This window comes from Rhodococcoides kyotonense, from assembly GCF_001645385.1.
Taxonomy (GTDB): Bacteria; Actinomycetota; Actinomycetes; order Mycobacteriales; family Mycobacteriaceae; genus Rhodococcoides; species Rhodococcoides kyotonensis_B.
The window spans coordinates 1-56,951 of sequence record NZ_LVHI01000007.1; the positions used below are offsets into that span (position 1 = coordinate 1).

Sequence of the window (56,951 nt, forward strand, 5' to 3'; positions counted from 1 at the left end):
GGACCGTGGCGAACGGTCGACGACGTCGAGTTCGCGACGCTCGAATACGTGTGGTGGTACAACCATCAGCGTCTGCACGAAGCGCTCGGTTACATGCCCCCGGCTGAATACGAGACCACCCTGATCGACATCTCACAACCCAGCGAGTCAGCCACCCCGGCCCTCGTAACCGCATAGGAACAAAACCTGGGGTACTTCACATCCGCACCTCATGGGTGTACACCGGACGTCCCATCGCAACCATCCCTCAATGATCAGGCACGTTGCGATGACTGCTTGAGACCGCCTACATTGCCACTCACAGGTGCGCTAGTGCCTGACCGGACATCCACCCGTGTAATCGACCCGAAACTCCTTGACCCCGTTGAGCCATCCGGACCTGAGCCGCCGGGGATCGGCCAACTTGGTGATGTCCGGGATGTTGTCGGCGATCGCGTTGAACATCAGTCCGATCTCCATGCGCGCAAGATTCGCTCCGATGCAGTAGTGCGCACCATGGCCGCCGAATCCGACGTGCGGATTGGGGTTTCGCGTGATGTCGAATCGGTGAGGATCCTCGAACACGTCTTCGTCGAAGTTCGCCGAGCCGTAGAACATCGCAACGCGTTGGCCTGCCTTTATCGTCGTGCCGTTCAGATCGAAGTCCTCGAGGGCGGTGCGCTGGAACGCCGTGATCGGGCTCGCGTAGCGGACGACCTCGTCGGCCGTCGTGTCCGGACGCTCCTTCTTGAACAGTTCCCACTGATCGGGGTTGTCCATGAACGCCGCCATCCCGTGCGTGATCGCATTGCGGGTGGTCTCGTTCCCCGCCACCGCCAGGATGATGACGAAGAAGCCGAATTCCTCTGGCTTCATGTGGTCACCGTCGATGTCGGCGTTGATCAGAGTGGTGATGATGTCGTCTTTCGGACACCGGCGCCGCTCGTCGGCCATCTGATACGCGTAGCCGAGGATCTGCGTCGACGCCTCCACCGGGTCTATGTCGAATTCCGGATCGTCGTACGACGTCATCTCGTTCGACCAGTCGAAGATTTTCTTGCGGTCCTCCTGTGGAATACCGATGAGATCGGCGATGGCCTGCAGAGGAAGCTCCGACGCGACCTCGGTGACGAAGTCACCTGTCGGATTCTGTGCAGCCTTCTTGACGATGACGTCGGCGCGCCGTTCGAGCTCGGCCCGGAGACCGTTGACGGCCTTCGGCGTGAACCCCTTCGACACGAGCTTGCGGGTCTTGGTGTGTTGGGGCGCATCCTGATTCAGCATGACGAAGCGCTGCAGCTCGATCTGCTCGCGCGTGATGTCGTCGTTGAAGCGCGGCAGCGCCGTGTTCTCGCGACTCGAGAAGACATCGCTGCGCTTCGAGATCTCCTTGACGTCCGCGTGCTTGGTGACGACCCAGTAGCCGTCGTCATGAAATCCGCCGATCTCCGGAGACTGCGGACACCACCAGATCGGCGCTGTCCTCCGCAATTCGGCGAATTCCTTCACCGGGATGTGGCTTTCGTAGATGCCGGGATCGGTGGGGTCGAAGTTCTCCGGCAGATCGGGACGCGTGAGGTCCGGTCGTACTGTCACTGGCTCTCCTGACATCTGCAACACGTTCTAGGTTTATTCAAACACAGAGGCATGTGGCACGGAAGAATAATGGTCGACGGCACTTGCACGTCGAAGAGAACGTGTTCTAATTTCGAGAGGCAGGAGGGAAAGGAGTTCACCGTGGGTGATCCCGTCGTCGTCGAGGCCGTCCGCACACCGATCGGCAAGAGAGGAGGCTGGTTGTCGAGCCTGCACGCCGCCGAACTACTCGGGCTCGCGCAACGCGGCGCACTCGACCGGCTCGGACTCGACCCCACGCACAGCGACACTGTCGAACAGGTCATCGGCGGGTGCGTCACCCAGGCCGGCGAGCAGTCGAACAACGTCACCCGCACCGCCTGGCTCCACGCGGGACTTCCGTGGCAGACCGGATGCATGACCGTCGACGCGCAATGCGGTTCCGCGCAGCAGGCCACTCACCTCGTCGCGGGCCTGATCGCAGCAGGCGCGATCGACAGCGGCATGGCATGCGGAGTCGAGTCGATGAGCCGAGTTCCGTTGGGCGTCAATGTCGGCGAGAACGCAGGGCCGCGTCGACCCGAGTCGTGGAACATCGACCTGCCCAATCAGTTCGAGGCCGCCGAACGGATCGCCCGACGCCGCGGCCTCGGTCGCGCCGATCTCGAGGCTCTCGGCGTGCGCTCTCAAGCGTTCGCGAGACGCGCCTGGGACGAGGGTCGGTTCGATCGTGAGGTCCTGCCGGTGGCCGTCGGCGACGAGGTCGTCACCCGCGACCAGGGCCTGCGCGACACGACGACGGAATCGCTGGCGAGGTTGACACCGGTAATGCAGGACGGCCTTCACACGGCCGGGACGTCGTCGCAGATTTCCGACGGGGCCGCGGCGGTGATCTTGATGGACTCGGCACGCGCCGTCGAACTGGGTCTCACCCCGCGGGCGCGGATCGTCGCGCAATGCTTGGTCGGGGCGGAAACCGAGTTTCACCTGGACGGTCCGGTCCAGGCCACGACACGGGTTCTGGAACAGAGTGGCATGAAGATCGGCGATCTGGATCTGTTCGAGGTGAACGAGGCGTTCGCATCGGTTCCGCTGTCCTGGGCGTCGGTTCATCGCCCGGACATGGACAAGGTGAACGTCAACGGCGGGGCGCTGGCGTTGGGCCACCCCGTCGGAAGCACCGGTGCACGACTGCTGACCACCGCGTTGCACGAACTCGAGCGTCGTGACGCGTCGACGGCACTGATCACCATGTGCGCGGGTGGCGCGCTGTCGACGGGGACGATCATCGAACGAGTGTGAAAGCGACCGAAAAGTACGTTCTACGAGCATGTTTCAGCACTGCACAGCGGTTATCCACCGGTTATCATCGAGGTGTCGCATGCACTACGCGTGCGGCCGGTCGAAAGAAGATATCCGATGTCCGCAGACTTCGCGGCCAGACTGAATACGCTGTTCAACACGGTGCACCCGCCGGGCCGCAAACCACATACCAACGCCGAGGTCGCCGACGCATTGGCCGAAGGTGGCCACCAGATCTCCAAGCCGTACATTTCGCAGCTACGCTCCGGGCAACGGACCAATCCGTCCGACGACACCGTGGCCGCGCTCGCCCGCTTCTTCAAGGTCAAGTCCGACTACTTCTTCAACGACATCTACGCGACGAAGGTCGATCGCGACCTCGAGCTCATCACACAGATCGAGGGGTACGGGTTGCGCAGGCTGTCGGCGCGCGCGTTCGACCTGTCCGAGGACTCGCAGAATCTGCTCAGCGCGGTGGCGGAGAAGCTTCGCGTCAGCGAGGGGCTGCCCGAGGTACCGCCGGACAGTACCTAGCTGCTCGCGGCTTTCGCGGCGATGCGCGCCTGCACTTCGGGTCGACGCAGCGGCGGCAGGGTGGGTGGCGGCTGACGACGGTCGGGCAGTGCGTCGAGCAGCCGGTGCGTCGTCGCGGTGACCTCGGCGACCGCCTGTTCGAACGCGTCACGCGTCGCATCGGATGTCTTCTGGACGCCGCTGATCTTGCGGACGTACTGCCTTGCCGCGGCCTCGATCTCCTCGTCGGTCGCATGCGGTTCGAGCCCACGCAGCGTGGTGATGTTTCGGCACATGCCCGCCACGATAGCCCTGCTCTAGCTCGCCAGCAGCCCTTCGAGAGCACGCATGCACAGCGTCTTCACGTCCTCTTCCGTGATTGCCCTGCGGTCCAGCCAGTCGAGGCATACAGCGCGAACGAACGACACCCATCCGCGCAACGCGGACTTCATCAGCTCGGTCTGCAGCTCCGGCGGCAGCGCGGCGAGTATTCGCTGCTGTTGCGTGTCGAACTCGGCCGTCACGATGGCCTGAATCTCGGTGTCGCCCAGTATGGATCCGCGGTTGATCGCCCGGACGCCGTGTTCGTGCTCGGAGGCGTATCGAATGTAGGCATCGAGACCGGCAGCGACCTGTTCGACGACCGGGAGCGACGTGTCCGGCGCCGTGATCTCGAGAATGCGCACGGATTCGACGCGAATGATCTCGGCGAAGAAGTCACGTTTCGACGGGAAGTAGTGATACATCAAGCCCCGCGAGACGCCGGCCAGATCGGCGACCTCCTCGATCCACACGTCGTCGTACGGCCGATCGGCGAAAAGCCGGGATCCGATGTCGAGGAGCTGAGTACGTCGTTCCGTCGGGGACAGCCGCTTACGAGAGGTGGTCATGACGAGTACCGATGCTACTTGACACCGGTTCGACAACGAGTACGTTCGTTGTTGTATCCGAGTTCAATAGGAGCGAAAGGTACTGCCCATGACCACCGACGTCGCTGTTCGTGCACCGTCGCTGCCCCATCCTCCGAAGCGAGTGCCGGTCCTCGGCGACGTTCTCGGTGTGCACGCGTCCACACCCGTCCAGGATTCGATTGCCCTCTCACGTTCGCTCGGACCGATCTTCGAACGCGTCGTCCTCGGGCAACGGTTCGTCATCGTGACCGGCTCCGACCTCGTAGAGGACCTGTGCGACGAGAGTCGGTTCGTCAAACACGTCGCACCCGCAGTCGAGGGCCTGCGTTCGATCGGCGGCGACGCGCTGTTCACGGCGTACTCACACGAGCCCAACTGGCGGAAGGCACACGACCTGCTGCGTCCGGCCTTCGCGCAGAGTGCGATGCGGAGTTACCACGACATCATGGTCGACGTCGCGTCCGATCTGACGCAGCGCTGGCGCGAGCACGGCACCGTCGACGTGTCGTCCGACATGACGAAGCTGACGCTCGACACCATCGGCCGTACCGGATTCAGCTACACGTTCGACTCGTTCACGCGCGACGAGCGGCACCCGTTCGTCGACGCGATGGTGCGTACCCTCACCCACAATCAGCGTCGCGAAATACTGAAACTGCCGATCGTCAGCGATCTGTGGTTCCGACGACGCGACCGGCAGAACGAGGCCGACAAGCAGTACATGGCCGACCTGCTCGACGACATCATCAGGACGCGGCGGGACGGCAGCGGTTCACGCGGGCAGCACGATTTGCTCGACATCATGCTCGACGCCGCCCGCGACGCGGACAACCCCAACGCGCTGAGCGAAGTGAACATCCGCCAGCAGATTCTCACGTTCCTGATCGCCGGCCACGAAACCACGTCCGGTGCATTGTCTTTCGCGCTCTACTACCTGTCCCGTCACCCCGAGATCTTCGCGGCCGCCCGCGCCGAGGTCGACGAGGTCTGGGGCCGCACCACGTCGGGTAGCGACGCCCCCTCGTTCGCGCAGGTACCGAAGCTGCGCCTCGTCCGGCGGATACTCGACGAGACATTGCGCCTGTGGCCGACGGCTCCCGCGTTCGCGCGAGAAGCGCGTCAGGACACCGTCGTCGGCGGAACGTATCCGATGAAGAAGGGCGACTGGGTTCTCGTTCTGATACCCGGACTGCATCGCGATCCGGTGTGGGGACCTAATCCCGACGCGTTCGACCCCGATCGCTTCCGGTCCGACCGTGTGCGTTCGCGGCCCGGCCACGTCTACAAACCGTTCGGCACCGGTGAACGAGCATGCATCGGAAGGCAATTCGCGATCCACGAAGCAGTGCTCGTGCTCGGAACCATCCTGCGGAACTTCGATATACATGCCGATCCGAACTACCGCCTCGTCATCGAGGAACGACTGACCCTCATGCCGAAGAACTTCGAACTGGGCATCTCAATCCGGAAGTAGCGGAACGGACATCCCGGTGTTTCGCCCCAGCAGCACTCCTCTCGTCAGCGCCGTCTTCCCGAATTTGTCGTGCACACCGTCGAGCGCGACATCGAGTGCCGACGCGCTCGGCCCGTCCTGCGGTGCGTCGAACTGAAGCTCGAGTTGCTCGGCGCCGCTGCGTTCGATGTTGGAGACGGTGACGCCGACGAGCGTGATGCCCCGGTCGGCGATGAGTGACCGCGCGTCACGCAGCAGCGTCAACGCGGCATCCTCGATGTCGCGGGTGTCGGCGGTGGCGCGCCGCAGCGTGTGCGATCGGGTGACACGCGTGAAATCGGCGAACCGGAGGCGTAGCACGACGGTGCGCCCGGTGCGGTCGGCCGCCCTCATGCGCCCGGTGACCCGGTCGATCAAGGCGATCAGCGCCGCCTCGACGTCCTGCCGTGACGTCGGGCCGCGCCCCAACGCGTGCTGCGCGCCGATGGAACTGCGCCCGCGATACGTCGTCACCTGCCGCGCATCACGATTATTGGCGAGCGCGTACAGGTGACGGCCTGTGCCCTTGCCCAGAATCGACACGATCGACGCCTCACTGTGCGCGGCCATGTCGCCGACCGTCCTGATGTCGAACGCGTGCAGTTTCTCGGCGGTGACCTTGCCGACGCCCCACAGCCGCTCGATCTTCAGCGGATGCAGGAACTCGAGCTCCCGACCGGGCTCGACGAGCAGTAGGCCGTCCGGCTTACCGACCGCGCTGGCGACCTTGGCCAGGAACTTGGTGCACGCGATACCGACGGTGATAGGGAGACCGACCTGCTCGCGCACGTCCCTGCGCAGGCGTTCGGCGATCTGGACCGGAGCACCCGCGATCTTGCCCAGGCCGCCGACCTCGAGGAATGCCTCGTCGACCGAAATGCCTTCGACCAGCGGCGTGGTGTTGCGGAAGATGTCGAAGACCGCCCGACTGGCTTCGAGATACGCGTCCATCCGAGGGGGAACGACGATGGCATGCGGGCAGAGGGCACGAGCCTGTCCCCCGCTCATCGGCGTCCGCACACCGAAGGCCTTGGCCTCGTAGCTGGCCGCGAGCACGACTCCACCACCGACGAGCACTGGCTTCCCGCGCAACCGAGGATCATCGCGCTGCTCGACGGACGCGTAGAACGAATCGAGGTCGGCATGCATGATGCTGGCCTGCTGCGGTTCGTCGGCGTCGGACACGAACATATGTTCGCACAGGCCACCGACAAGTTCGCCGCGATCGCGCCCTACGACCCGTACCACGCCGGTAACATTCACCAAGCACTTGCTTGTCGCAAGCACCGGGGGAATCTAGTGGAGACAGACGTCATGGACGACACCGAACCGACCACGAGCCCGGCCGCACTACGTCGCGCTGCCGAGAAATTCGCCGATCTCGACGCGGTCGCGGGCGACGGCGTTCGGTGGAGCTTCGGCGACCTGCATCGACAGGTCGCGATCGTCGCGCGCGCGCTCGTCGCACGCAACGTCGGCGCAGGTGACCGCGTCGCCATCTGGGCGCCCAACACCCACCACTGGGTCGCGTCGGCGCTCGCGGTGCACTACGCGGGAGCTGTTCTCGTACCGATCAACACCCGCTACAAGGCCGCGGAAGCCCACGACATCCTGACCCGCAGCCGAGCCGTCGCACTGTTCGTGGCCGGTGAATTCCTCGGTGTCGACCGGTTCGCCGAACTGAAAGCCGTCGGACTTCCCGTGTCGCTGCTGACCGTCGTTCGGCTCGGCGGCGAGGTGCCACAGAACGACACGGCCATTCCGTGGGGCGACCTGCCGTTCCTCGGCGCGGCCGCCACCGAGGAGGCCGTCGAACAGCGGGCCGACGGCGTCACCCCCGACACCGTGTCCGACATCCTGTTCACCTCGGGCACGACGGGCAGAAGCAAAGGCGTCCTCAGCGCGCATCGGCAGCTCGTCGGCGTCGCGCGCGCGTGGGCCGAGTGCGCGACACTCGACTCCGACGACCGTTACCTGGTCGTCAATCCGTTCTTCCACAGTTTCGGGTACAAAGCAGGAATCATCGCCGCTCTGCTGACCGGAGCGTGCGTCGTGCCGCAGTCGGTGTACGACGCCGAGGCCGCGATGGACACCGTGGAACGTGAGCGCATCACCGTCCTGCCCGGCGCGCCCACCATTTTCTCGACGATCCTCGACCATCCGTCTCGTGCGCAGCACGATCTATCGACGCTACGAGTCGCCGTCACCGGTGCCGCCGTCGTGCCGGTCGCGCTCGTCGAACGCATGCAGAACGACCTGAAACTGGACGTCGTCCTGACCGCGTACGGACTCACCGAGGCCGTCGTCGCCACGATGTGCCGCCCGGGCGACGACGCGGAGACCGTCGCGAGAACATCCGGCCGTCGCGTCGCGGACATGGACGTCGCGATCGCGCCGTCCGGAGAGATCCTGCTGCGAGGCCCCAACGTCATGCTCGGATATCTCGACGACGCCTCCGCCACGGCACAGGCGATCGACGAGGACGGGTGGCTGCACACCGGGGACATCGGAACCCTCGACGAGCGTGGGTATCTCACGATCACCGACCGCCTGAAGGACATGTACATTGCCGGCGGCTTCAACGTCTATCCGGCCGAGGTCGAACAGTCGCTCGCCCGGCTGCCGGGTGTCGCTGAGTCCGCGGTCGTCGGAATTCCCGACGACCGTCTCGGCGAGGTCGGCCACGCGTTCGTCGTCCGGACGCAGGGGGCGACACTCACCGCCGACGACGTCATCGCGTACTGCCGCGAGAAGATGGCGAACTTCAAGACGCCGCGCGTCGTCACGTTCCGAGATTCCCTGCCGCGCAACGCAAGCGGCAAGGTTCTCAAGACCGAGCTGCGCTGACGCACCCGAAGGCGCACTACGTGACCTTCTGGGCGCTGCCGATGGCGTCGGCGAGCTGACCGAGCCAGTCGGCGTATTCGGCGTAGGTATTGGGGCGCTTGTCGTCCCAGTCCAGGACCTGCCCGGCGGCAACGGCCGGGAGCGAACCGTAGATGGCCGACTGCGCGAGGACTTCCTTGCCCGCCGGATACTCGAGCATGATGTCCGCCGCGTACTGCGGCACGTTCTCCCAGCTGACCGTTGCCCACGGCGTCTCGCCGCCCGGGCCGGCGAGAGACACACCGAGCTCGTTCAGCAGCTTCAAGACTACGAGGTTCTGCGTTCCGATGTACACACCGGCGTCCGAGACGTTCAGCGGCATCACGGTCAAACCGGGTTTCGACGCGGCCGCGTCCCGTACCCGCTGCTTGGCGGCTTCGAAAGCCTCGCGGTCCGAGGCGATCTCGTCGGAGTCGACGTCGGCGCCCAACGACTGCGCGATGGACCGGTACTGGTTCAGCGTCTCGTCGACGGACACGCTGGTGTTCACACCGACGAACGGTGCGACCGCGGTGATCTGCTCGGCCTGCGACGCTTCCCACCACGTCCAGGACTCGGGCGCGGCAGCCTTCGAGTACCCGATGATCACGTCGGGATCGAGGGTGGCAGCCGCTTCGGTGTCGAAGACAGAGTCGGTCCCGATGAGCGTCATCTCGTCGGCCTGTGCGTTCCCGAGGCCGGACCCGTCGGTGATACCGAATCCGAAGACCCCTGCGGGCCGGACGCCGTAGTCCCACAGCGCGGCTGCGCTGTACGCGTCGACGATGATGCTGTCCGGCCGGCCGTCGGTCGTGACGGTGTTTCCGAACCCGGTCGTGTACGACCATGATTCGGAGCTGGCCGACTCGGCTTCGGCGTCGGCGTCGGATGAGCATCCCGCCGCGGCGAGGGCGAGAACGGCGATGGCAGCGCTGGCGCGCAGGGAGGTCTTCATGAGCACCTCGTAAAGATAGCTTAGGCAAAGCTATGGCGGCTACACCACCCGAAGGCGCACTACAACCACGTATCCGCAGACGTCGAGGTCAGGAATGCCTCCAGGTCGTCGCGCCACGGGGCCGGGACGGTCTTGTCCGGTTCGATTCCGGTGTACTGACCCCGATAGAACAGCAGAGGCCGCTCACCGGTGATCTCGCCGAGCGAGTGCACGCGTCCGACGACGATGACGTGATCGCCTCCGTCGTGGACGGTGTCGACCGTGCAGTCGATGTGCGCGAGCGAGCCCGCGAGAATCGGCGAACCCAACTCGGATCTGCGCCAGTCGATTCCGGCGAACTTGTCCGCCTCTCGTGATCCGAACCGGGCGCACGTCTTCTGCTGCTCTTCACCGAGTACGTTGACGGCGAACGTGCCTGTGCGCTCGATCGCCGCCCAGGACCTCGACCCTTTCGCCGGGCAGAACAGGACGAGCGGAGGGTCGAGCGACAATGCGGCGAACGACTGGCACGCGAACCCAGCGGGCGTGTCGTCGACGATGGTGGTCACGACTGTGATCCCCGTGCAGAACTGGCCGAGGACGGTTCTGAAGACACGAGGATCGATCGTCATGGTCTCGACCCCACCGTGAAGTCGTGTCCCCACAGGCTGACGGCCGTGCTTTCACGTGCCACCCATTTGTCGTCCTCGACTTGTCTTCCTTCGCAGCCGAATTCGACGTCGAACCCGCCTGGCGTCTTCATGTAGAACGACAACATCAGATCGTTGACGTGCCGACCGAGCGTCGCCGACATCGGTACCTTACGCCGCAACGCGCGGTCGAGCGCGAGGCCGACGTCGTCGGAGTTCTCCACCTCGATCATCAGATGCACGATGCCGCTCGGCGTGGGCATCGGTAGGAACGCCAGGCTGTGGTGACGCGGGTTGCACCCGAAGAAGCGCAGCCACGCAGGCGGTCCGTCGGCGGGTCGACCCATCATCTGCGGCGGAAGGCGCATCGAGTCACGCAGCTTGAAGCCCAGCACGTCGCGGTAGAAGCGCAGGGACGCCTCGTCGTCGTCCGTCGACAGCACGACGTGGCCTAGCCCCTGCTCTCCGGTGACGAAGCGATGTCCGTACGGACTGACGACTCGCCGGTGTTCGAGCGCCGCACCGTGAAACGCCTCGAGCGTGTTGCCCGACGGGTCCTCGAACACGATCAGCTCGTCGACGCGCCGGTCCTGCAGTTGCTCGGCAGTCCCCTCCTTGTACGGAACCCCTGCGTTGTCGAGCGCATCTCGGATCTCTTGCAACTCTGCGGCGTTCGCAGTCTCCCACCCGGACACGAGCAGCCGATCCTTCTCGCCGGGCACGATCACCAGTCGCGCCGGAAAGTCGTCCATCCGTAGGTACAGCGCACCGGGTGTCGCACCTTTTCCCTCGACCATCCCCAGCACCTTCAGCCCGTATTCACGCCAGGCAGCCATGTCGGTGGCTTCGACGCGCATGTACGCGAGCGAACGGATTCCCATGACTCAGCTCCCTTCCGTCAGGAACGCCGTTGTCAGACGGTTGAACTCGTCGGCCACCTCGACCTGCGCCCAGTGACCACATCGGCCGAACACGTGCAGTTGAGCACGCGGAATGGTCTTGAGTGCGACCAACGCACCGTCGATCGGGTTGACCCTGTCTTCGCGTCCCCAGATCAGCAGCACGCGCTGGCGCAGCTTGTACGCCTCACGCCACAGCATTCCCTTCTCGTAATCGGCTCCGGCGAAGGACTTTCCCATTGCTTTCATCGCCGCGATCGACTCCGGGGTGGACGCCTGTGCGTAGCGCCGGTCGAGCAGCTCGTCGGTGATCAGCGACTGGTCGTACACCATCACCTTCAGGAACGCCGCGAGCTTCTCCTTGGACGGGCCCGGTGGCGCGGCGAAGTTCCCGAGATTCTTGACCCCTTCGGTCGGATCGGGCGCGAACAGGTTGATGCTCAACCCTCCCGGACCCATGAGCACCAATCTGCCTGCGCGACTCGGAAAGTCGAGGGCGAACCGCACCGCGGTGCCGCCCCCGAGAGAGTTGCCGAGCAGATGCACGCGGTCGATGCCCAGATGGTCGAGCAGATCCTTCAGCGCGGAGCTGCTGTGTACGAAGTACTGCGGATGCTCGGTCGGCTTGTCGGACTCGCCGAACCCGGGCTGATCGACGCACAACACGTGAAACCGCTGGGCAAGAACCGGAATGTTCGTCGCGAAGTTCGACCACCCGGACGCGCCCGGTCCGCCGCCGTGCAGCAGCACGATCGTCGTATCGTTGTGGGCGCCTGCCTCGTGGTAGTGCAACGTCAGATCGTCCCGCACCCGGGCGAACTTCGACGTCGACTCGTACGTCATCTCCTGCACGGTCGCGGTCATACCATCGTGTCCTTCAAAGGAAGTCCGAATTCTCCCCCACCGAACATCTGATACGCCCGCTCCGGGTCGTTCGCCGCGTGGACGCGTCCGGCATGCGCGTCGCGCCAGAAGCGTTGCAGCGGAGCGGAGTTCTGCAATGCCGTCGCGCCGGCGCTTTCGAAGAGTAGGTCGATCGACGCAACGGACCTGCCCGTCGCACGGACCTGATCGCGTCGAGCACGCAGTCGCAGTTCGATCGGAACTTCCTTCCCTGCTTTCAGTAGCGCGTACTCGTCGGCCACATTGCCCGAGAGCTGCCGCCAGGCGGCGTCGATGTCGCTACTCGCCTCGGCGATGCGGACTTTCGCGAACGGGTCGTCCTTGCCGGTCTCGCCGACGAACGCTTTACGCACCCGCTTGCCCTGATGCTCGACGTGCGCCGCGTACGCGCCCTCGGCCATGCCGACGATCGGCGCCGAGATGGTCGTGGGATGAATGGTGCCCCAGGGCATTCGGTAGACCGGCGCGGTGTTTCGTTCGAGCCCCTCGGCAGTACCCTCGTTCATCTTCTTGAAGCTCAATACGCGATAAGACGGCACGAACTTGTCCTCGACGACGACGGTGTTGCTGCCGGTACCGCGAAGACCGACGACGTTCCAGACGTCGTCGATGCGGTAGTCCTCACGCGGGACGAGGAACGTCACGAAGTCGACCGGGCGGCCGTCCTTGATGACGGGACCGCCGAGCATCGCCCACGTCGCATGGTCACATCCGGACGACCACTGCCATGCCCCCGACAACCGGTATCCGCCGTCGGCGACGGTTCCCGCACCCATCGGCGCGTACGACGACGAGATTCGGACGTCGGTGTCCTGACCCCAGACGTCCTCCTGCGCCTGCTGGGGGAACAGTGCGAGGTGCCAGTTGTGCACACCGATGATCGAGCTGACCCAGCCGGTCGAGCCGCACGCACTCGCGATCTTCTTCACCGCCGAATAGAAGAGAACCGGATCCTCCTCGTATCCACCCCACTGCGACGGCTGCAGCAACCGGAAGAATCCCACTTCCTGGAGCGACTTGACCGTGTCGTCGGGGAGCCGTCGTAGATCCTCGGTGTCCTGCGCACGCTCGCGCAGCGTGGGCAGTAGCGCGTCGAGCCTGTCGAAAACCTCGTGAGTCACCTGAGCCGCCTTCCGTGGATTCCGAAGTCAGACTAGAACACGTTACTGCCGACTGTCGAGAACTGGTTCCACCGCTCTCACTAGCGAGTTGTTGCCCTATTCTATAACGTGTTCTACTGAGTGGGACGAGCAGAAGGAAGGCACGCACATGGCCCGAATCCGTGAGATCGACGTCGGCGAGACCCCCACCCGGTATGCCCGCGGCTGGCACTGCCTCGGCCTGACGAAGACCTTCGCCGACGGCACACCACACGCGATTCATGCCTTCGGGACCAAACTCGTGGTGTTCGCGGACTCGTCGGGAAAGATCGTGGTGCTCGACGGCTACTGCCGCCACATGGGCGGCGACCTCACCCAGGGCACGGTCAAGGGCGACGCAATCGCCTGCCCGTTCCACGATTGGCGCTGGGGAGCGAGCGGCAAGTGCACCGAGATTCCCTACGCCCGACGCGTTCCGCCACTCGCAAGAACCCGAACCTGGACGACGCTCGAGCGCAACGGGCAACTGTTCGTCTGGAACGACGCCGAGGGCAATCCGCCGCCCGACGACGTGACCATTCCGCGTATCGACGGCGCGTACAGCGACGACTGGACCGACTGGACGTGGAACTCGATGGTCATCGAGGGCGCGAACTGCCGCGAGATCATCGACAACGTCGTGGACATGGCTCACTTCTTCTACATCCATTACGCATTTCCGACGTACTTCAAGAACGTCTTCGAGGGCCACGTCGCGTCGCAGTATCTGAACACCAAGGGGCGTCCCGACATCGGCATGGCGTCGCAGTACGGGGGTGACACGCTGCTGAAGTCCGAGGCGTCGTACTTCGGGCCGTCGTACATGATCAATCCACTGATCAACATCTACGGGGGATACGAGGTCAGCAGCGTTCTGATCAACTGCCACTACCCGATCGACCAGAACTCGTTCGTGCTGCAGTGGGGAATCACGGTGAAGAAACCGGAGGGGATCGACGACGCGACCGCGACCAAGCTGGCAGAGAAGTTCACCGAAGGAATCAGCGTCGGTTTTCTGCAGGACGTCGAGATCTGGAAGAACAAGACCAAGATCGACAACCCACTGCTCTGCGAGGAGGACGGGCCGGTGTACCAGCTGCGGCGTTGGTACGACCAGTTCTACGTCGACGTCGCGGACATCACCGAGAAGATGACCGCGCGTTTCGAATTCGAGGTCGACACCACCAAGGCCAACGAGGCCTGGCAGCACGAAGTGGAGGAGAACCTGGCGCGGCAGGCGGCGGAGAAGGCAAATGCCTGATCGGCGGGCAGGAGCGGAACGACCCGGGAAGATGTTCTGGGCGAAAGCGCCTGATTTCGCCGACGATCCCAGCCGCGTCGAGGAAATTCACGCGCAGACAATTCGGGACAAGGAGAACTACCTGGACTCGAGGCTCGCACCGGTCGAATGTCGGACGTGCGGGACGTGTGTTCTGGTGCGCAAGAACAGCGTCAAGCAGACCTCGGTGCAGTGGACGTCCAGGCCGTCGGAGACGTGCCCGGTGTTTCGCGAAGCCGGTGACTCCGCGACGCAGGACTCGTGCCCGCGGATGCAGGAGTCGATCGACGCTGCAGTGCTGGTGGGGCGCATCCCATGTGAGTAGAAATGCATAGCGGGCTATGTATTTTCGTGCACGTGCGGCGCAGCCGCCCGCAACTCCAGGGCGATGTCGATCAGCTGATCTTCCTGCCCGCCGACCAACTTTCGCTCTCCGGCGCGCACGAGCAGCTCGGCCGTCGACACCCCGTACCTCTCGGCGTGACGTTCGGCGTGGCGTAGGAAGCTCGAGTAGACCCCGGCGTAGCCCATCATCAGCGCCTGCCGGTCGAGCAAGCACTCCGCGGGCATCACCGGGCGCACGACGTCCTCGGCCGCATCGCAGATCGCGAAGAAGTCGATACCCGTCTCGATTCCGAGTTTGTCGCACACACCGACGAACGCCTCGACGGGCGTATTACCCGCTCCCGCACCGAACCTCCTGGCGCTGCCGTCGATCTGCTGCGCCCCCGCCCGCACCGCACAGATCGAATTGGCCACTGCCAGATCGAGATTCTCGTGCCCGTGGAAGCCGACCTGAGCGTCGTCACCCAACTCCGCGACCAGCGCGGCGACACGATCGGTCACCTGCTCGAGCACGAGAGCCCCCGCCGAATCGACGACGTAGACGCATTGGCAGCCCGCGTCGGCCATGATGCGCGCCTGCTTCGCCAGCACTTCGGGTGGCTGCGAGTGCGCCATCATCAGAAATCCGACGGTCTCGAGTCCGCGGTCACGCGCGAGACCGAAGTGCTGGACGGCGACGTCGGCCTCCGTGCAATGCGTTGCGACGCGGCAGATCGACGCACCGTTACCCTGGGCGGCGACGATGTCGTCCTTGACGCCCAGGCCCGGCAGCATGAGGAACGCGATCTTGGCGTTCTCGGCCGTGGCCGCGGCGACCGAAATAAGTTCCTGCTCGGGTGTTTTCGAAAAACCGTAGTTGAACGACGACCCGCCGAGCCCGTCGCCGTGCGTCACCTCGATGACGGGAACGCCCGCGCCGTCGAGTGCCGAGACGATGGCGCGCGCATCGTCGGCCGTGAACATGTGCCGCTTGTGGTGGGACCCGTCGCGCAGGGACGTGTCGGTCACTCGGATCACGAAATCTTCTCCTTCACGACGTTCTTGGCCACTTCCTCGCCGACGCGCGTCGCCGCCGCCGTCATGATGTCGAGGTTGCCCGCGTACGGGGGCAGGAAGTCGCCCGCACCCTCGACCTCGACGAAGATCGTCACTTTCGCGTACCCACCCGAGATGTCCGACGCGTCGTCGAACTGCGGCTCGTTGAGCAATCGGTACCCGGGCACGTACTCGGCGATGTCGTCGGCCATCCGGTGGATCGATGCGACGATCGCGTCGGTGTCCGCGTCACCCGGAATGGCGCAGAAGATCGTGTCCCGCATGATCATCGGCGGATCAGCTGGGTTCAGGATGATGATCGCCTTCCCACGCCCGGCCCCGCCGATCAGTTCGATGCCTCGACTCGTGGTCTTGGTGAACTCGTCGATGTTCGCCCGTGTCCCGGGCCCCGCGGACAGCGACGCCACCGACGCGACGATCTCGGCATACGGCACGTCCACCACCCGCGACACCGCATGCACCATCGGGATTGTCGCCTGCCCACCGCACGTGATCATGTTGACGTTGGGTGCATCGAGATGTTCGTGCAGGTTGACCAGCGGCACCACCGCGGGCCCGACGGCTGCCGGCGTCAGATCGATCGCACGGATGCCCGCCTCGGCGTAGCGCGGCGCAGCATCGCGATGGACGTACGCCGACGTCGCCTCGAACACCAGATCGGGCTTCTCGTCCTGGGCCAACAACCAGTCGATGCCGTCGGAGCTGGTCTCGAGACCCAGGTCGGCGGCGCGTTTCACTCCTTCACTGGACGGATCGATCCCGATCATCCACCGCGGTTCGACGAATTCCGAACGCTGCAGCTTGTACAGCAAGTCCGTACCGATGTTGCCCGAACCGACGATGGCCGCTGTTGCTGTGGGCACGACGAAACCTCCTACCGATCAATCGAATTCGAGTACGACGGCGCCGAGCCCGGCGAAGTTCGCGCGGAATCGATCGCCCGCCCGCACATCGACGGCCCGCGTGCACGATCCGGGCAGCACGATGTCGCCCTTCTTCAGCCGCACACCGAACCCGTCGACCTTGCGGGCCAACCACGACACCGCGGTCACCGGATTGCCCAGCACCGCGTCGCTCCGCCCCTCCGCGACGCGAAGGTCGTTGCGCAGCAGCACCGCATCGATCGCGGTCAGATCGATGTCCGACGGCGCCACCCGCTGCTCGCCGAGCACGAACCCGGCGGACGACGCGTTGTCGGCAATCGTGTCGGAGAGCCCGATCTTCCAGTCCTTGATCCGACTGTCGATCAGCTCCATCGACGGAGCCACGAACTCGGTCGCCTCCAGCACGTCGTCCGTGGTGCACGACGCACCCGGCAGGTCGGCGCCCAGCACGAACGCCACTTCCACTTCGACGCGGGGGTAGCAGTACCGCGCGGAATCGACCGGACTGTGTTCGAACACTTCCATGTCCGCGAGCAGGTGGCCGTAGTCGGGCTCGTCGACGCCCATCATCTGCTGCATCGCACGCGACGACAGTCCGACCTTGTGCCCCACCACCGCAGCCCCGTCGTCGACGCGTCGTCGAATGTTGATCAGTTGGATCTCGTATGCGTCGACGACGTCGATGTCCGGCTCGTCGCGCGCGATCGGACCGATCGGTGTCCGATTCGTCTCGGCGGCAGCCAATCTGGCCGCGAGTTCAGTGCGCGTCTGCGTCGACAGCATGCCGCTCCCCCATCGCCACGTTGATTCCGGCCCGCCGACCGGAGAAGATGCAGTCCGCGAGCGACAGTCCGCTCACGTACGAGTTCGAACACAGCCCGACGGCCGTGCGGCCCGCGGCGTAGAGGCCTCTGATCGCCTCACCCGCGTCGTCTTTCACTTCGCCTGTGTCCTCGTCGACGACGAGACCGCCGAGCGTGATCATCGGACACGGATTCATCATTCTGCTCAGAGCTCTACCCGCCGGGATGCCCGCGTCGTACACCGTGAACGGCGGTGACGCGATGGGCCGTCGAAAATCGTCGTGCTTACCGAACGGGTCAGGGCTTCCCGACGCGATCGCCGCATTGTGTCGGTCGACCGTCTCACGCAGGCCCCGTGGGTCGATGCCCGCTGCTCGTGCGACCTGCTCGACGGTGCGACCGCGCACTGCAGTGCTGCGCAATCCCGCGTTCTGGACTCGCTGGAACCACATCGCCTGCCGTGGCAGCCGCTTCGCGGCGTCCTTCGCCAGGTCCGCGTCGACGAGCACCCACCCGCGCCCGCGCCCCGTCGTGACGATCGCATGCCCGAGCGCCGCGCCGTACCGTGACTCGTCGACCATGCGTCGACCTGCGCCGTCGATCAGCAACGAACCGAGGAACGGATCGGGTGGCACGATGAACCGCCACGCCGAGACGTTGCCCAATTTCGCAGTGGCAGCACCGATCTCGGCCCCCAGTGCGATACCGCTGCCGTCGTCGCCCGCGGTCCCGAGAGCGAGACCGCCGGTGTAATCCGGCGCGTGCTCTTTCATCATCACGCGATCGGCGACGAACCCGCCCGCACTGAGTACGACGCCGCGGCGCGCCTCGATGCGGACGGTCTCGCTGTACTTCTTCTCGATGTGCGCCAGACGCCTCTCGAGCAGGTAACGAAACTGGGGCACGTAGATTCCAGGCTTCGCGGACAGTGCCCCGAGGACTCGATGCACCCGCCGGATGCGCTCCGGCGCGTCGATCAGCGTGCGGCACTCGACACCGCGAACTCGACCGTCCTCGACGAGGAGATCACACACGCGAGTCTGTGGAAGTAACTGCACGCCCGCATCTTTCGCAGTGCGCGCAAGCGGGCCGAACAACATCTTGCCCGACGTCCCCTTGCCCCTCGCGCGATGACCACGCGGCGCGGGCGTCGCGACGGCACGAAATCGGCCCGCCGCTTCGCTGCCCGAGTAGTACAGATAGTGGCGATTGCTCGGATAGGACGTCTTGTACGGACACAGCGTCGGTGAGAACGGCACCCCGCGCGCCGACAGCCAGTCGATCGTCGCGGCGCTTCCGTCGCAGAACCGTCGAAGGGTCTCCGGCGTCACCGCGTCACCGATCTCCTCGGCGAGGTATGCGTACATGTCGTCGACGGAATCCTCGACGCCCGCCTCTCGTTGCACGGCGGTGCCGCCACCCGCGTAGACGACCCCGCCCGAGATGGCGCTCGCACCGCCGCCCGCATACCGATCGACGGCGACGACGTCGGCACCGGCTTCGGCGGCCTCGAGGGCGGCCGCAACACCGGCGGCGCCGTACCCGACGATCACGACGTCGGCGTGCAGATTCCAGGTCACCGACTCACCTCCCGATATCTGGGTCGTTCCTGCAGGCTCCACTCCCGGCATCTGGGTCGTTCCTGCAGGCTCCACTCCTGGCCTCGAAACTGTAACGTGTTTTTGTTCCGACGCCGAGAAGGACGGATTCTTCCTGGCAGAAAGCATGGACTGGCGCGTGTTCAATTCTATAACGTGTTCTACATGATCACGGAGGATTACGACATCGTCGTCGTCGGCAGCGGCGCCGGAGGTATGACGGCCGCACTGACCGCGGCACACCGCGGACTGAGCGTCGTCGTCGTGGAGAAGGCGTCGCACTTCGGCGGCTCGACAGCTCGTTCCGGCGGAGGCGTGTGGATCCCGGGCAACGAGGCGCTGGAGGCGGACGGCGTCGACGACACTCCGGAAGCCGCGCGGGAGTACCTGCACTCCATCATCGGCGACGTCGTGTCCAAGGAACGAATCGACACCTATCTGGAACGCGGGCCGGAGATGCTGAGCTTCGTCCTGAGGCATTCCCCACTGAGAATGCAGTGGGTGCCCGGTTATTCGGACTACTACCCGGAGGCGCCGGGCGGCCGCGTCGGCGGGCGTTCGGTCGAACCCACCCCGTTCGACGCGTCGTGCCTGGGCCCGATGATCGAGCAGCTCGAGCCCGACTACGGCAAGGCCCCTCTGAATGTCGTGCTCACCCAGGCCGATTACCGAACGATCAACCTTCTGCGACGCCATCCCAGCGGCATCGCGCGGGTGGGCCGCGTCGGAATGCGTTGGCTTCGAGCCAAACTCACGGGACAGCATCTCCTCGGGCGCGGCCAGGCGTTGGCCGCAGCTCTGCGAGCAGGTCTGCTCGACGCCGGCGTGCCGGTTCTGCTCGGCACCGCGATGACCGATCTCGTCGTCGAGGACGGACAGGTGCGCGGAACCGTCTGCGGCGAGCGAACTTTCATGGCTCGGAAAGGCGTCGTCCTCGCGTCGGGAGGATTCGAACACAACGAGGAGATGCGCACGAAGTACCAGCGTCAACCCATCGGAACCGAGTGGACCGTGGGCGCGAAAGCCAACACCGGCGACGGTATCCGCGCAGGGCAGAAACTCGGAGCAGCAACCGATCTGATGGACGACGCGTGGTGGGGACCGTCGATACCCCTCACCGGCGGCCCGTGGTTCTGCATCGCCGAACGCACGCTACCGGGCGGCATCATGGTGAACGCATCGGGACGCCGGTTCCTCAACGAGGCCGCCCCGTACGTCGAGGCGGTGCATCGGATGTACGGCGGCGAGTACGGCGTCGGCGACGGGCCGGGCGAGAACATTCCGACGTGGATGATCATCGACCAGCGCTACCGCGACCGCTACATATTCGCCGGACTGCAACCAAAGAAGCGTTTCCCGTCCCGCTGGCTGAAAGCCGGGGTGGTGGTCGAGGGGTCCACCATCACCGAACTCGCGGAGAAAACGGGTCTTCCAGCCGAGAACCTGACCGCAACGATCCAGCGCTTCAACGGTTTCGCGCGCACCGGCGTCGACGAGGACTTCGGACGCGGCGACAGTGGCTACGACAAGTACTACGGGGACCCGACCAACACACCGAACCCCAGCCTCGGAGCGCTCGACAAACCACCGTTCTACGCGGTGAAGATGGTGCCCGGCGATCTCGGCACCAAGGGCGGACTCGTCACCGACGCGGACGCTCGCGTTCTTCGGGACGACGGCAGCGTCATCGACGGGCTGTATGCCGTCGGCAATGCCAGCGCGCCGGTCATGGGTCACACCTACGCCGGGCCCGGCGCGACGATCGGGCCTGCGATGACGTTCGCGTACCTCGCGGTCCTCGACATGGCGGGACGGGACATGGCAGGAAGGGATCACCGGTGATCGATCCGTCGGTCGCGATCGGCGCCGAGCTGCCGGCGCAGCACTTCTCGTGGACCGCGCGCGATGTGCAGACCTATCACCTCGCACTCGGTGCGGGCAGTCGACCGACCGACGGCGACGAACTGCACTACCTCGACGACGCCGGGCCACAGGTGCTTCCGACGTTCGCGACCGTCGCGGCGACCTTCCATGCGACGGATGCGCCGCGCGTGCAGTTTCCTGGCATCGACATCGACTTGGCGAAGGTGGTGCACGGAACACAGGAGATCACCGCGCTCGGCGCGATACCGCCTGCAGGAGAGGCGTGTTCGATCACCCGGATCACCGAGGTATGGGACAAGGGCAAGGCCGCGGTGATCGTGCAGGAAACGACCACGACCACTCTCGACGGAATCGCCCTGTGGCGTGCACGGTCGTCGATCTTCGCCCGAGGAGAAGGCGGCTTCGGCGGCGAGCGAGGACCGTCGCCGTCGGTCGCCGTGCCGAATCGCGAAGCGGATGTCGTGCTCGACGTGCCGACCCTTCCCCAGCAGGCATTGATGTACCGCATGTGCGGAGACCGCAATCCGCTGCACTCCGACCCCGAGTTCGCGCTGGCCGCAGGGTTTCCCGCGCCGATACTGCACGGCCTGTGCACCTACGGCATGGTCTGCAAGGCCGTCACCGACGGCGTACTCGGTGGCGACGCCGGAGCCGTCGAGCATTTCGGGGCCAAGTTCGCCGGCGTCGTCTACCCCGGCGAGACGCTGACGTGCCGAATCTGGGACGACGACGGTCGCTACCTGGCCCATGTGACCGTCCGTGACCGCGGCGACGCACCCGCCCTGACCGATGTCGTGACGACCACCCGCTGACACCTACCGATCGGACGCCACACCATGCCCGAGCTCACCCGTCGCCAATTCATCGCCGCAGGCGCAGGCGCCGTCGCCCTCACGTCCGTGATGCGCGCGGTACCCGTCGACGCCGCCCCGTTCGGTAGCTCCGACGCGACTCTCCCTGCGCCACCGAACTTTCCTCCCGGCATTCCTCTGTACCAACAGCGGTACCAGAACTGGTCCAAGGAAATCGTGCGCGATGCCGTGTGGACGTGCTCACCGACGACGCCGGACGACGTTGTCACACTTGCCAACTGGGCGCATGCCCATGGGTATCGGATTCGGCCGCGAGGCGCGATGCACGGCTGGACCCCGTTGACGATCGTGAACGGAGAGAACCTCGACCGCATCGTCCTCGTGGACACGACGGTTCATCTGAACGGCGTCGCCGTCGACCCGTCGGCCTCGACGGTCACCGCAGGGGCGGGCGCCACGATCGAGGCGATGCTTCAGCAGCTCGAGGACAACGGACTGGGGTGGGTCAGCGTCCCTGCGCCTGGCGTGTTGACCGTCGCGGGAGCGCTGGCCGTCGACGCGCACGGTGCCGCCGTCCCGGCCGACGGTGAAACACCCACTCCCGGAACGACGTACGGGTCGCTGAGCAATCTCGTCACCTCGCTGACGGCGGTCGTGTGGGACGGAACCGCGTACGCGCTGCGGACGTTCGACCGGTCGGATCCCGAGATCACACCCCTGCTCACCCATCTCGGGCGCGCTTTCCTGACCTCGGTGACGATGCAGGCCGGAGCCAACACCCGTCTGCGATGCCAGAGCTACACCGACATTCCGTGGCGTGGGATGTTCTCTGCGCCAGCGGCTTCGGGACGTACCTTCGAAAGCTATCTGAATCGAACCGGACGCGTCGAAGCGATCTGGTACCCGTTCACCGAGAACCCGTGGCTCAAGGTGTGGTCCGTCAGCCCGACGAAGCCGCCGGAGTCGCGAGAAGTGAACGGCCCGTACAACTATCCGTTCTCCGACAACCTGCCGGAGGCTGCATCCGATCTCATCGGGCAGTTGACTGCCGGAAACACCTTCATAGCGCCGGCTTTCGGTCAGGTCTACTACGGAACGACGGTGGCGGGCTTGGCCGCAACGGGGTCGTCGGACCTGTGGGGCTGGGCGAAAGACCTCCAGTTCTACATCAAACCGAGCACACTGCTGCTCACCGAGGGTGGCGGCGCCGTCATCACGAGTCGCGGACGCGTCGCACAGGTGGTACACGACTTCGCCGAGTGGTTCCACGAACGCGTCACGTACTACCAGTCCATCGGGCAGTACCCGATCAACGGACCCGTCGAGATCCGGTGCTGCGGTATGGACGACCCGGCCGACGTCGTCGTCGACTCCGCGGGCCCGCCGACCATCTCCGCGATGCGTCCGCGTCCGGATCATCCCGAGTGGGACACCGCGGTGTGGCTCAACGTCCTGGGCGTTCCTGGCACGCCGGGTATGTTCGCGTTCTACCGGGAGATGGAACAGTGGATGCGCTCGTACTACACCGGGTGGGCCACCTTCCGCCCCGAGTGGTCCAAGGGATGGGCATTCGGTGCGGAACTGCCGTACCAGGATCGAACCGTCATCGGCACCACCCTGCCGAACACCTACCGCGAGGGCGTCCCGGCGTCGGAGAACTGGGACACCGCCCGCGCCACCTTCGACTCGCTCGATCCGCACCGGATCTACAGCAACACCTTCATCGACCAGTTGCTGCCGTAGTGCGTGTGGCAGGGTGGGCACTTCCCCACCCTTAGGTCTCTTCCGACTCGGCCGCAGAAGGTGAAACGTCGGACGTGCACCACCGAACCACCTCACGAAGGACTGTTTCCCATGCGCTCCACCATCGCCGCGGTCGCGATCGTCGCGAGTTCGCTCGCTGTCGGGTCGGGCATCGCAGGCGCGACAGAAGTCCATTCGACGTCGACGCAGGACGGCAACGCCGTCTACATCACCACCGGTCCGTCCGACCGCTGCCAGTCGTTCGCCGACGACGCCAACCGTGCCCTGTCGTCCGGTGACAGCGCGGGCGCTCGGCAGATCGCCGACTCCGCGCAGGCACAGGACTGCACGCTGATGCTCGTCGTCCCCTAGAACTGCCACCCACCCACATCGATGGACCGCCACAGCCGGTAGACGACTACCGCGCGCCATCGATGCCGGTATCTCCCCGTCGTGACTCCCGATAGGGAAGGATGCACCGGGTGAGATGGTGGTGGTACCCGGCGCTGGGAACGAGTGCGTGCGTCGGATACTTCGTTCTCCCTGCAGGCAGCGTGTCCGCGTCGATCTACCTCGTGGTCGCAGTGTCCTCGGTGATCGCGACGATCATCGGCATCAGGGTCAATCGGCCGACATCGGTTCGAGCATGGTCGTCGATCGCAGCTGGGATCGGACTGTGGGCACTCGGTGACGCCACCTACTACTGGACCTCCGAGACGACGGGAACGGTACCTGTGCCGTCGGCGGCGGATCCCGTGTATCTCGTCGGGTACGCGTTTCTCGCGGCCGGACTGTTCTGCCTGGTTCACACGGGATGGAGACGCGGCGAACTGAGCCACGTCGCGAACAGCAGCATCGTCATGATCGCTTTCGGGCTCCTGATGTGGGTGTTCGTCGTCGATTACGACGCCGTCGACGTATCCACAGCCGCCGGAATCGTCGGGGTCGTCTACCCGGCGATGAGCGTGTTCCTACTCGGCCTGCTCGTGCATTTCATCGGCGGCATCCAGTGGCGCAGCGCGTCGTTCCGGTTGCTGACCGCGGCGCTCCTCGCGACCATGCTCGCCGACATCGCGTCGAGTGTCGCGTCGGTGGCGAGTTCGCGCAACGCAAGCGCGTGGGCCGAAGCCGGATATCTGGCCTTCTACGTTCTCGCCGGCGCCGCCGCGCTACATCCGTCGATGCGCACGCTCGTACCGTATGCGCGAACCGCGGGTTCGTCGACGCGTCTCGCCGCGTCCTTCAACGCGCCCGCCGTCGCCGTATTGACGTTGGCCGCACTCGTGCCGCCGGTCGCCATGGCGCTTCTGCTGTACCGCGGCACACCCATCGTCGAATGGGGTTGGGGCATCGTGCTGTGCGCCTCCCTGCTGGTGTGCCTCGTGTTCGTTCGAGTGATCGACCTGCTGCGGTTGCTGCACCAACAGACACAGTCGCTTCGGTCCGTCGCGGAGACCGACACACTGACCGGGCTGCTCAACCGCCGTGGCCTGCAGGTGTGGATGGACACTCCACGGCACACGACGAAGCGTCTCGCGCTGCTGCTTCTCGACATCGATCGGTTCCAGGAAATCAACGACACGTTCGGACCCGAGATCAGCGACGAGGTCCTGTGCGTCGTCGCCGACCGCCTCGTGAGCGCCGTCGGGAGCCGTGGAGCGATCGGACGCGTCGGCGCCGACGAATTCGCCCTGGCCCTGCGCGCCGACGAACGTGAAGCCATGGCGATCGCGGAGTCGATGATCCGATCGCTGAGGGAGTCCGTCGCCGTCCGCCACACCACGCTGCTCGTCGAAGCGAGCGTCGGCGTCGCGTTCGCACACGACGACCCCAGCAGCGGCGACGCAGGCTCCGACGGGTTGATTCAGCGCGCACGTCTCGCAGTGCATTCGGCCAAGACGGTCCAACCGCGCATCGCCCGGTACGACACCTCGATGGATCGAGACAACAGCACGCAGCTGCTCTTGCTCAGCGACCTGACCGCTGCGCTCGACGCAGGACACCTCGAGCTGTACTACCAACCGCAGGTCGACCTGCAGACCATGGCCACGACGGGCGTCGAGGCGCTCCTCCGGTGGAACGACCCCGACCGCGGCGTCATGGAACCTCACCGGTTCCTCCCGATGGCCGAACGCACCGGTCTGATTCGGCCGCTCGCCGAATTCGTTCTCACCGAGGCGCTTTCGCAGCGGCAGCAGTGGAGTCGGAGCGGTCTCGACGTCACCGTGTCGATCAACCTGTCCACCCGCAATCTGCTCGACACCGAGCTGATCGACCAGGTCCGTCGGGCTTTGTCCGTCACCGACAGTCGCGGCGAAAACCTGACGATCGAGATCACCGAGACCGTTGCAATGGCAGATCCGCCCGTCGCGATCGAGGCGATGCACGGTCTTCGGGAACTGGGCGTCACCCTCGCGATCGACGACTACGGCACCGGATACAGCTCGCTCGCCTATCTTCAGCGCCTGCCGGTACAGCAGTTGAAGATCGACAAGACCTTCGTCCGAGACATCGATTCGACTCTCGCGCATCGCGTCATCGTGCAGTCGACGATCGACCTCGCCCGCACCCTCGGGCTCACCGTGACGGCGGAGGGCGTCGAGAACCGTGAGACGCTGCTCGAACTACGCTCGATGCAGTGCACCACCGCACAGGGATATCACCTCGGACATCCGGTTCCCGGCAACGAGATCCCGGCACGCGTGGCCGCATTGCACGGTGAACTGAAGGAACTGGCGACACGACCATGACCGACTTGTCTTCCCCGTCCCCGATGTCTCTGTACTCGGCCATCGCCTCGCGCCGCGACGTGAGAGCCGAATTCAGCGGAGACCGCATCGACGACGGCGTCCTCCGGCGCATTCTGTCGGCGGCGCACCAGGCTCCCAGTGTCGGCAACACGCAACCATGGGACTTCGTCGTCGTCCGCTCATCCGACACGTTGTCGACGTTCGCGACACACGTGCAGGAACAGAGGTGCGCATTCGCCGACTCGCTCCCTCCGGATCGACGCGCGACGTTCGACCCGATCCGAATCGAAGGCATCGAGACGAGTGGCACCGGCATCGTCGTCACTTACGATCCGTCGCGCGGTGGTCGACACGTACTCGGGCGCGCTACCGTCGACGACACCGGATTGTTCTCGGCGGTGCTCGCCATCGAGAATCTGTGGCTCGCAGCCGTTGCCGAGTCCATCGGCGTCGGCTGGGTGTCGTTCTACGACGAGGCGTTCCTGACCGAGCTGCTCGACATCCCCGATCCCGTGAGGCCGATCGCGTGGTTGTGCGTCGGACCGGTCACCGAGCTTCAGCGCGTCCCCGATCTCGAGCGGTTCGGGTGGCGACGCGGTCGCCCGCTCGACGACGCCATACATCACGAGAAGTACCGCGGCGAGTCGCACTGAGTCGGATCGGCGCAGCGTCGCACCGGGCAGTCACCGCCGTCACGGGGCCTCGACCGGGTACAGGTCGTCGACCCGCTGCTCGTCGAGAATCCAGCGGTCGACGTCTTCCAGCGGCTCGGCGGTGAGCTCGGCAGGAGCCGCATGGGTGCCCGTGATGGGTTCGGTGCGCGCGGCGGGTTCGGTACGCGCGATCGGTGCCGTGACTCGATCGGCGTCCGGTTGTTGCGAGACAGCAGGTTTCACGGGAAACTGCTCGAATTCGTTCCACGACAACGGTTCCGCCGACTGTTCTACGTCCGTTTCCGGTGTTCGCGACGGAATTCGCACCAGTATTCCGAGCCCGTGCGTCGCCGCCAGCAGACTCACGGGCGCAACGGTCGCGATGGCTGCGGACAGCGCCGGATGCAGGACACCCGCGTGAGAGATGAACGCATGCAGCGCATTTGCGCCGATACTGACCAGCGCCGCGATGACCAGGACCCACCAGAAGAAGCGTCGACCACTGCGTTGCTCCTCGAACTGCGCCAGCGTGATGACCGAGATGGTCGCCTGCAGGATGGTGCCGTCGACGATGACGGGCCACAGCCAGGACAGACTAGCGGCACACCCGCCATGGTGGCCAGATCCCACAGCGCAGCGAAACTCAGGACGAACGACGCGATGCCGATGACCGTGGTGATGACGACCGCACTGACGAGCGTTGCACGTAGGACCTTGTTCATGGGTCGACATCTTGCAGGACCCCACCGACAAGGTCAGGCGTGAAGCCCGCGGAATGACCGCCATACCGGTCGAGACTCAGGCCGGCGTCGATTCCGTGCGGTAGTAGTCGGCGCGGTCGTGAGCAGACATGCCGCCCCACACGCCGTAGGGTTCGTTGGCCGACAACGCGTGCGACCTGCATTGTGCGAGAACGGGACAGCGTCCGCAGACAGCCTTGGCCTTTTTCTCACGCAGCGCTCGCGCTCGTCCGCGTTCGCCTTCCGGATGGAAGAAGACCGAGGAATCGTAGCCGCGGCACAAGCCGTGAAGTTGCCAATCCCATACGTCGGCACACGGAACCGGAAGTTCGACCGGCCGAGAGGGTGCACCTCTCACCATGGATGTCTCCTCATCACTCGAGCGCCGACTCGAATTCGTGATCAGCTTGCTGCACGGCCAGTGCCGTGAACCAGTTCACTATCTCCGATTCGACATACTTTTCGCAAGACAATCATTCATTTGTAATACGTAAAAACCAGCGCCGCTGCTTCATTCAGCACCGGCCTTGTCGCCGAACCGACTTTCCACTTCGGCGATGATCGTGGCCGCGACATCGGCCGGAGGCGGACCGACGTCGATGACGATTGCCTGCTCGTCGGGTTCGATCGGCTCCAGCGTCGACAATTGCGTGTCGAGAAGCGAACTCGGCATGAAGTGGTCCATGCGCGCATTGAGTCGCCCGCTGATTCGGTCCCGCGATCCGGCAAGGTGCACGAACACCACATTCCCGTTCGAACCATTTCTCAACACATCTCGGTAACTGCGTTTCAGAGCCGAACACGTGACGATTCCCGGTTCACCCGCGGCGGTGTGCGCCCTGATCCAGTCGGCGATCTTCTCGAGCCACGGCCATCGATCCTCGTCGGTCAATGGAACGCCCGACGCCATCTTCTCGACGTTCGACGCCGGATGCAGATCGTCGCCTTCTTCGAGATCCCACTTCAAAGCGCCCGCGAGAATGCCTGCGACAGTGGACTTTCCCGAGCCGGAGACGCCCATCAGAACCAGAACGGGGTATTCGGAGCTCACGTCAGATCACCACGCTCGACGCCGGCACGCCGCCAGGCCTGCCACCGAGTTCACGCATTCCACCACGCTCCATGTCTTCGGGTTCTGCTCGACGGTTGTACCCAGAAATTTTCGGGCCAACCAGAACTCGCCGTCGTTCGTGTGCCACGAATGCGCCGAGGCCGACGGCGACGATTTTCGCGGTCGGCGAGACGGGCAGGTGAAGTGTCGGCAGGGCGGCGAGCGCGACGCCCCCGAGACGATCGGCTGACGCGGCGGGATCGCCCGCAGCCTGGGCAGGTGCTGTGAACATGTTCGCTTCCGTATCGAGAGGTGGTGTAGCCCGTGCCTGCACGGTGATGCGGCTCACTATGCCTAATCATATGCCGATTGGCAAGAGCATGCTTAATTCGTACTATGAATGCGGCGGACCGTTGGTCCGTGGCACGATCGTCCGGTGGCAACCGAAACGGGGTCGGAGTTTCTGCAGTTGCACGATTCCGTCCTGGAGAAGCTAGGACTGGACATCGTGGGCGGCACCGTGCCCGCGGGCACGAGAATTTCGGCCGACGATGTCGCCGCACGTTTCGAGGTGTCACGCACCGTCGTGCGTGAGGTGGTCCGGGTACTGCAATCCCTCGGCTTGTTGACCGTGCGCCGACGCGTCGGAATCACGGTCCAGAGCTCAGACCAGTGGAACTCGCTCGATCCGCTCGTGATCCGCTGGCAGCTCGCCGGGCCCAATCGAGCCGAGCAGTTGTCGATTCTCAGCGAGGTGCGATCGGGCATCGAGCCGCTGGCGGCGCGACTGGCCGCCGAGCGAGCGACCCCCGAACAGTGCGGACAGCTGACGGCCGCGGTCATCGGAATGTCGGCCACATCGCGAGCCGCGGATTCCGACGCGTACCTGGCGCACGATTCCGACTTCCACCGCACGTTGCTGGCCGCGTCGGGAAATCCGATGCTGCGGTCGATGTCCGACATCATCGTCGAAGTGCTCGCCGGCCGGACCCGTCACGATCTGATGCCGCATCGAGCCGATCCGGAGGCCGTTCGCTTGCACGGCCTCGTCGCGTCGTCGATTCAGGCGGGCGACGCCGCGGCGGCCGAGGCAGCGATGTTCGAGATCGTGACCGAATCGTCGACCGCGATGCTGGCTAACGATGCTGGGACAGAACAAGACCCGACGTAGGTACGCCGGTTCCCGCGGTCACGAGCACGTGGTCGACGTCCGATACCTGATTGACCGACGTGCCGCGAATCTGGCGTACTGCCTCCGCGATTCCGTTCATTCCGTGGATGTAGGCCTCGCCCAGCTGCCCGCCGTGCGTGTTGAGCGGCAGTCGCCCGCCGAGTTCGATGGCCCCGTCGGCGACGAAGTCCTTCGCTTCGCCGCGTCCGCAGAACCCCAACTCCTCCAACTGCATCAGCACGTAGGGCGTGAAGTGGTCGTAGAGAACCGCGGTCTGCATGTCCGACGGCCCGAGCCCGGACTGCGCCCACAATTGATCTCCGACGAGCCCCATCTCGGGCAGACCTGTCATCGCATCCCGGTAGTAACTGGTCATGATGTACTGATCCGCGCCGCTCCCCTGCGCCGCGGCGGTGACGACCGCTGCCGGATGTGGCAGGTCCCGCGCGCGTTCGACCGACGTCACGACGAGGGCGACACCGCCGTCGGATTCCTGGCAGCAGTCGAGCAGGTGCAACGGTTCGGCGATCCATCGCGAGTTCTGATGGTCGTCCAACGTGATCGGCTTGCCGTGGAAGAAAGCAGCAGGATTGTTCGCTGCGTGTGCGCGGTCGGCGACCGCGACGCGTCCGAAGTCCTCGCTCGTCGTGCCGTAGACGTGCATGTAGCGACGCGCGATCATCGCCACCATCGACGCGGGCGTGCCGAGCCCGTGCGGATACGACCACCCGGCATCGACGCCCGACGACGTCGGGACCTGCGCGAGATGCGCTGCAACCTGGCCGAAGCGAGCGCCCGACCGTTCGTTGAACGCGCGATACGCGACGACGACGTCCGCGACACCCGTCGCAACAGCCATCGCGGCCTGCTGGATCGTTGCGCACGCGGCACCGCCGCCGTAGTGAATGCGGCTGAAGAACGTCAGATTCGGGATGCCGACGGCCCTCGCGACGGCCGTCTCCGTGTTGGTGTCCATCGTGAACGTCGTCAGGCCGTCGACGTCGTCGGGACTCAATCCCGCGTCGTCCAACGCCGCGGTCACGGCCTCTGCAGCCAGTCGAAGTTCGCTGCGCCCGGAGTTCTTGGAGAAGTCGGTCGCACCGACCCCGACGATCGCGGCTCTGCCGGACAACGCGTTCATGCCAGCCTCACCGTCGCGACGATGTGGTCCCCGAGGGAGTCCTTCCCGACGACGTCGACGGTGACCTCGCCGTCCTCGACCTTCGTGACACTCCCCGACAACGTCAGCGTGTCGTACGCATACCAGGGCACACCGAGTTTCAGAGCGATCGAACGCAGCACGACCGACGGACCGGCCCACTCGGTGACGAACCGCTGAACGAGTCCCGTATCGGTGAGGATGTTGACGAAGATGTCCTTCGATCCGCGCGCGACGGCTTTGTCGCGGTCGTGGTGAACGTCCTGAAAGTCCCTCGTGGCCAACGCAGTCGACACGACGAACGTGGGATCCGCCGTGATCTGCAGTTCCGGCAGCACGTCACCGACCGACGCGATCATCCGACTGCCCGCCAGACCGGTAGCGTGAGATCGTCGTCGATCCGAACGAATTCGACCTGTACCGCAGAACCGATTGCGACATCGGACGGTTCGACTCCCCGCAACTCTCCGAGCATTCGCACCCCTTCCTCGAGTTCGACGAGCGCGACGACGAACGGCAGTGTCCGGCCCGGCACCGCGGGCGCATGATGAACGACGTAGCTGAACACCGTCCCCTTACCGCTCGCAACGACGTAGTCGACGGGCTTGCTCTTGTCCTGCCAGATCGCCGGAATCGGCGGGTGCCGGAGCGAGCCGTCCTGCACCCGTTGCATTCTCAATTCGCCGATCTTCGTTCCCTCCCAGAAGAATTCGGTCTCCTGCGAGGCGACCGGTCGAATCCGATCGGAGGGGACCGCCGAGGCGTCGGAGGCCGCCGGCGCGAACTTGAGGACCCGAAACACCATGTCCGCGACAGGTTCTTCCCCGACGTACCACGTGTTCAGTACCGTCACGAACCACCCGAGCCCGAGGCCGGTCTTCTTCGGTCCGACGACGGTGTCGAGTCGAGACCGCAGTGAAACCTCTTCTCCCAAGCGGAGATAGCGATGGTAGGTCTGCTCGCAGTTCGTCGCGACGATCGACGTGAAGCCCGCGTCGTCGAGAATGTCCATGATCCGGCCGAGCGGGTCGTCGCCCGATCGCGGTCGGTGCAGCCCGCCCATCGTCCACACCTGCGCCATCGCGGGCGGAGCGACGACGCCGTCGTGACCGGCGGCACGTGCAGCGCCGGCGTCGACGTAGATGGGGTTGGTGTCGCCGATCGCCTCGACCCAGTTGTTGATCATCGGCTGATTGATCGGGTCGCGTCCGTGACGTGGTGACGACTCACCCTCGGCAGCAATCTTTTTCGCGGCCTCCAGAATCTCCTCGCTCATCGGATCACCCGGGGCAATCCGAGGCCCGCGGTCGCGATCAGCTCGCGCATCACTTCGTTGACGCCGCCGCCGAACGTGATGACGAGGTTGCGCTTGACCTGTTTGTCCAACCACGTCATGAGGTGCGCGGTGTCGGCGTCCGTCGGATCGCCGTACCGTCCGACCATCTCCGTCGCGAGCCTGCCCACTCGCTGGACACGTTCCGTGGCGAACACCTTCGTGGCCGACGCGTCGGCGATGTCGACGGCGTCGCCGCCGCTGGACGCGACCTGCCAGTTCAGCAGTTCGTTGATGCGAGACGTGGCGTGGATGTCGCCCAGCGCTCGTCGCACGTCGGGTTCGCCCAGCAGATCGTGCGCGTGCGCCCACTCGCGCACCCGTTCGTACAGACCTGCGATGCGACCGGCCGGTCCGAGCATGACCCGTTCGTGGTTCAGCTGCGTCGTGATCAGTCGCCAGCCCTCGTTCTCCTCGCCCACCCTCATGTTCACCGGCACACGAACATTCGAGTAGTACGTGGCGTTGACGTGATGGGCGCCGTCACACGTGATGATGGGTGTCCACGAATAGCCGGGGTCGGTCGTGTCGACGATCAGCATCGAGATTCCGCGGTGGCGCGAATCCGCAGGCCCGGTGCGCACCGCGAGCCAGATGTAGTCGGCGTCGTGGCCACCCGTGGTGAAGATCTTCTGGCCGTTCACGATGTACTCGTCACCGTTGCGCACCGCCGTCGTGCGCAGCGATGCGAGGTCGGTGCCCGCGTCCGGTTCGGTGTACCCGATCGCGAAGTGCACGTCGCCCGCGAGAATCGCCGTCAGGAACTTGTCCTTCTGGGCGTCGGTTCCGTACTTCTGCAGAGTGGGCCCGACGGTCTGCAGCGTGACCGCGGGTAACGGAACGTCTGCTCGCGCAGCCTCGTTCACGAAGATCGACTGTTCGACCTCACCGAAACCGCGGCCACCGAACTCCTTCGGCCATCCGACTCCGAGCCAGCCGTCGGAACCAAGTTGCTTGACGATGCGGCGGTAGGTCGGACCATGCCGTTCGGTCATCATGGTCTCGGCGTCGGCTTCGCTGACGAGATCGGCGAAGTAGTGCCGCAACTCGGCCTGCAGTTCGGTCTGCTCTTCGGTCAGTTCGACGAACATGCCGCCCCCACGAGGTCGAGTCGATACGAAGCTCCGCCGACGAAGCGAGCGAGATCCTGTGCAGCCGAGAAGTATCGGTGCATCGGGTACGTGGCGTCGACGCCTACCCCGCCGTGCAGGTGATGGCACATCTGCATGGCCGTCGGTAGTTCGTTCGCGATCCAGTACGCGAGCACGTCGCTGTCGTCGCCGGGGCTGTTCGTCGACGCCTGCCATGCGACCGACGCGGCCGCGACGTGCAGCGTTCGGGCGGTGACGTAGACATCGGCGATCTCGCCTGCGACCGCTTGGAACGTCGCCAACGGTTTGCCGAACTGACGACGATGCGCGAGGTGGCGCGCGGTGAGGTCCACTGCGCCTGCCGCGAGACCGTCGGCCACGGCGCCGATCGCCGCGAGTGCGCACCGGTGCAGCCCCGCAAGATCGTTCGTGACGAATTCACCTGCAGTCCTGTCGAATTCGACAGCGTACTCGGGATCGTCGCCGGACGCGGGAGTGCGCGTCACGTGGACACCGTCCGCGGCCGGGTCGACCAATACGACACCCGACGACGTCGGCACCAGAATGCGGCTCGCGTGCTCAGCGTACGGAACGGCGATCTTCTTGCCGGTGATGCGGAGGCCGTCGCCGTCCTGTTCGGCTTTCGTCGAGGGCCGCGTCGGGAAAGCACTGCCCGGTTCCATCAGTGCGGCTGTCAGCATGCAGCCCGGCGTCACGATGCGTTCGACGAGACTCGGATCGGCCAGCGTGACAAGCGGAACGATGCCGAATCCGATCGTCGCGAGCTCCGGGCCGACTGCCGCCGCCGCGGCGAGTTCGGTGAGCACGGCCGCCGCGTCGAGCACCCCGAGACCGTCACCGCCCAGCGATTCCGGGAGCAGCATCGAGAACAGACCCGCGTCCGCCATCGCGTCGTGAAGATTCGGCTCGCCGCGCGCGAGCAGCGCAGTGACCATCTCGGCCACGGTCGTCTGGGTCTCTTCTCTCGCGAAATCCACGTTCGAGTACCTGCCTACCGTCGAAGGAAACGAGTAGAACGTGTTCTATTTTTAACACCGATCGGTGTGGCTGCGCCACCCGGGCGCGGATAGTTGATCTCTGGACCGACTATCCGCGCACGGGCCGCGAAGCCGCACTACCGCGGCAGACCGAGAATCCGCTCGGCCGCGACGGTCTTCAGAATCTGGGTCGTACCACCCGCGATCGACAGGCAGCGCGTCAGCAACATCTCCTTCGCGAGCGGTCCTTCGACCGCGCCCGCACGTCCGGCGGCCTCCAGGGCGAACTCGGCCAGGTCCTGCCGGTGCACGACGCCGACGAGTTTGGCGACGCTCGATTCCGGACCCGGATCCTGACCGCCGAGGCGTCGTAACGCGGTGCGAAGTTCGAGGACCGAGCCGACCTGGCCCTCCGCGATGAGGCCGCCCAGCCGGTCGCCCAGCACCGCGTCGTCGGCGTCGTTCGTCGCGGTGATCGCGTCCTCCAGCGCCGAACCGAGGGCAGATCCGCTGCTCATCGCGACCCGCTCGTTGGCGAGCGTCGTCCGAGCGAACCGCCACCCGTCACCCGGCCGCCCGACGAGGCAGTCGTCGGGAACGACGACGTCGTCGAGGAACACCTCGTTGAAGACGGCGTCGCCGGTGATCTCCCGCAACGGTTCGATGCGAATACCGGGCGTGCGCATGTCGACGAGGAAATAGCCGATCCCCTTGTGCTTGGGTGCATCGCGATCGGTGCGGGCCAGGCAGATCGCCCAGTCCGCGTCGCGCGCGAGCGAGGTCCAGATCTTGTGCCCGCGCAACCGCCAGCCGCCGTCGACCTGCGTGGCGGTCGTGCGCAGCGACGCGAGGTCCGATCCCGCCTCAGGTTCGCTGAACAGCTGGCACCACGTGATGTCGCCGCGCAACGTCGGCCGCGCGAATCGGTCGATCTGCTCGGCGGTTCCGTGCTCGAGGATCGTCGGCACGGCCCACCACCCGATGACCAAGTCCGGAGCCGACAGACCGGCCGACGCAAGTTCCTCGGCGACGAGCAGCTGCTCGGCTGCTCCCGCATCCCGGCCGTAGGGGCTCGGCCAGTGCGGAGCCGCCAAGCCGGACTCGGCCAGCGCGACGCGTGGATCGTCGGCACGGGAGATCGCGTCGACCTCGACTCTGACTGCGTCGCGTACCTCGGCCGTGTCGCCGAGATCGACCGCGAGCTGACGTCGCACGCCGGCACGCGACAGCTCGGTCACCCGTCGGCGCCACCACGACGCGCCTCCCAGCAGCTGCCGCAGCGACAGCGCCCGACGCAGGTAGAAGTGCGCGTCGTGCTCCCACGTGAAGCCGATTCCGCCCAACACCTGAATGCAATCCTCGGCCGTCGCGACGGCCGCGTCGACACACACCGCGGCGGCGACGGCGGCAGCGAGAGCGAATTCGGCCGTGTCCGTGTCGGCCGCAACGGCGGCGTCCCACGCTGCAGCCCGTGCCTGCTCGACGCGGCACAACATGTCGGCGCACAGATGCTTGATCGCCTGGAAGCTGCCGATCGCGGCGCCGAACTGCTCGCGCGTCTTCGCGTGGTCGACGGCGGTTCGCAGACACCAGCCCGCGACGCCTGCGGCCTCGGCCGCGTACAGCGTCACAGCGAGATCGCGGACGTGATCGACATCGACGTCGCGCACCACCCGAGCCGGCGCCGCGGTGAGCGTCAACCTCCCGACCGGCGTGCTGCGGTCGACGCCAACCATCACCTCGACTTTCACGCCGGGGGCGTCCGCGGCGACGAGACACCACCGCTCCCCGGCGTCGGTCGAAGCAAGAACCAGAACGTCGACGCCGTCCGCGAGGCCGGACACGACGTCGAACTGCCCGTCCAGCACGAGCACGCCGTCCTGACTTCGGCTCGTGGCCCTCTCGGGCGGCAGCACGAGCGCACACGGGCCGTCACCCGCTCCGACGATCGCCGACACGGCCGTCGCCACGACGGGTCCCCCGACGAGGCCCGCGCCGATCTCCTCGACCATCGCGGCCAGGTCGACGACGGTACCGCCCGCCCCGCCTGCATCATCGGGCACCGCGACCGAGAACACGCCAAGCTCCTCCAGCCCACGCCATGAGGTGCGCCACGCTGCCGTTTCGTCGGCGCGTAAAGTAACTATCGGTGTTGTCCGGGACACCCACGATCGCACCGATTTCTGGGCATCACGCTGGTCCTCGGTCGTGGCAATCGTCACAGTGAAACCCCAGCTCTCGAGATGACTTGAACTGCTAGAACGTGTTCTAATACGCTAGCTGGTCAAGCTCGAGGTACGAAGGAAAACCAAAGATGACCTCATCATCTCGGCCGGGCGTCTCCGAGCCCGCCGACAAGAACGGAGCCCCGGCGTCGACACCGACGCCGCTGCGTTCCGTCGGCGTTCTCAGCGACGACGACCTGAGCTCCGCCGCACAGCGCGAGCGTCGCAAGCGCATTCTCGACGCCACCCTCGCCCTTGCGTCCAAAGGTGGCTACGAGGCCGTGCAGATGCGCGCTGTCGCGGAACGGGCCGACGTCGCCGTCGGAACTCTGTACCGCTATTTCCCGTCGAAGGTGCACCTGTTGGTGTCCGCGCTCGCACGGGAATTCGAGAAGATCGACTCCCGTCGCAAACTCCCGCCCGGTCAGACCCCGCAGGAGCGCATGCACCTGATCCTGGGGCAGATCACACGGGCGATGCAGCGTGATCCGCTCCTCACCGAGGCGATGACGCGAGCCTTCATGTTCGCCGACGCGTCCGCCGCCGCCGAGGTCGATCAGGTCGGTCGCCTGATGGACCGGCTGTTCGCGAAGGCGATGAGCGACGGCGAGCCAACGGACTTGCAGCTCAGCATCGCTCGCGTCATCAGCGACGTGTGGCTGTCGAATCTGGTGGCGTGGTTGACGCGTCGATCCTCGGCCACCGACGTCGCGGCACGGCTCGAACTGACTGTCGACCTTCTCCTCGGCAACGGCAGAGCGCTCGACTGACGCCTGGGCGACGCACCATCAGCGGGTGACGTCCGGGTGAGCCGGACTCGCCGCCATCGCCTAGGTTTGAACCCGTGACTGCACAGGATCTGCCGCTGGAACTTCGCCGCGCCCTGATCGGCGTGGCCAGAACGCCACGACTGCTCGTCACCTCGGACTACGACGGGACGATGGCGCCCATCGTGTCCGATCCGGACAAGGCGTTTCCGCACGCCGAGTCCGTCAACGCGATGCGTGGCCTCGCGACGCTCGCCGCCACGACCGCGGCCGTCATCTCCGGCCGCGCGCTGCGTGATCTGGCGACGCTGTCCCGGCTTCCGGCCGAGGTCCACCTCGTCGGAAGTCACGGAAGCGAATTCGACGTCGGCTTCATCCATGCCATCGACGACAAGGCCAAGAACCTGCTCGCGATCATCTCGGAGGAGATGAAGTCGATCGCTGCCCGCTTCCCGGGTGTGAGCGTCGAAACCAAGCCTGCAAGTGCCGCTCTGCACGTGCGCAACGCCGAAGCCGGCGACGCGGAACGAGCCCTCGCCGCGGTCCGCGAGGGCGTCGCGACACGGGAGGGTGTGCAGGTCACCGAAGGCAAGGCCGTCATCGAACTGGCCGTCATCGTCACCGACAAAGGCGCAGCGCTCGACATTCTGCGTCACCAGGAAGCTGCGACGGCGGCGGTCTTCTTCGGCGACGACGTCACCGACGAGAAGGCGTTCGCGCGGCTGCACGGCCCCGACATCGGCGTCAAGGTCGGCACCGGCGACACGGCGGCGGAGTTCCGCATCGAGAACACCGAGCAGGTGTCCCTCGCGCTCGCGTTCCTGCTCGAGCAGCGACGCCAATGGCTTTCGGGTGCCGACGCACCGCGCATCGAGCGTCTGACGATGCTCGCCAGCCCGAACGCCGTCGCACTGGTGACTCCCGACGCGACGATGACGTGGCTCTGTCATCCGGAACCGGATGCGGCAGCGATCTTCGCCCACCTCCTCGGCGGCGACGGCGCGGGCCACTTCAGCATCGGGCCGACGCGAGCCGCACTGCCGCTGAGTCAGCAGTACGTCGACAGCACGATGACGGTACAGACGAAGTGGTCGAGCCTGCAGGTCACCGACTATCTGCCACACGACGTTCCGACCGGCCAGACCGCGTTGACGCGTGTCGTCACCGGCAAGGCGACCGCCGTCGCGACGTTCGCGCCTCGTCCCGAGTTCGGAAAGGTCTGGGTCCGACTCGAACCCGAGACCGACGGTCTCCGCATCCACGGCACCGCCGACGCGATGGTGCTGCGCAGCCCCGGCGTCAAGTGGAACGTCGTCTCCGACGGCGCGCAGCAGACGGCGCATGCCGAGATCGATCCCACCGACGGTCCCGTCGTTCTCGAATTGCGCCTCGGTACAGACGATCTGGGCCCGGCACGCCTGTCCGAGCCCGAGCGCCGTGAGCTGTCCGAGAGCTACTGGCGCGACTGGGTCGGCGGTTTGTCGTTGCCACCGCTCAAGCGCGACCTGATGAAGCGTTCGGCGCTGACGCTCCGCGGGCTCGTGCACGCCGACTCCGGATCGATCATGGCCGCTGCGACGACGTCACTGCCCGAGGAGATCGGCGGCGTCCGCAATTGGGATTACCGCTACTGCTGGCTCCGCGATGCAGCCCTGACCGCGTCGGCCCTCGTGGGCGTCGGGTCGCTGAACGAAGCCGAGAACTACCTGTCCTGGATTCACGGTGTGCTGCAATCGGTTCCGGGTCCCGAGCGTCTGCACCCGCTGTACACGATCTGGGGTCTCGGACTCCCGCCGGAGGCCGTCATCGACGAGCTGCCCGGCTACGCAGGATCCCGACCGGTACGCGTCGGCAACGCGGCGAACCAGCAGGTGCAGCTCGACGTGTTCGGCCCGATCGTCGACCTCGTCTCGACGCTGTCCCACGCCCGTCAGGCCCAGGGTTTGCACGGCAAAGAGGCTCTCTCCGAAGAGGATTGGTCACTCGTGCGTGCGATGGTGGAGGCCGTCGAACGCCGGTGGTCCGAACCCGATCACGGCATCTGGGAGATCCGCGGCAACCCGCGTCACCACGTGTACTCGAAGGTGATGGGGTGGATGACACTCGACCGGGCACTCATGCTCGCGAATTCCTTCGACCGCGAGATCGAACCCGGCTGGCAGGCGTTGCGCGACGTCATCCGCGCCGAGGTTCTGGACCAGGGCTGGAACGACGAGGTCCAGTCGTTCACCGCCGCCTACGACGGCACCGACCTCGACGCGGCCACGCTGCACATCGGACTGTCCGGACTGATCGACCCATCCGACCCCCGATTCGCCGCGACGGTCACCGCGACCGAGGCCGAGCTGCGCAGCGGCTCGACCGTGTACCGGTACCACCACGACGACGGTCTCCCCGGCGGTGAGGGCGGCTTCCACCTCTGCGCGGCCTGGCTCGTCGAGGCGTACCTCCTCATCGGGCAGCGATCGGAGGCGGAGGCGTTGTTCGCTCAACTGGTCAGCGCTGCCGGGCCGACGGGTCTGCTCAGCGAGGAGTACGACCCCGTCGCCGAACGGTCCCTCGGCAATCACCCGCAGGCGTACAGCCACCTCGGGCTGCTGCGGTGTGCGGCGTTGTTGAGTGCCTGAGCGCGCCCATTTCGGCATCGATGGCCCGCGGCATCCTGTAGACGGTTGCCGCGGCGCATCGATGCGTGGGATTCTCGCTAGCTCGGCGGCGCAGCGGCCGTCCGCCCCTTGACCAGTTCGGTCGGCAGGATCTCTGTCGCCATGACGCCGGAATGCGACGTCGAGAGCAGTAGCGTGCCCGCGCGTCGACCCTTCTCCTCGGCGTCCTGCCGCACGGTGGTGACGTTGTCGCGAATCGCGTCCTCGACGCCGTCGAACCCGGTGACCGTGAGCTGTCGCGGCACGTCGATGCCCGACACCTTCGCGAAATTCAGCGCACCGAGCGCGAGGACGTCCGTGGTGCACAGCAGCGCCGTCGTGTCGCGATTCGCCTGAAGTGCTTGCGCCGCAGCCGAATGTCCCGAGCGCTTGTTGTGTTCGAATCGTTCGACGACGGTCAGCGTCTTCGGATCGAGACCTGCTTCCTCCATCGCCTCGTGCACCCCGGCGATGCGCTCGCGCTGCACGTGAAAGTGGCTGTTTTCCAGGCGCTTCGGCGGTACGACGCCGTCGCGGCGGTCGCGTCCGAGCCGCATGCACAGCACGGCGATGTGTTCGTGCCCGAGGGCGATGACCTGTTCGGCGATCAACTTCATCGCGGCACGGTCGTCGATGGCGACGAGGGCGGCCTCGGGGACACCGCGAGGCTGGTCGCAGATGACGATGGGAAGGTGCCGTTCGCGCACGGCCGCGAGGTACGGGTCGTCGTCGGCGACGGAGTAGACGACGAAACTGTCGACACCGGCCTGCTGGACGACGGCGGCAGCCCCGGTGTCGTCGCGATCGGGGCCCGCAGGGATGAGCAGCAGACCCTGGCCGGCCGCCTCGCACGACTCCGCGAGACCGGCGAGGAACGCCATCGCAGCCGGGTCGCGGAACGAGTAACTGAGCGCTTCGGTGAGCAGCAGGCCGACGGCTCCCGCCTTGCGCGTGCGCAGTGAGCGGGCGACAGGATCCGGTCCCGCGTATCCGCGTCTCTTCGCTGCCATGAGGACGCGTTCGCGCAGCTCAGGCGACAACTGATCGGGCCGGTTGTACGCGTTCGACACCGTGGTGCGGGACACCTTCAACTCGGCGGCGATCGACGCCAACGTAGCGGGGCGACGCGGCTCCCTCGACCTGGACATACGGGGACGTTAGCCGCAAAGGCGGTGGTTGTGAAAATTGACCGATTCGATCCTCGGACCGTCGGTCGCTAGAGTACAACGGAAACGGTTTCCAATTGCGTTTATAAGTAGCCTCGAGGAGCACCCCGTGCGACCGAAATTCCGTAACACCTATGCCGTGCTCGGTCTGACCTGCGCCGCGGCTCTCACGCTCGGCGCCTGCAGCTCCGACGACGCCGAGAGCTCGGGTTCGGCGCCCGCATCGCCGGTCGACGGACCGATCACGATCGTCGCGTCCACCAACGTGTGGGGCAGCGTCGCGCAGTCCGTCGCAGGCGATCTGGCGACCGTCGACTCGATCATCGCCGACCCGTCCGCCGACCCGCACTCGTACGAAGCGAGCGCAGGCGACGCCGCGAAGGTCGCCGAAGCATCGCTCGTCGTCTACAACGGCGGCGGATACGACGAGTTCATCGAGGACATCCTCGGCAGCGAAGGCAAGAACGTCCCGTCGGTGAACGCGTACGACCTGTTGGACAGCGATCATGCGCACGAGGAATCCACGCAGGCGCCCGCCGACGATCACGGCCACGACCACGGCGAGAACAACGAGCACGTCTGGTACGACGCGGAAGTCGCCGCTGCGACCGCGGAATCCATCGCGGAGAAGCTCGGCCAGCTCGACCCGGACAACGCCGCGCAGTACACCGCCAACGCCGAGACGTTCCACGACCAGGTTCACGGCATCACCGACGTCACGTCGAAGATCGCCGCGGACCATCCGGACGCACCCGTCGCGCAGACCGAGCCGATCGCGCACTACCTGATCGAGACGTCCGGGCTCGACGACGTCACCCCGGACGACTTCAAGAACGCCATCGAAGAAGGCAACGACCCGTCACCCGCGTCGATCGCCGAGACGCGTGATCTGTTCGCGTCGAACTCCGTCCGGGCGCTCGTCTACAACGTGCAGACCGTCGACTCGGTCACCGAGGACATTCGCAGGACGGCCGAGGCAGCGGGCGTCCCCGTCGTCGAGGTCACCGAAACGCTCCCCGAGGGCATGACGTACATCGAGTGGCAGACCAAGGCCGCGCAGGATCTCCAGGCTGCGCTGAGCGCATCCTGACTCGGCCGGCTCGGCCGGTTACTGGAAAGCTGTAGAACATGTCTGCTGTAGAACTGCGTGACGCCGGTCTGGCGTTCGGCGAACGCACGCTGTGGCAGAACCTCGACCTCACCGTCGAAAGCGGTGAGTTCGTGGCGATCCTCGGCCCCAACGGGTCGGGCAAGACCTCGCTTCTCAAGGTCCTGCTCGGCCAGAACCACCTGACGCACGGTACGGCCACGATCGCGGGCGAGCCCGTGCGTCGCGGGCAATCCGGCGTCGGATACGTCCCTCAGCAACGCAGCATCGACGACGGTCTCCCCCTGCGCGGAAGAGACCTCGTCGGGCTCGGCTGGGACGGCCACCAGTGGGGCGTCGGACTCCGCGGCATGCGCGAGCGCAAACGCATCGTGCAGAACGCGATCGACCAGGTCGATGCAGGCGCGTTCGCCGGTGCACCCGTCGGCACGATGTCCGGCGGCGAGCAGCAACGACTGCGGATCGCGCAGGCGCTCGTCGGCGATCCGTCCGTTCTGCTGTGCGACGAGCCCCTGCTCAGCCTCGACCTCGCGAACCAACAACTCGTGTCCGGACTGATCGATCGCCGACGCCGGGAGCACGACACCGCGGTCCTGTTCGTCACCCACGAGATCAATCCGATTTTGCCGCTCGTGGATCGGATCGTGTACATCGTCGACGGCAGATTCCGCATCGGGACACCCACGGAGGTCATGACCACCGAGGTGCTGTCGGAGTTGTACGGCACCGAGGTCGAGGTACTGCACGTGCGCGGGCGACTCGTCGTCGTCGGTACCGGAGATTCCATCGATGCGCTCGGAACCGCAGGCGCCCACCACCCGCCCACGCCAGAGACACCAGGAACGAACCCGGCATGAACGACAAGGTGACCGACGCCTTCTCCAAGATCTTCGACTTCAGCACCACCGCGAACCTGCTGAGCTACGACTTCGTCCAGAGCGCGCTGATCGCTGCCGCCATCCTCGGTCTGCTCGCGGGTGCGCTCGGGCCGCTGATCGTCAGCAGGCAGTGGGCGTTCGCCGTGCACGGGTCGTCGGAGTTGTCGCTGACGGGTGCCTCCGCGGCGCTGCTCGTCGGCATCACCGTCGGCCTCGGTGCGATCGTCGGTTCGGTCGTCGCGGCCATCATGTTCGCGCTACTGGGCTCCAAGGCCCGCGATCGCGACTCGGTCATCGGCGTCATCATGTCCTTCGGACTCGGCCTGTCGGTGTTGTTCATCTGGCTGTATCCGGGTCGAACCGGGACGAGCTTCTCGCTGCTGATCGGCCAGATCGTCGGCGTCGGGCAGAGCGGTCTGCAGCTGCTGCTGATCTGCGCTGCCGTCGTCCTCGTCGTCTTGGCCATCGTCTACCGACCGTTGCTCTTCGCCAGCACCGATCCGGAGGTCGCTCTCGCTCGTGGCGTCCCGGTTCGCGGCTTGGCTGTCGTCTTCGCCGTGCTGGTCGGCGTCGCCTGCGCTCTCGGTGTACAGATCGTCGGAGCGCTGCTCGTGCTGTCACTGCTGATCACGCCTGCCGCAGCCGCCGCTCGCGTCACCGCCAGCCCGCTGAAGGCGACGCTGCTGTCGATCGCGTTCGCGGAGACCGCAGCTGTCGGCGGCATTCTGCTGTCCCTCGCCCCCGGGGTCCCGGTCTCGACCTTCGTCACCACCATCTCGTTCGTGATCTACCTGGTCTGCCGGGCCATCGGGTCGCGTCGGAAAGCGAATTCGGGGCGGGTTCTGTCGGCCTGATCTCCCCTGTCGTGACCGAATGTCACGTTCGGTCACTCAGAGTGACCGAAGGCCGCCCTCGCTGGCATCCGGCACCCCGGCTTGCCGTCGCGACCCCCGATCATCGCTTCCGACCTAGACTTGTCCACGATGCCTTCCATCGACTTGAACTCGGACCTCGGCGAGAGCTTCGGCACCTGGAAACTCGGCGACGACGATGCCGTGCTGTCCGTCGTCACCAGCGCCAACGTCGCCTGTGGCTTCCACGCGGGCGATCCCCGCACCATTCTCGACACATGCCGCGCGGCCACCGAGAACGCCGTGCGCATCGGGGCTCAGGTCGGCTATCGAGATCTGGCCGGGTTCGGCCGCCGCTTCATCGACATGGACCCGTCGGATCTCACCGCGGACGTTCTCTATCAGATGGGCGCGCTCGACGGCCTCGCGCAGGCGTCGGGTTCGGCGATCGCCTACGTCAAGCCGCACGGTGCGCTGTACAACGCGATCGTGACGCACCGCGAGCAAGCCCGGGCCGTCGTCGACGCCGTGAGGTCCTACGATCCGACGCTTCCCGTCCTCGGCCTACCGGGTTCCGTCTACCTCGACGAGGCCCGTGCCGTCGGATTGCGCACGGTGACCGAGGCATTCGCCGACCGCGCGTACACGCCGTCGGGCGAACTCGTGTCCCGTCGGAACGACGGTGCCGTGCTCACGGATCCGGCAGAAGTAGCACGACGCGTACTGCGGATGGTTCAGGAAGGCGTCGTCGAGGCGGTCGACGGATCGACCGTGGCCGTCGACGCCGAATCGATCTGTGTGCACGGTGATTCACCCGGCGCCGTCGAGATGGCCGTTGCCATCCAGAAGATCCTGTCCGACAACGACATCGACATCTCCGCCTTCGTCTGATGATCGAGCACGATTGCGGGGACAGGGCCCTTCTCGTCGAGTTCGAGAACCTCGCCGAGACGATGACGTGGCATCGGGCCTTGGCCGCGAGCGGAATCGACGACGTCGAAGACCTGGTCCCGGCGGCGCGAACGATTCTGGTGCGACACACAGGAAACCGAGATCGCGTCGTCTCATGGGTTCGCAGCACCGAGCCCGCCGACGTCGACGCGACGTCCGATGCCGAACCGGTAGTCGTTCCCGTCACCTACGACGGCGAGGATCTGGGCGACGTCGCCGACGCCATGGGAATGTCTGCGCAAGAGGTGATTTCGGCTCATACCGAACAGACTTGGACCGTCGCGTTCGGCGGTTTCGCACCTGGATTCGGATATCTCGTCGGCACGACCGACCGCCTGCACGTGCCCCGAAGAACAACCCCGCGTACGACGGTTCCCGCCGGAGCCGTCGGCCTGGCCGGTGAATTCTCCGGAATCTATCCGCGCAGCTCCCCTGGCGGTTGGCAACTGATCGGCAGAACCGACGCGGTTCTGTGGGACCCACAGCGCGAACCACCGGCCCTTCTGTGCCCCGGGGTGACCGTCCGGTTCGAGGCGCGATGACGGCGATCGAGATTCTCGAACCCGGGCCGTTGTGCACGATCCAGGATCGAGGTCGGGTCGGATACTCGTCGATCGGCGTCGGACGGTCGGGGGCAGCCGACATTCGTGCGCATGATGCAGCAAATCGTTTGGTGGGCAACGCCGTCGATGCCGCGACCCTCGAAGTGACCATGGGCGGATTCCGTGCGCGTGTACACGGTCACGCGTCGATCGCCGTCACGGGCGCCGAAGGCCCCATCACCGTGAACGGCACACCGGATGCTCTCTACACCACGCTCGATCTTGCCGATGGCGACGAACTGGCCGTCGGCACACCGACATTCGGGCTACGAACGTACATCGCGATACGTGGCGGATTCGATGTGGAGCCCGTGTTGGGATCGAGGTCGACCGACACGATGTCGGGGCTCGGGCCGTCGCCTCTCGAATCGGGCGACGTCGTCGCAGTCGGATGCGACGTATCGGGATGGCCTGCAATCGATTTCGCCCCGCCTCCCGAACGTGCGAAAGCAGTCGCCTCGGTCATCCTCGGCCCGCGCGCCGACTGGTTCACCGAACTCGCGGTGAACCTGCTCTATCAGCAGCACTGGTCGGTCACGTCGGACTCGAACCGCGTCGGCATACGGCTCGACGGCGGTCGGCCTCTCGAAAGAGCGAGTGCAGGCGAATTGCCCAGCGAGGGCATGGTTCCCGGTGCGCTGCAGGTCCCTCCCGACGGCAAGCCGGTGCTGTTTCTCGCCGACCATCCGGTGACCGGAGGCTATCCCGTCATCGGTGTCGTCGCGTCCGAGGACCTGCCCGTCCTCGGACAGCTCAGGCCTGGCGACAGCCTGCGTTTCCGTCCGCGTCCGTGGGCGCCTGCGGCACCCGTGCGCGGATAGTTCGACCCTGGTGCAACCAACCACGCACGGGCGCGTCAGCGCCTACGCTGCCGCGCGATGTCCGCGAGCACGACGCCCGCAGCCACCGATGCGTTGAGCGATTCGACCGGCCCTGCCATCGGGATGGACAGGATGTGATCGCAGTTCTCGCGGACGAGGCGAGACAGTCCCTTGCCCTCCGAACCGACGACGATCGCGACGGGACCGGTGCCGTCGAACTCGTCGAGCGTCGTGTCGCCGCCCGCGTCGAGACCGACGATCGTGATGCCCTTGGTCTGCCAATCCTTCAGCGTGCGAGTCAGGTTCGTGGCCCGCGCGACGGGAAGTCGCGCTGCCGCGCCGGCACTGGTACGCCACGCGACCGCCGAGACGCTCGCGCTACGACGCTGCGGAATGACGACGCCGTGCCCACCGAACGCAGCAACGGATCGCACGACGGCACCGAGGTTGCGCGGGTCGGTGATGTTGTCGAGCGCGACGAGCAATGCAGGCTCCTGATGCGCACGTGCCGCACCGACGAGGTCGTCCGGATGCGCGTACCGGTACGGCGGCACCTGCAGCGCGAGACCCTGGTGCAGACCGTTGGCGCTGAGCTTGTCGAGATCGCTGCGCGGGACCTCGAGGATCGAGATGCCCGCGTCGGCCGCGCGCTGGACGCTCTCCTTGAGTCGGTCGTCGCTGTCGGTGCCGGTGGCGACCCACAGCGCCGTCGCGGGAACGCCCGCACGCAAGCATTCGACGACGGGGTTGCGTCCGAGTACGACCTCGGGTCCGTCGTCGTTCTTCCGGTTCGCGACGCGGCCTCCGCCCTGCCTGCCCTGGGACTGCGCAGCCTTCTCGGCGAGCTTGGCCCGACGCGCCGCGGGATGCTTCGTCCGTGCCTCGGCAGGAGGCGTCGCACCGCGTCCTTCGAGACCACGACGGCGGTTACCGCCGGAGCCGGCGACTTGCCCCTTCTTCGTGCCCGCTTTGCGAATTGCGCCGCGCCTACTGGAATTGCCTGCCATCACTGCCCTGCTTCGTCGGTACTGCTGGTTGCCCCGACGGACCATTCGGGCCCGTTGGGGGTGTCTGTCACGTCGATTCCCGCCTTCGCGAGGCGATCTCTGATCGCATCCGCGGTGGACCAGTCCTTGTCGACCTTCGCCTGTGCTCGGCGCTGGAGTTCTGCGTCCACGAGAACGCCGAGGGCTCCGACGACGGCATCGCTGTCGCGAGTGCCGCTGTCCCAGTGCGGATCGAGCGGATCGACGCCGAGGATCGAGAGCATCGCCCTGACTTTCGACGCCTGCTCGACGGCCCCCTGGAGGTCGCCGCTCTCCAGAGCGCTGTTGCCCGCCTTGACCGTCGCATGGACGGCGGCGAGAGCCTTGGGCACTCCGAGATCGTCGTTCAACGCGTCGGCGAAATCGTCGGTCCACGTTCCCAGCGGAACGTCGCCCGCACGTTCGACGGTACGTTTCACGAAACCTTCGATACCCCGGTACGTCACGGCTGCCGTCTGCAGCGCGTTGTCCGAGTACTCGAGCATCGACCGGTAGTGCGCGCTGCCGAGGTAGTACCGAAGTTCCTGCGGCCGAACGCTTTTCAGCACGTTCGGAACCGACAGCACGTTTCCGAGCGACTTGGACATCTTCTCGCCGCCCATCGTCACCCAGCCGTTGTGCAGCCAGTAGCGGCTGAAGCCGTCGCCGGCGGCCTTGCTCTGTGCCCGCTCGTTCTCGTGGTGCGGGAACACCAGATCCAGACCACCGCAGTGGATGTCGAAGTCGGAACCGAGATAGGCCTCGCACATCGCGGAGCATTCGAGGTGCCACCCGGGACGCCCGCGTCCCCACGGCGTCGGCCACGACGGCTCACCCGGCTTCGCGGCCTTCCACAGCGTGAAGTCCCTCGGGTCGCGCTTGCCCGCGGCCGCGCTCTCGCCCTGATGGACGTCGTCGAGCTTGTGACCGGACAGTGCACCGTAGTCCGGGAAGCTGACGACGTCGAAGTAGACGTCGCCCTCGGCGGCGTAGGCGTGGCCGGACTCGATCAGCCGCTCGATCAGCTCGACCATCTGCGTGATGTGCCCGGTTGCGCGCGGCTCGGCCGACGGCGGCAGCACACCCAGCTTGTCGTAGGCCCAGGTGAACGACCGCTCGTACGTCGCGGCCCACTCCCACCACGGGCGGCCTGCGTCGCGAGCCTTGTTCAGGATCTTGTCGTCGATGTCGGTGACGTTGCGGACGAAGGCGACGTCGTAATCGTGCGCGAGCAACCACCGCCGCAGCACGTCGAACGCGACTCCACTGCGCACGTGCCCGATGTGCGGTTCCCCCTGAACCGTTGCCCCACACAGATACACCGACGCATGGCCAGGGACCAAGGGGGTGAATTCCCGCAGGGCCCTCGTCTCGGTGTCGTACAGGTGAAGGGTCACGACCAGCAATGCTACCGGTGCATTTACTTCGTCATGACAAGTGCGGTCGCGACCGCCGCGATTCCCTCGCCACGACCGGTCAATCCCAATCCGTCGGTCGTCGTCGCCGAGACCGACACGGGCGCTCCGAGCACCGCGGACAGCGTCTCCTGGGCCTCGAGACGACGCGGGCCGATCTTCGGACGGTTTCCGATGATCTGCACTGCCGCGTTCCCGATCGTGAATCCGGCCTCGGTGAGCAGTCGACGTACCTCGGTCAGCATGGTTGCACCGCTGACGCCGTCCCACTCCGGCCGTCCGGTACCGAAGACCGAACCGAGATCGCCCAACCCGGCCGCGGACAGCAACGCGTCGCACAGCGCATGCGACGCGACGTCACCGTCGGAATGGCCGTCGAGCCCGTCGCCGTCCTCGAACAGCACACCGGCGAGCCAGCAGGGCCGACCCGGCGAAATGGGATGGACGTCGGTCCCGATACCGACCCTCATGAACGCTCCTGCCCCACCAGCGCCTCGGCCAGCAGCAGATCGTGTGGAGTGGTGACCTTGAATGCCAGCGGGTCACCGACGATGGTGTGGACGGTTTCGCCGAGTCGCTCGACGAGACCGGCGTCGTCCGTCGCGGAATCGCCTGCCTCGGCGTACGCGCGGGCCAGAAGTTCGGCGTCGAAACCCTGCGGTGTCTGAATTGCGCGAAGCCCGCTTCGATCCGGCGTGCCGACGACGGCACCCATGATGTCGACCGTCTTGACGGTGTCGGCGACCGGAATCGCCGGTACGACGGCGGCTCGTCCGGCACGCACCTCTGCGACGACGCGCGAGACGAGCGACGACGGTGTCAACGCTCGGGCCGCGTCGTGCACGAGAACGATGTCGGCGTCACCGGCCGCGGCCAAGCCGCATCGGACGGAATCCGTTCGTTCGCCTGCACCGGCGACGACCGTGATCTCGTCGAAGGAGCCCAGTAAGTCACCGGTCCGCTCGACCAGTTTCTCGGGAACCATGACGACGATGCGATCGACGGAACCCGATTCGACGAGGCCTTCGACCGAGCGCTCGAGGAGGGTCTTGCCCCCGACGGTCACGAACGCTTTGGGCTCTCCCAGACCGAGCCGAAGACCTCGGCCCGCCGCCGGAACGAGTGCGACGACGGGACCTGTGTTGGAACGAGCCACCTAAGCAGCTGTCACTCAGGAAGCCGCAGCGAGAACTTCGTCGAGAATCGTGTCGGCCTTGGCCTCGTCGGTTCCCTCGGCGAGAGCGAGCTCGCCGACCAGAATCTGACGCGCCTTGGCGAGCATGCGCTTCTCACCTGCGGAGAGACCACGATCCTGCTCACGACGCCACAGGTCACGAACGACCTCGGCAACCTTGTTGACGTCACCGGAGGCGAGCTTCTCGAGATTTGCCTTGTACCGGCGCGACCAGTTGGTCGGCTCTTCCGTGTGCGGAGCACGCAGAACCTGGAACACCTTGTCCAAGCCCTCCTGCCCGACGACGTCCCGGACGCCGACGTACTCGGCGTTGTCTGCAGGAACTCGAACGGTGAGATCGCCCTGAGCGACTTTGAGAACTAGGTACTCTTTCGGTTCACCCTTGATGGTGCGGGTTTCTATCGCTTCGATCAGCGCCGCTCCGTGATGGGGGTAAACGACGGTGTCTCCGACCTTGAAAATCATCTGTCCCGTGCCCCTTTCGATTTTCCGAGTTTACCACGCACCCAGATCAACGGCGCAGGTCAGGGGCACAGCGCGAACGTCGCAGGGGTTGACAGGACGGCCGGAACGTGTATCCGACACCCCCGCAATGGGTTCGGAAATACACGGTGTCGACGCAACAGCGACGAAACGAAACACGGGTGAACACGCCGGTCCCCGCCGGATCCGTCGACGCGATCGAAGCCCCAGCGAAGAACCTTCGGACGATGACTACTACTCTGCCTAGTGGACCTGACGTACCGGCTGGCCCGGACCGGCACAACTGGAGGACGACCCGTGACTGCGATCCAAGCTGCGACTGCGCACCGTAAGACCCGCCGACTGGTGGCGACGGCAGCCATTGCCGCCGGTGCCGCACTGACGCTGAGCGCCTGTGGCGCGGGCCAGATCTCCCAGACGGCGGATCAGGTCGCTGCCGTCAACGGCAACTCCGCCGACGTCGGAAACATCTCGGTGCGCAACGTACACGTCGTCTACCCGCAGTCCGAGGAGTACTCGATCGAGCCAGGCGGCAAGGTCGAGCTCGGCTTCATCGCCGTCAACAACAGCCCGAACAACTCCGACAAGCTGACCCGCATCGCGACGACGGCCGCGTCCTCGATCACCCTCGGCGAGGAGCCGGGCGGCACCGAGATCGAACCGCTCACCGCGCTCGGTGCAGGCGCTCCGGCCGACACGCAGCTCGACGACCCGCTGATCCCGCTGCAGCAGATCGTCGTCGAGCTCAACGGCATCGGTGAGGACGTGCGTCCCGGACTGACCGTCCCCGTCACGTTCACGTTCGAGAACGCAGGCGACGTCGAGGTTCTCGTTCCCGTCGACGCAGGCCCCGTCCTTCCGCGCAACGTCTCCGACAAGTCGCCCGTCGAGGCGGAGGCACACGGCGAGGCCGAGAGCGCCGAGCAGAGCATCGTCGAGACCGAGGTCGAAGAAGGCGCTGACGGCAACAACTGACAGTTCCTGTCGGTAGCCGCGTCTAACGTTCTCGATCGTGGCCAAGCTCAAGACGAATTACCGCTGTTCGGCCTGCCAGCACACGGTTGCCAAGTGGGTGGGTCGCTGCCCGGAGTGCGGTAGCTGGGGTTCGATGGACGAAGCCCCGATCCTCGCGCCCGTCGCCAGTCGGCCGGGTGCGTCGGGCCTCGGGGCGGGCAACACCCGGTCGGCGACGGCCGCGATGGTGCCCACCCTTCCCGCCACCGCACTCACGCAGGTCAGCAGTACCACCTCCCAGGCCAACTCCACTGGCATAGACGAGTTCGACCGCGTGCTCGGCGGCGGCCTCGTTCCCGGCTCCGTCGTGCTCCTCGCGGGCGAGCCGGGCGTCGGCAAATCCACCCTTCTGCTCGAGGTCGTGCACCGGTGGGCTCGCACCGGCGAGGACCGTCGCGCGCTGTACGTCACGGGTGAGGAGTCCGCAGGCCAGGTGCGCCTTCGCGCCGATCGCACCGGCGCCGTCCACCAGCGAGTCTTCCTCGCCGCCGAGTCCGACCTGGCGACGGTCTTCGGCCACGTCGAGCAGGTCAAGCCGAGCCTGCTGATCGTCGACTCCGTGCAGACCATGCTGGCAGCCGACGTGGACGGTGTCATCGGTGGTGTCACACAGGTCAAGGCCATCACCAGCGCGCTCACCTCGCTCGCCAAGACGACAGGCGTCGCCGTCCTGCTCATCGGACACGTCACCAAGGACGGTGCGGTCGCCGGTCCGCGGGCGCTCGAACATCTCGTCGACGTCGTCCTGCACTTCGAAGGCGACAAGCATTCGACGCTACGGATGATTCGCGGCATCAAGAACCGCTTCGGCGCCTCGGACGAGGTCGGCTGTTTCGAATTGCGCGACACCGGGATTCACGGCATATCCGATCCGTCCGGGCTGTTTCTCCACCACCGCACCGAAGCCGTTCCCGGCACCGCTGTCACGGTCACGATGGACGGCAAGCGTCCCCTGCTCGCCGAACTGCAGGCACTCGTCGTCGACACTCAGATGCCGTCGCCGCGCCGCGCCGTCAGCGGCCTCGAATCCGCCCGCGTGGCCATGATCCTCGCCGTCCTCGAACGTCGTTGCGGCATCAAGATGTCCAAGAGCGAGGTGTACGCCGCGACCGTCGGCGGCATGAAGACCACCGAGCCGGCAGCCGATCTCGCGCTCGCGGCAGCACTCGCGTCGGCCGTCACCGACAGGCCGCTGCCGTCGGGCGTCGTCATCCTGGGCGAGGTCGGACTCGCGGGAGAGGTCCGTCGCGTGTCGGGGCTGGGGCGTCGGCTCGCCGAAGCGTCGCGGCTCGGTTTTACCCGAGCCATCACGCCCGAACACGACGACACGGTGCCCGCCGGAATGAAGGTCCACGCCGTCACCAATCTCGGTGAAGCATTGAACTCGGTAACAATGCGGGCCGTATGACCCCGGCGGCGTACCCTCTACCTGCGAGACTGTGACACAACACGAGGGGATGAACATGGACGTATCCGCGCGCGACACCACGTCATCTCCGGCACTCCGGGACACCATTGCACGTCTCGCGCCCGGCACGGCCCTGCGCGACGGCCTGGAGCGCATCCTGCGCGGCCGCACGGGCGGTCTCATCGTGCTGGGCTACGACGACGAGGTCGAGGCCATCTGCGACGGCGGATTCGAGCTGGATGTCGAGTTCTCACCGACGCGGCTGCGCGAGCTGTCGAAGATGGACGGCGCGGTCGTCCTGTCCACCGACGGCCGACGGATCGTCCGGTCCAATGTGCAACTTGTTCCCGATCACAAGATCGCGACGGTCGAATCCGGCACCCGGCATCGGGCCGCCGAGCGGACCGCGATGCAGACCGGCTATCCGGTCGTCTCGGTCAGCCAGTCGATGAGCATCGTCAGCGTCTACGTCGCCGGCATACGCCACGTGGTCGAGGGTTCGGCCACGATCCTCTCCCGGGCCAATCAGGCCGTCGCGACGCTCGAACGGTACAAGGCGCGCCTCGACGAGAACACGCGTCAGCTGTCCGTCGTCGAGATCGAGGACTTCGTGACGCTACGTGACGCTCTGACCGTCGCGCAGAGGCTGGAGATGGTGCGGCGCGTGTCCGTGGAGATCGAGCAGAACGTCCTCGAACTCGGTACGGACGGTAGGCAATTGGCCCTACAACTCGAAGAACTCCTCGGCGACAACGATGCCGATCGACAGCTGATCGTTCGCGACTATCTCGCCGGTGCGGAACCGTCCGACACGGTCGCCGTCGAGAAGGCACTCGCTGCCCTCGACAAACTGACGGACGTGGACCTACTGGATCTGACGACGCTCGCGCGGGCGTTCGGCTACCCGGGCACGATCGAGGCACTCGATACCCCGATGAACCCGCGCGGCTACCGGGTGTTGACGCGTGTGCCCCGGCTGCAGTTCGGCCAGATCCACCGGCTCGTCGGCTCGTTCGGAACGCTGCAGGGTCTGCTCGCCGCGACCGCAGCCGACCTGCAATCGGTCGACGGCATCGGCGGACTGTGGGCCCGTCATATACGAGAAGGCCTCTCGCGTCTCGCGGAGGCCTCCATCGCCGGACCGTACGACTAGCGAACTCTCAGGTCATGTTGAACGGCTCGGGCGAGCTGCGCAGCTCGCCGAGCTGAGCGATCACCTTGTACGAGCCGACGCCCACCGGGATGCGCTCCTCGCCGCATCCGGGCACCGAGTTCGTGCCCGACCACTTGACCGTGAAGCCTGCCTGCTCGCCCGGCTTGAACGTCCGCAGGTCGGACTGTGCGTCGGGGAAGCAGTCGGTGTTGGACCAGATGCGCTGATCGTCGAGCGTGTAGACGAGGGCCTGCTGGAGGCCTGCGCCGACGTCGCGCTGGCATTCCGTCGAGCTGATGTTCGTGATGACGACCGTGAACCCGGGCTCTTCTCCGACGCGGTACGACGGCTTGTCGGGCGTCGCCTTGATGGCCAGGCTCTGATCCGAGCACTGGTTCGCGGGAGCAGGCGCGCCTGCAGGAGCGGCCGCGGACGAGCTGGTGCTTCCGTTGCCGGCCGCTGTATTGCCGGAACCGTTCCCCGAACCACTGTCCGAGGAGCCGCTGCCCGAACCGCCGGACCCGCCGCCCGACGAGGCCGGTTGAGACGGCGTCGCCGATGCACTCGGCGTCGTGGGCGCCGGTGTCGTCGCGACGACACCGGCGGGCTCGGCTTGCGGAGGCTCGTCGTTACCACCGCCGAGAGACGAGATGAACCACACGATCAAACCGAGCACCACGACGGCTGCGCCGATGGCGAGAGCTCGGCGACGCCAATAGATTTCGGGAGGCAAAGGCCCGGTCGGTTGCAACACAGAACAACCGTAAACGCCAGCAGCTACCTATCCCTGAAGCACACGCGGCGTGTCGCGAAGCCGATACGCCTGAACGCTAGGGCTGCTCGCCGATGTCGCCGATGACCGCGCGCAACTGCGCCTTGCCCTCCGACAACTGGTAGGTGAGACCGACGATCGCGACCTGCCCCGACTCGACCTTCTCCGCGATGATGCGAGAGCGCTCCATCAGCAGTTTGCCGGTCTCCTCGACGTGGCGACGCTCGAACTCGTCGGCAGCATTCTGACCGTCTCGACGAGCCGACAGCACCGACGGCGTGACCCGCTCGACGACGTCGCGGATGTAGCCTCCCGGTGTGTCTCCGGACTCGAGCGCGTCGACCGTCGCCCGTACCGCACCGCAGCTGTCGTGGCCGAGCACGACGATCAGCGGGACGCCGAGGACCGCGACGCCGTATTCGATGGAACCGAGGACGGCGGAGTCGATGACATGACCTGCCGTACGTACGACGAACATGTCGCCGAGGCCCTGGTCGAAGATGATCTCCGCGGCGACGCGGGAGTCGGCGCAGCCGAACAGCACGGCACCCGGGTGCTGACCTTCCGTCAGACGGGTCCGATCGTCGATTCCCTGACTGGGGTGCAACGACTCGCCGTCGACGAAGCGCTGGTTACCCTCCTTGAGAGACTTCCATGCTGAAACTGGATTGGTAGCAGGCATGGACCCCATTGTGCCCCGGCCCACCGTTACCGGCGAGTCGGGTCCGCTGCAGAAAGGTGCGCAGAGCAGGTGCCGATCGATACGGACGCATTGCTCGGATGGTTCGACACCGAGGAACGCGATCTTCCCTGGCGCCGCCCCGGCGTCACGGCCTGGCAGATCCTGATGAGCGAGATCATGCTGCAGCAGACGCCGGTGTCCCGCGTCGCGCCGATCTGGGCGGAGTGGGTGGAGCGGTGGCCGGTGCCGTCGAAGATGGCCGCGTCGAGCCAGGCCGAGGTGCTGCGCGCATGGGGCAAGCTCGGGTACCCGCGTCGCGCACTGCGATTGCACGAGTGCGCGGGCGTACTCGCCGCGGAGCACGGTGACGTCGTTCCCGACGACGTCGACACACTCCTGAGCCTCCCCGGAATCGGCGCCTACACCGCGCGCGCCGTGGCCTGTTTCGCCTACGGACAGCGAGTTCCCGTCGTGGACACCAATGTTCGACGCGTCGTCGCGCGGGCGGCTCATGGCGCCGCCGAGCCGGGCAATCCCTCGACCACGCGCGATCTGGCCGACGTCGAGGCCATACTGCCGATCGAACGAACGAGGGCTGCACGCTGTTCGGCCGCGTTGATGGAACTCGGAGCATTGATCTGCACGGCGAAGAATCCGGCATGCCTGCTGTGCCCGCTGCCGAAGTGCTCGTGGATCGAAGCAGGTCGACCCGCCTACACCGGACCGCCGAAGAAAGTGCAGAAGTTCGCCGGCACCGACCGTCAGGTGCGCGGCAAGCTGATGGCGGTGCTCCGCGAGAGCGACGGCCCCGTCGAACGCGCCGAACTCGACGTCGTCTGGCTCAGCGATCCGGGCCAGCGGGACCGAGCACTGGACTCGCTGCTCGTCGACGGGTTGGTCGAACAGACCGAATCGGGCCTGTTCGCTCTCGCCGGCGAGGGGTAGTGCGCGTCAGCGCAGAAAGTCCACGAGCAGCGAGTTGACGACGTCCGGACGTTCCAGGTAGCCGAAATGCCCTGCGTCCGAGACCTCTTCGTATCGCGCGCCCGGAATGGACTGCGCCACTTCACGGCTCAGATGCACGGGGATGAGACGGTCGTCGGCGAACCCGACGACCATCGTCTTCGCGGAGATTCTGCGGTACGCCGTCAGCCGCTCCGACCCGGCGCGCATCTCCAACCCGATCTGCGCCCGCTTGCCCGCGCTCGGCGCACCTCCCGAGTACTCGAGCACGGCGAGCCAGTCACCGATCGCGGTGTCGTCCCGCAACGTCGCGGG

At 65.9% G+C, this 56,951-nt stretch carries 58 protein-coding genes (1 of these 58 running past the window's edge); 26 read left to right on the forward strand and 32 right to left on the reverse strand.

Annotation, left to right across the window (positions count from 1 at the left end; all coding sequences use genetic code 11):
• Positions 1-177: IS3 family transposase (locus tag A3K89_RS25315; protein WP_157105249.1), on the forward strand; the 177-nt coding region annotated here is incomplete at its 5' end.
• Positions 178-309: 132 nt separating this feature from the next.
• Here the strand turns inward: A3K89_RS25315 and A3K89_RS05425 are convergent.
• Positions 310-1,575, reverse strand: a complete 1,266-nt coding sequence (locus tag A3K89_RS05425) for a cytochrome P450 (RefSeq protein WP_254303440.1) — start codon at positions 1,573-1,575, stop codon at positions 310-312.
• Between the two features lie 141 nt (positions 1,576-1,716).
• Between A3K89_RS05425 and A3K89_RS05430 the strand changes: the two genes are divergently transcribed.
• The gene (locus A3K89_RS05430; protein WP_068423017.1) at positions 1,717-2,856 is read left to right on the forward strand and encodes a steroid 3-ketoacyl-CoA thiolase; all 1,140 of its coding nucleotides are present in this window, start codon (positions 1,717-1,719) and stop codon (positions 2,854-2,856) included.
• Positions 2,857-2,973: 117 nt separating this feature from the next.
• Positions 2,974-3,390, forward strand: a complete 417-nt coding sequence (locus tag A3K89_RS05435; RefSeq protein WP_068423019.1) for a helix-turn-helix domain-containing protein — start codon at positions 2,974-2,976, stop codon at positions 3,388-3,390.
• Here A3K89_RS05435 and A3K89_RS05440 read toward each other — a convergent pair.
• Both A3K89_RS05440 and A3K89_RS05445 read right to left on the reverse strand, forming a co-directional pair.
• Positions 3,387-3,665 carry a DUF2277 domain-containing protein gene (locus A3K89_RS05440; protein ID WP_068423295.1) on the reverse strand — a complete coding sequence of 93 codons (279 nt, stop codon included), beginning with the start codon at positions 3,663-3,665 and terminating at the stop codon, positions 3,387-3,389. The genes A3K89_RS05435 and A3K89_RS05440 overlap by 4 nt on opposite strands.
• A gap of 21 nt (positions 3,666-3,686) precedes the next feature.
• Entirely contained in the window at positions 3,687-4,259 is a 573-nt protein-coding gene (locus A3K89_RS05445; RefSeq protein ID WP_068423020.1) for a TetR/AcrR family transcriptional regulator, read from the reverse strand.
• Positions 4,260-4,347: 88 nt separating this feature from the next.
• Here A3K89_RS05445 and A3K89_RS05450 point away from each other — a divergent pair, with 88 nt between their 5' ends.
• Complete coding sequence (locus A3K89_RS05450; RefSeq protein ID WP_068423021.1) at positions 4,348-5,754, forward strand: cytochrome P450; 1,407 nt, start codon at positions 4,348-4,350, stop codon at positions 5,752-5,754.
• Here A3K89_RS05450 and dinB read toward each other — a convergent pair.
• Positions 5,740-6,963 carry a DNA polymerase IV gene (dinB, locus tag A3K89_RS05455; RefSeq protein ID WP_068423022.1) on the reverse strand — a complete coding sequence of 408 codons (1,224 nt, stop codon included), beginning with the start codon at positions 6,961-6,963 and terminating at the stop codon, positions 5,740-5,742. The genes A3K89_RS05450 and dinB overlap by 15 nt on opposite strands.
• Positions 6,964-7,086: 123 nt before the next feature.
• Between dinB and A3K89_RS05460 the strand changes: the two genes are divergently transcribed.
• The gene (locus A3K89_RS05460; RefSeq protein ID WP_068423297.1) at positions 7,087-8,619 is read left to right on the forward strand and encodes a FadD3 family acyl-CoA ligase; all 1,533 of its coding nucleotides are present in this window, start codon (positions 7,087-7,089) and stop codon (positions 8,617-8,619) included.
• Positions 8,620-8,635: 16 nt separating this feature from the next.
• Here the strand turns inward: A3K89_RS05460 and A3K89_RS05465 are convergent, their stop codons facing one another.
• Genes A3K89_RS05465 through hsaA form a run of 5 tightly spaced genes read right to left on the reverse strand, consistent with a single transcriptional unit; the run spans position 8,636 to position 13,144 of the window.
• On the reverse strand, positions 8,636-9,592 hold the full coding sequence (locus A3K89_RS05465; protein ID WP_206030780.1) for an ABC transporter substrate-binding protein: 957 nt from the start codon (positions 9,590-9,592) through the stop codon (positions 8,636-8,638).
• 59 nt (positions 9,593-9,651) lie between these two features.
• Entirely contained in the window at positions 9,652-10,203 is a 552-nt protein-coding gene (gene hsaB, locus A3K89_RS05470) for a 3-hydroxy-9,10-secoandrosta-1,3,5(10)-triene-9,17-dione monooxygenase reductase subunit (RefSeq protein ID WP_068423028.1), read from the reverse strand.
• Positions 10,200-11,102 (reverse strand): iron-dependent extradiol dioxygenase HsaC, encoded by a 903-nt coding sequence (hsaC, locus tag A3K89_RS05475; protein WP_068423030.1) that lies wholly within the window; start codon positions 11,100-11,102, stop codon positions 10,200-10,202. The genes hsaB and hsaC overlap by 4 nt, the downstream gene beginning before the upstream one ends.
• Before the next feature lie 3 nt (positions 11,103-11,105).
• A complete protein-coding gene (gene hsaD, locus A3K89_RS05480) occupies positions 11,106-11,984 on the reverse strand; it encodes a 4,5:9,10-diseco-3-hydroxy-5,9,17-trioxoandrosta-1(10),2-diene-4-oate hydrolase (RefSeq protein WP_068423036.1) in 879 nt (292 codons plus the stop codon).
• A complete protein-coding gene (hsaA, locus tag A3K89_RS05485) occupies positions 11,981-13,144 on the reverse strand; it encodes a 3-hydroxy-9,10-secoandrosta-1,3,5(10)-triene-9,17-dione monooxygenase oxygenase subunit (protein WP_068423040.1) in 1,164 nt (387 codons plus the stop codon). Before hsaA ends, hsaD begins: the two co-directional genes overlap by 4 nt.
• Positions 13,145-13,292: 148 nt before the next feature.
• Between hsaA and A3K89_RS05490 the strand changes: the two genes are divergently transcribed.
• Complete coding sequence (locus A3K89_RS05490) at positions 13,293-14,423, forward strand: Rieske 2Fe-2S domain-containing protein (protein ID WP_068423043.1); 1,131 nt, start codon at positions 13,293-13,295, stop codon at positions 14,421-14,423.
• Entirely contained in the window at positions 14,416-14,766 is a 351-nt protein-coding gene (locus tag A3K89_RS05495) for a hypothetical protein (protein ID WP_254303441.1), read from the forward strand. Before A3K89_RS05490 ends, A3K89_RS05495 begins: the two co-directional genes overlap by 8 nt.
• A 14-nt stretch (positions 14,767-14,780) precedes the next feature.
• Here the strand turns inward: A3K89_RS05495 and dmpG are convergent, their stop codons facing one another.
• Genes dmpG through A3K89_RS05515 form a run of 4 tightly spaced genes read right to left on the reverse strand, consistent with a single transcriptional unit; the run spans position 14,781 to position 19,109 of the window.
• On the reverse strand, positions 14,781-15,803 hold the full coding sequence (gene dmpG / locus A3K89_RS05500; RefSeq protein WP_068423048.1) for a 4-hydroxy-2-oxovalerate aldolase: 1,023 nt from the start codon (positions 15,801-15,803) through the stop codon (positions 14,781-14,783).
• Positions 15,800-16,705 (reverse strand): acetaldehyde dehydrogenase (acetylating), encoded by a 906-nt coding sequence (locus A3K89_RS05505; RefSeq protein ID WP_068423051.1) that lies wholly within the window; start codon positions 16,703-16,705, stop codon positions 15,800-15,802. Before A3K89_RS05505 ends, dmpG begins: the two co-directional genes overlap by 4 nt.
• Before the next feature lie 18 nt (positions 16,706-16,723).
• Positions 16,724-17,509 (reverse strand): 2-keto-4-pentenoate hydratase, encoded by a 786-nt coding sequence (locus A3K89_RS05510; protein ID WP_068423054.1) that lies wholly within the window; start codon positions 17,507-17,509, stop codon positions 16,724-16,726.
• Complete coding sequence (locus tag A3K89_RS05515; RefSeq protein ID WP_254303442.1) at positions 17,484-19,109, reverse strand: FAD-binding protein; 1,626 nt, start codon at positions 19,107-19,109, stop codon at positions 17,484-17,486. Before A3K89_RS05515 ends, A3K89_RS05510 begins: the two co-directional genes overlap by 26 nt.
• Before the next feature lie 183 nt (positions 19,110-19,292).
• On the opposite strand from A3K89_RS05515, the gene kstD reads away from it, so the two are divergent.
• From kstD to bluB, 6 genes are all read left to right on the forward strand, one after another.
• Positions 19,293-20,969 (forward strand): 3-oxosteroid 1-dehydrogenase, encoded by a 1,677-nt coding sequence (gene kstD, locus A3K89_RS05520; protein ID WP_084423612.1) that lies wholly within the window; start codon positions 19,293-19,295, stop codon positions 20,967-20,969.
• On the forward strand, positions 20,966-21,823 hold the full coding sequence (locus A3K89_RS05525) for a MaoC/PaaZ C-terminal domain-containing protein (protein WP_068423061.1): 858 nt from the start codon (positions 20,966-20,968) through the stop codon (positions 21,821-21,823). Before kstD ends, A3K89_RS05525 begins: the two co-directional genes overlap by 4 nt.
• 24 nt (positions 21,824-21,847) lie before the next feature.
• On the forward strand, positions 21,848-23,566 hold the full coding sequence (locus A3K89_RS05530) for a cholesterol oxidase substrate-binding domain-containing protein (RefSeq protein WP_068423064.1): 1,719 nt from the start codon (positions 21,848-21,850) through the stop codon (positions 23,564-23,566).
• Positions 23,567-23,677: 111 nt separating this feature from the next.
• On the forward strand, positions 23,678-23,938 hold the full coding sequence (locus A3K89_RS05535; RefSeq protein ID WP_068423066.1) for a hypothetical protein: 261 nt from the start codon (positions 23,678-23,680) through the stop codon (positions 23,936-23,938).
• Between the two features lie 110 nt (positions 23,939-24,048).
• Positions 24,049-26,316, forward strand: coding sequence for a putative bifunctional diguanylate cyclase/phosphodiesterase (locus A3K89_RS05540; RefSeq protein WP_068423069.1), 2,268 nt, complete (start codon positions 24,049-24,051; stop codon positions 26,314-26,316).
• A complete protein-coding gene (gene bluB, locus A3K89_RS05545) occupies positions 26,313-26,969 on the forward strand; it encodes a 5,6-dimethylbenzimidazole synthase (protein ID WP_068423075.1) in 657 nt (218 codons plus the stop codon). Before A3K89_RS05540 ends, bluB begins: the two co-directional genes overlap by 4 nt.
• A gap of 39 nt (positions 26,970-27,008) precedes the next feature.
• Here the strand turns inward: bluB and A3K89_RS05550 are convergent, their stop codons facing one another.
• The 4 genes from A3K89_RS05550 to A3K89_RS26660 form a co-directional block, all read right to left on the reverse strand.
• Positions 27,009-27,599, reverse strand: a complete 591-nt coding sequence (locus A3K89_RS05550; RefSeq protein WP_254303443.1) for a DUF2637 domain-containing protein — start codon at positions 27,597-27,599, stop codon at positions 27,009-27,011.
• Positions 27,600-27,767: 168 nt separating this feature from the next.
• Positions 27,768-28,070 (reverse strand): WhiB family transcriptional regulator, encoded by a 303-nt coding sequence (locus tag A3K89_RS05555; protein ID WP_068423077.1) that lies wholly within the window; start codon positions 28,068-28,070, stop codon positions 27,768-27,770.
• Positions 28,071-28,220: 150 nt separating this feature from the next.
• A complete protein-coding gene (locus tag A3K89_RS05560; protein ID WP_084423613.1) occupies positions 28,221-28,730 on the reverse strand; it encodes a gluconokinase in 510 nt (169 codons plus the stop codon).
• 36 nt (positions 28,731-28,766) lie between these two features.
• On the reverse strand, positions 28,767-28,880 hold the full coding sequence (locus A3K89_RS26660) for a hypothetical protein (protein ID WP_167674241.1): 114 nt from the start codon (positions 28,878-28,880) through the stop codon (positions 28,767-28,769).
• 316 nt (positions 28,881-29,196) lie between these two features.
• Here A3K89_RS26660 and A3K89_RS05570 point away from each other — a divergent pair, with 316 nt between their 5' ends.
• Entirely contained in the window at positions 29,197-29,931 is a 735-nt protein-coding gene (locus A3K89_RS05570) for a FadR/GntR family transcriptional regulator (protein ID WP_254303444.1), read from the forward strand.
• On the opposite strand, the gene A3K89_RS05575 is transcribed toward A3K89_RS05570, so the two are convergent.
• The 6 genes from A3K89_RS05575 to A3K89_RS05600 form a co-directional block, all read right to left on the reverse strand.
• Positions 29,897-31,072, reverse strand: coding sequence for a lipid-transfer protein (locus A3K89_RS05575; protein ID WP_068423092.1), 1,176 nt, complete (start codon positions 31,070-31,072; stop codon positions 29,897-29,899). The two genes, A3K89_RS05570 and A3K89_RS05575, sit on opposite strands and share 35 nt — an antisense overlap.
• Entirely contained in the window at positions 31,069-31,449 is a 381-nt protein-coding gene (locus A3K89_RS05580) for a MaoC family dehydratase (protein ID WP_068423095.1), read from the reverse strand. The genes A3K89_RS05575 and A3K89_RS05580 overlap by 4 nt, the downstream gene beginning before the upstream one ends.
• Entirely contained in the window at positions 31,446-32,366 is a 921-nt protein-coding gene (locus A3K89_RS05585; protein ID WP_068423098.1) for a bifunctional MaoC family dehydratase N-terminal/OB-fold nucleic acid binding domain-containing protein, read from the reverse strand. The genes A3K89_RS05580 and A3K89_RS05585 overlap by 4 nt, the downstream gene beginning before the upstream one ends.
• Complete coding sequence (locus tag A3K89_RS05590) at positions 32,363-33,514, reverse strand: acyl-CoA dehydrogenase family protein (RefSeq protein ID WP_068423099.1); 1,152 nt, start codon at positions 33,512-33,514, stop codon at positions 32,363-32,365. The genes A3K89_RS05585 and A3K89_RS05590 overlap by 4 nt, the downstream gene beginning before the upstream one ends.
• Entirely contained in the window at positions 33,499-34,512 is a 1,014-nt protein-coding gene (locus A3K89_RS05595; protein ID WP_068423106.1) for an acyl-CoA dehydrogenase family protein, read from the reverse strand. Before A3K89_RS05595 ends, A3K89_RS05590 begins: the two co-directional genes overlap by 16 nt.
• 137 nt (positions 34,513-34,649) lie before the next feature.
• Entirely contained in the window at positions 34,650-36,734 is a 2,085-nt protein-coding gene (locus tag A3K89_RS05600) for an acyl-CoA dehydrogenase family protein (RefSeq protein WP_068423109.1), read from the reverse strand.
• A 92-nt stretch (positions 36,735-36,826) separates the two neighbouring features.
• On the opposite strand from A3K89_RS05600, the gene kstR reads away from it, so the two are divergent.
• Positions 36,827-37,507 carry a cholesterol catabolism transcriptional regulator KstR gene (gene kstR, locus A3K89_RS05605; RefSeq protein ID WP_068423112.1) on the forward strand — a complete coding sequence of 227 codons (681 nt, stop codon included), beginning with the start codon at positions 36,827-36,829 and terminating at the stop codon, positions 37,505-37,507.
• Between the two features lie 74 nt (positions 37,508-37,581).
• On the forward strand, positions 37,582-40,131 hold the full coding sequence (gene otsB / locus A3K89_RS05610; RefSeq protein ID WP_068423115.1) for a trehalose-phosphatase: 2,550 nt from the start codon (positions 37,582-37,584) through the stop codon (positions 40,129-40,131).
• 77 nt (positions 40,132-40,208) lie between these two features.
• Here otsB and A3K89_RS05615 read toward each other — a convergent pair whose 3' ends face one another.
• Positions 40,209-41,297 carry a LacI family DNA-binding transcriptional regulator gene (locus A3K89_RS05615; RefSeq protein ID WP_068423118.1) on the reverse strand — a complete coding sequence of 363 codons (1,089 nt, stop codon included), beginning with the start codon at positions 41,295-41,297 and terminating at the stop codon, positions 40,209-40,211.
• A 127-nt stretch (positions 41,298-41,424) separates the two neighbouring features.
• Here A3K89_RS05615 and A3K89_RS05620 point away from each other — a divergent pair, with 127 nt between their 5' ends.
• The 6 genes from A3K89_RS05620 (at position 41,425) to A3K89_RS05645 (ending at position 46,526) form a co-directional block, all read left to right on the forward strand.
• Positions 41,425-42,405: a metal ABC transporter solute-binding protein, Zn/Mn family gene (locus A3K89_RS05620; RefSeq protein ID WP_068423121.1), complete on the forward strand. Its 981-nt coding sequence runs from the start codon at positions 41,425-41,427 to the stop codon at positions 42,403-42,405.
• Positions 42,406-42,443: 38 nt separating this feature from the next.
• On the forward strand, positions 42,444-43,280 hold the full coding sequence (locus tag A3K89_RS05625; RefSeq protein WP_068423123.1) for a metal ABC transporter ATP-binding protein: 837 nt from the start codon (positions 42,444-42,446) through the stop codon (positions 43,278-43,280).
• Complete coding sequence (locus A3K89_RS05630) at positions 43,277-44,155, forward strand: metal ABC transporter permease (RefSeq protein ID WP_068423126.1); 879 nt, start codon at positions 43,277-43,279, stop codon at positions 44,153-44,155. Before A3K89_RS05625 ends, A3K89_RS05630 begins: the two co-directional genes overlap by 4 nt.
• Before the next feature lie 129 nt (positions 44,156-44,284).
• A complete protein-coding gene (locus tag A3K89_RS05635; protein WP_068423129.1) occupies positions 44,285-45,043 on the forward strand; it encodes a LamB/YcsF family protein in 759 nt (252 codons plus the stop codon).
• The gene (locus A3K89_RS05640) at positions 45,043-45,645 is read left to right on the forward strand and encodes a 5-oxoprolinase subunit B family protein (protein ID WP_068423131.1); all 603 of its coding nucleotides are present in this window, start codon (positions 45,043-45,045) and stop codon (positions 45,643-45,645) included. Before A3K89_RS05635 ends, A3K89_RS05640 begins: the two co-directional genes overlap by 1 nt.
• Complete coding sequence (locus A3K89_RS05645; RefSeq protein WP_068423133.1) at positions 45,642-46,526, forward strand: biotin-dependent carboxyltransferase family protein; 885 nt, start codon at positions 45,642-45,644, stop codon at positions 46,524-46,526. Before A3K89_RS05640 ends, A3K89_RS05645 begins: the two co-directional genes overlap by 4 nt.
• A 35-nt stretch (positions 46,527-46,561) precedes the next feature.
• Here A3K89_RS05645 and rlmB read toward each other — a convergent pair whose 3' ends face one another.
• The 5 genes from rlmB to carD are packed head-to-tail and all read right to left on the reverse strand — an operon-like array spanning position 46,562 to position 50,626.
• Positions 46,562-47,533, reverse strand: coding sequence for a 23S rRNA (guanosine(2251)-2'-O)-methyltransferase RlmB (gene rlmB / locus A3K89_RS05650; RefSeq protein WP_068423136.1), 972 nt, complete (start codon positions 47,531-47,533; stop codon positions 46,562-46,564).
• A complete protein-coding gene (gene cysS, locus A3K89_RS05655; RefSeq protein ID WP_068423301.1) occupies positions 47,533-48,948 on the reverse strand; it encodes a cysteine--tRNA ligase in 1,416 nt (471 codons plus the stop codon). Before cysS ends, rlmB begins: the two co-directional genes overlap by 1 nt.
• 23 nt (positions 48,949-48,971) lie before the next feature.
• Entirely contained in the window at positions 48,972-49,436 is a 465-nt protein-coding gene (ispF, locus tag A3K89_RS05660; protein ID WP_068423138.1) for a 2-C-methyl-D-erythritol 2,4-cyclodiphosphate synthase, read from the reverse strand.
• Positions 49,433-50,122, reverse strand: a complete 690-nt coding sequence (ispD, locus tag A3K89_RS05665) for a 2-C-methyl-D-erythritol 4-phosphate cytidylyltransferase (RefSeq protein ID WP_068423140.1) — start codon at positions 50,120-50,122, stop codon at positions 49,433-49,435. The genes ispF and ispD overlap by 4 nt, the downstream gene beginning before the upstream one ends.
• A 15-nt stretch (positions 50,123-50,137) precedes the next feature.
• Positions 50,138-50,626, reverse strand: coding sequence for an RNA polymerase-binding transcription factor CarD (gene carD / locus A3K89_RS05670; RefSeq protein ID WP_068423143.1), 489 nt, complete (start codon positions 50,624-50,626; stop codon positions 50,138-50,140).
• 315 nt (positions 50,627-50,941) lie between these two features.
• Between carD and A3K89_RS05675 the strand changes: the two genes are divergently transcribed.
• From A3K89_RS05675 to disA, 3 genes are read left to right on the forward strand one after another with little or no spacing between them, the layout of a single operon-like run.
• Entirely contained in the window at positions 50,942-51,619 is a 678-nt protein-coding gene (locus tag A3K89_RS05675) for a hypothetical protein (RefSeq protein WP_068423304.1), read from the forward strand.
• Between the two features lie 37 nt (positions 51,620-51,656).
• On the forward strand, positions 51,657-53,066 hold the full coding sequence (gene radA, locus A3K89_RS05680; RefSeq protein ID WP_068423146.1) for a DNA repair protein RadA: 1,410 nt from the start codon (positions 51,657-51,659) through the stop codon (positions 53,064-53,066).
• Positions 53,067-53,121: 55 nt separating this feature from the next.
• Positions 53,122-54,219, forward strand: coding sequence for a DNA integrity scanning diadenylate cyclase DisA (disA, locus tag A3K89_RS05685; RefSeq protein ID WP_114332007.1), 1,098 nt, complete (start codon positions 53,122-53,124; stop codon positions 54,217-54,219).
• A 7-nt stretch (positions 54,220-54,226) separates the two neighbouring features.
• Here disA and A3K89_RS05690 read toward each other — a convergent pair whose 3' ends face one another.
• Together A3K89_RS05690 and A3K89_RS05695 are read right to left on the reverse strand one after the other, a co-directional pair.
• A complete protein-coding gene (locus A3K89_RS05690; RefSeq protein ID WP_068423151.1) occupies positions 54,227-54,973 on the reverse strand; it encodes a hypothetical protein in 747 nt (248 codons plus the stop codon).
• A 76-nt stretch (positions 54,974-55,049) separates the two neighbouring features.
• A complete protein-coding gene (locus A3K89_RS05695; RefSeq protein WP_068423306.1) occupies positions 55,050-55,673 on the reverse strand; it encodes a carbonic anhydrase in 624 nt (207 codons plus the stop codon).
• Between the two features lie 69 nt (positions 55,674-55,742).
• On the opposite strand from A3K89_RS05695, the gene A3K89_RS05700 reads away from it, so the two are divergent.
• A complete protein-coding gene (locus A3K89_RS05700) occupies positions 55,743-56,618 on the forward strand; it encodes an A/G-specific adenine glycosylase (protein WP_068423154.1) in 876 nt (291 codons plus the stop codon).
• Between the two features lie 6 nt (positions 56,619-56,624).
• Here the strand turns inward: A3K89_RS05700 and A3K89_RS05705 are convergent, their stop codons facing one another.
• Positions 56,625-56,951: the 3' end of an alpha/beta fold hydrolase gene (locus A3K89_RS05705; RefSeq protein WP_068423157.1), read on the reverse strand. 480 nt of this gene lie beyond the right edge of the window; only the last 327 of its 807 coding nucleotides appear in the window; the start codon falls outside the window, past its right edge — the gene reads right to left on this strand; its stop codon occupies positions 56,625-56,627.

What these genes read in the sequence shown, in the direction of transcription:
- A3K89_RS05585 (WP_068423098.1), bottom strand. Translation starts at nt 32,366, where the DNA reads ATGAGCGAGGAGATTCTGGAGGCCGCGAAAAAGATTGCTGCCGAGGGT.
- hsaD (WP_068423036.1), bottom strand. Translation starts at nt 11,984, where the DNA reads ATGACCGCGACCGTGCAGGAGATGACGTACGAGTCGACGTCGAAGTTC.
- A3K89_RS05695 (WP_068423306.1), bottom strand. Translation starts at nt 55,673, where the DNA reads ATGCCTGCTACCAATCCAGTTTCAGCATGGAAGTCTCTCAAGGAGGGT.
- A3K89_RS05640 (WP_068423131.1), top strand. Translation starts at nt 45,043, where the DNA reads ATGATCGAGCACGATTGCGGGGACAGGGCCCTTCTCGTCGAGTTCGAG.
- A3K89_RS05495 (WP_254303441.1), top strand. Translation starts at nt 14,416, where the DNA reads ATGCCTGATCGGCGGGCAGGAGCGGAACGACCCGGGAAGATGTTCTGG.
- A3K89_RS05490 (WP_068423043.1), top strand. Translation starts at nt 13,293, where the DNA reads ATGGCCCGAATCCGTGAGATCGACGTCGGCGAGACCCCCACCCGGTAT.
- A3K89_RS05435 (WP_068423019.1), top strand. Translation starts at nt 2,974, where the DNA reads ATGTCCGCAGACTTCGCGGCCAGACTGAATACGCTGTTCAACACGGTG.
- A3K89_RS05590 (WP_068423099.1), bottom strand. Translation starts at nt 33,514, where the DNA reads ATGTTCGTCGAACTGACCGAAGAGCAGACCGAACTGCAGGCCGAGTTG.
- kstR (WP_068423112.1), top strand. Translation starts at nt 36,827, where the DNA reads ATGACCTCATCATCTCGGCCGGGCGTCTCCGAGCCCGCCGACAAGAAC.
- A3K89_RS05510 (WP_068423054.1), bottom strand. Translation starts at nt 17,509, where the DNA reads ATGCTGTCGACGCAGACGCGCACTGAACTCGCGGCCAGATTGGCTGCC.
- dinB (WP_068423022.1), bottom strand. Translation starts at nt 6,963, where the DNA reads ATGTTCGTGTCCGACGCCGACGAACCGCAGCAGGCCAGCATCATGCAT.
- A3K89_RS05630 (WP_068423126.1), top strand. Translation starts at nt 43,277, where the DNA reads ATGAACGACAAGGTGACCGACGCCTTCTCCAAGATCTTCGACTTCAGC.
- kstD (WP_084423612.1), top strand. Translation starts at nt 19,293, where the DNA reads ATGATCACGGAGGATTACGACATCGTCGTCGTCGGCAGCGGCGCCGGA.
- A3K89_RS05575 (WP_068423092.1), bottom strand. Translation starts at nt 31,072, where the DNA reads ATGAACGCGTTGTCCGGCAGAGCCGCGATCGTCGGGGTCGGTGCGACC.
- hsaC (WP_068423030.1), bottom strand. Translation starts at nt 11,102, where the DNA reads ATGGGAATCCGTTCGCTCGCGTACATGCGCGTCGAAGCCACCGACATG.
- A3K89_RS05465 (WP_206030780.1), bottom strand. Translation starts at nt 9,592, where the DNA reads ATGAAGACCTCCCTGCGCGCCAGCGCTGCCATCGCCGTTCTCGCCCTC.
- ispF (WP_068423138.1), bottom strand. Translation starts at nt 49,436, where the DNA reads ATGAGGGTCGGTATCGGGACCGACGTCCATCCCATTTCGCCGGGTCGG.
- A3K89_RS05440 (WP_068423295.1), bottom strand. Translation starts at nt 3,665, where the DNA reads ATGTGCCGAAACATCACCACGCTGCGTGGGCTCGAACCGCATGCGACC.
- hsaB (WP_068423028.1), bottom strand. Translation starts at nt 10,203, where the DNA reads ATGACGATCGATCCTCGTGTCTTCAGAACCGTCCTCGGCCAGTTCTGC.
- A3K89_RS05560 (WP_084423613.1), bottom strand. Translation starts at nt 28,730, where the DNA reads ATGGGCGTCTCCGGCTCGGGAAAGTCCACTGTCGCAGGCATTCTCGCG.
- A3K89_RS05635 (WP_068423129.1), top strand. Translation starts at nt 44,285, where the DNA reads ATGCCTTCCATCGACTTGAACTCGGACCTCGGCGAGAGCTTCGGCACC.
- A3K89_RS05555 (WP_068423077.1), bottom strand. Translation starts at nt 28,070, where the DNA reads ATGGTGAGAGGTGCACCCTCTCGGCCGGTCGAACTTCCGGTTCCGTGT.
- A3K89_RS05625 (WP_068423123.1), top strand. Translation starts at nt 42,444, where the DNA reads ATGTCTGCTGTAGAACTGCGTGACGCCGGTCTGGCGTTCGGCGAACGC.
- A3K89_RS05530 (WP_068423064.1), top strand. Translation starts at nt 21,848, where the DNA reads ATGCCCGAGCTCACCCGTCGCCAATTCATCGCCGCAGGCGCAGGCGCC.
- A3K89_RS05460 (WP_068423297.1), top strand. Translation starts at nt 7,087, where the DNA reads ATGGACGACACCGAACCGACCACGAGCCCGGCCGCACTACGTCGCGCT.
- carD (WP_068423143.1), bottom strand. Translation starts at nt 50,626, where the DNA reads ATGATTTTCAAGGTCGGAGACACCGTCGTTTACCCCCATCACGGAGCG.
- A3K89_RS05615 (WP_068423118.1), bottom strand. Translation starts at nt 41,297, where the DNA reads ATGTCCAGGTCGAGGGAGCCGCGTCGCCCCGCTACGTTGGCGTCGATC.
- A3K89_RS05535 (WP_068423066.1), top strand. Translation starts at nt 23,678, where the DNA reads ATGCGCTCCACCATCGCCGCGGTCGCGATCGTCGCGAGTTCGCTCGCT.
- A3K89_RS05580 (WP_068423095.1), bottom strand. Translation starts at nt 31,449, where the DNA reads ATGATCGCGTCGGTCGGTGACGTGCTGCCGGAACTGCAGATCACGGCG.
- disA (WP_114332007.1), top strand. Translation starts at nt 53,122, where the DNA reads ATGGACGTATCCGCGCGCGACACCACGTCATCTCCGGCACTCCGGGAC.
- A3K89_RS05645 (WP_068423133.1), top strand. Translation starts at nt 45,642, where the DNA reads ATGACGGCGATCGAGATTCTCGAACCCGGGCCGTTGTGCACGATCCAG.
- rlmB (WP_068423136.1), bottom strand. Translation starts at nt 47,533, where the DNA reads ATGGCAGGCAATTCCAGTAGGCGCGGCGCAATTCGCAAAGCGGGCACG.
- bluB (WP_068423075.1), top strand. Translation starts at nt 26,313, where the DNA reads ATGACCGACTTGTCTTCCCCGTCCCCGATGTCTCTGTACTCGGCCATC.
- A3K89_RS05445 (WP_068423020.1), bottom strand. Translation starts at nt 4,259, where the DNA reads ATGACCACCTCTCGTAAGCGGCTGTCCCCGACGGAACGACGTACTCAG.
- A3K89_RS05450 (WP_068423021.1), top strand. Translation starts at nt 4,348, where the DNA reads ATGACCACCGACGTCGCTGTTCGTGCACCGTCGCTGCCCCATCCTCCG.